A 56,561-nucleotide genomic window follows, 5' to 3' on the forward strand; every position below is an offset into this window, starting at 1 on the left:
ATGGCGCTCTCATTAAAGCTGCGCAGCAGCGGGGGTGGGGGATGGGGTGGTGTTGCGGGCAATTGCCATGGCTTCGCGCAGCGTGCCGATGTCGCCGATGTGGTTGGCCAGCAGCAGGATCAGGCGGGCATTGACCATGGCGCTCTGCTCGTCGCTCAGGTCGCGGTGCATGTCGATCAGGGCTTCATAGAAGTCGTCACCGGGCGAGAACAGCTGGAAGTAGCGCTTGCCTTGCTCGGAGAAGTTGGGTTGCGTGTTCAGGGGCATGAGGGTCTCCTTCGGATCAGGCGTTGCCGGTGGCGCGGGCGAGGGCAGCGCGGACCTTGTTGGCATCGAACTGGCGCCAGCGGGCTGCCACATGCTGGTCGGGGCGCAGCAGGTAGCTGGTGCCGGGCTGCAGGTCGTAGCGTTCGCGGATGCGCTGATTGCTGTCGATCAGCGTGGGCAGGCCGGACGGAGCCGTACCGCGCTGGGCGATGATCAGGGGCTGGACCGGGATGGTGCCTTGCGCCAGCGCGGACAGTGCCTGCGCCGTGGCTGCATCCAGAGCGGAGGCATCTTCGACGTAGTGCAGCAGCTGGAAGCGGTTGCCGCAGTGCTGCAGCAGCCAGGGGCGCTGGCCACCGCCCACCGGCGCATCGTCCATCGGTGCGCCCGGAACCATGTTGCCGGCAAAGCTGTCGCTGTCCGGCGTATTCAGGCCGGAAGTGGTCAGGTAGCTCGGCACCGAGAGGCGTCCCGAGTTGACCAGCGCCCGCGCAAACGGATAGTCACCGGCCAGTTCCAGCACGGCGTTGCGGAAGGTGGTGCTGGTCTTGCTCTTGGGCGTGATGAAATCGGTGGAGCGGGTGGAGTTGAGGATGTTCTCGTCCGCCGCGTAGCCGCGCTCGTCCGTGTAGCTGTCGAGCAGGCTGGCCGGAGCCTTGCCTTCCAAGATCAGCTTGAGCTTCCAGATCAGGTTGTCGGTATCCTGGATGCCGGAGTTGGCACCACGGGCGCCGAAGGGCGACACCTGGTGCGCCGAATCGCCGGCAAACAGCACGCGGCCATGGTTGAAGCGGCCCATGCGGCGGCACTGGAAGGTGTAGACGCTCACCCATTCCAGTTCGAACTCGCGCTCGTCGCCCAGCATGGCGCGGATGCGCGGAATCACGTTCTCGGGTTTCTTTTCCTCTTCGGGATCGGCCTGCCAGCCCAGCTGGAAGTCGATGCGCCACACGTTGTCGGCCTGGCGGTGAAGCAGCACCGACTGGTTGCGGTGGAAGGGCGGATCGAACCAGAACCAGCGCTCGGCCGGGTACTCGGCCTTCATCACCACGTCGGCGATCAGGAAGCGGTCCATGAAAATCTTGCCGTCGATGTCCAGACCCAGCATGGTGCGGATCGGGCTGCGTGCGCCGTCGCAGGCGATCAGCCAGTCGGCGGTGAGGGAATAGGGGCCGTCCGGCGTTTCTACGCGGATGGTGGCCTTGTCTGCGTCCTGCAGCACGCTGATCACGTTGTTTTTGAACCGGATCTCCAGGTTGGGCAGCTCACGGGCACGCTTGAGCAGGTACTCCTCCAGGTAGTACTGCTGCAGGTTGATCATGCCGGGGCGGTTGTGGTCGTCCTGCGGGCGCAGGTTGAAGTTGAACACCTCGTCCTCGCGGAAGAAGGTGCGGCCCACGTTCCACGACACGCCCTTGTCGACGAAATCCTCGCCGCAGCCCATGCGGTCCAGCACTTCGAGCGCGCGCTTGGCGTAGCACACGCCGCGCGAGCCGATCGAGACGGTATCATCGTTGTCCAGCACGACCACGGCATGGCCTTGCGAGGCCAGATCGATGGCGGCGGACAGGCCGACCGGGCCGGCACCTACCACCACTACCGGGTAGTGGCCGGGGCGCTTCTCGGCGATCTCCGGCGGCTGGACATAGGGGAACTTCTGGTACTGGTAGGTACTGAGCATGATGTTGTCTCCGGACGGGCTATGCGGTCTTTGCCGTGTGCAGTCTGTTGCTGCGTGCCCTGTTGGGGGAAGAGTGGGGTCCGCCGTCATGGCGTTCCTGGATATCCTTGTTCAGGCGCGACGAGGCGCCCGAAAAGTGTCGAAAGCCGCTCGATGGGCCGCTTGGCGCTGAAGGGGTGGCTTAGTCCTGCTGCAGCGCGTGCCACATCTGCTGGTCGCGCTCGGCCGTCCAGATGCGCGGGTCGCGGATGCCGCTGGCTTCGTCATGCGCGCGCGTCACGTCGAAGGGTAGGCAGTGTTCGTAGATGAATACCTGGCCGAACTTCGGATCCATGGCCTTGCGGGTGTGTGCCATGGTGGCCTTCAGGTCCATGCCCTGGGCCACGGCTTCCTGGGCGCTCTGGTAGAGCGTGCTGACGAAATCGCGCGTGTAAGCCAGGCCTTTCTGCACGGCATCGCGGTCCATCAGCGCCGGGCCACGGCCGGGCACCAGCTTGTCGAAGTTCATGGCGGCCAGGTTGTCCAGCGTCTGCGGCCAGTCGGCCAGATAGGCGTCGCCGGTGTAGCAGGCGGCATCGGCCTCGACCAGGTCGCCGGAGAAGCAGATGTTCTGCGACGGCAGGTAGACGATGGTGTCGCCCTTGGTATGGCCGCGGCCGACCTGCTTGATGCGCACTTCCAGCTTGCCCATCCACAGCGTCATCTCGCCGTTGAACACCAGCGTCGGCCAAGTCAGGCCGGGCACGCTTTCCACGGCCTGGAACAGGCGCGGGAAGCGGCCTATTTCCGAATCCATGTCCTGCTGGCCGCGCTCGACGATCAGGTCCCAGGTGTCCTGGCTGGCGATGATCTGCTCCAGCCCCTCGCTCTTGTAACCGCTGGCACCCAGCACGCGCACGGCGTGGTAGTGCGTCAGCACCACGTACTTGATCGGCAGGTCGGTGATCTCGCGGATTTTCTTGATCACGCCTTGCGCTGCCACGGGCGTGGCAGTGGCGTCGATGATCATCACGCCGTCATCGCCAATGATGACGCCGGTGTTCGGGTCGCCCTCGGCCGTGTAGGCGTAGGCGTTGTCGCTCAGCTTCTCCCAGCTGATCTGCTTCTCTTCCAGATCGGCCTGGGATGCAAATTTCTTCTCGCTCATGCTTGTCTCCATAAGGGGTGGGTGGCAGGGCCTTGGGTGCAATTAAAGGCCAAAGGGATTTATCATACAAGCAGTATTTATCCATGGATTTATCGGATTAACTGATGAATGTCACCCTGCGGCAATTGCGCGCCTTTGTGGCCGTGGCGCGTACCGGCAGCTTCACGCTGGCGGCGGAAAGCCTGTTCATCACCCAGTCGGCGCTGAGCGGGCTGATCAAGGAGCTGGAGCAGGCGCTGGGCTTGCGCCTGTTCGACCGCAGCACGCGGCGGCTGCAGCTGTCCGACGCGGGCAGCGATCTGGTGACGCATATCGAGAAGATCCTGCTCGATCTCGATGGCGTGATCGATGAGGTGGGCAAGCTCAAGGCCTTGCAACGCGGGCTGGTGCGCGTGGCTGTGCCGCAGTTGATGGCGTGCACGCTGATGCCCGGGCTGATGGCGTCGTTCCGCAACGACCATCCGCAGGTGCAGCTGCGCCTGGTGGATTCGCTGGTGGAACAGGTGATCAACCGCGTATTCACGGGGGAGGTAGATTTTGGCCTCGGGCCGGAACGGGCCCCCAATTCGGACATCGAAGCGACGCAGCTGTTCGAGCTGCCCTTCATGGCTGCCTTGCCGCGCACACACCGGCTGGCGTGCCAGCGGGAGTTGCGCTGGGCCGATCTGGCGGGCGATCCGCTGATCACGCTACAGGGCCAGTTCACCGAACGCCTGGCGACCGACCTGGGTGCCGCGCGCCGCAACGTCACGCTGGAGCCAGCCAACGAGGTGGCTTTCATGTCGACAGCGCTGAGCATGGTGGCGGCGGGGCTGGGGCTGACCATCTGCATTCCCTATGCGGCAGAGATGGTGCAGCAGTATGGGCTGGTGCTGCGGCCGGTGGTCGATCCGGTGGTGCTGCGCGGCTTCTACATCTTCCGCAGGCGCGGCCGCACGCTGTCACCGGCGGCGCAGCGCTTTCATGATTTCATCTGCGACGAGCTGCATCAGCACCGGCCATTCGAGCGCGCCTTGCGCGAGGCGCAGGCCGCCGGGCTGGAGGGATAGGAAGGCCGCACCTACAATGCTGGACTCAGCCCTCGCTGCCGGTCTAGACCGCACGCACCGCCCCCAGACGCCGTTCTCCACGATTCGCCCCGAATGAGTTCCACGCCCCGTTCCGATCTTCCGGGCCACACGCCCATGATGTCGCAATATCTCCAGATGAAGGAGGCGCATCCCGACACGCTGCTGTTCTACCGCATGGGTGACTTCTACGAGCTGTTCTACGAAGACGCGACCAAGGCCGCGCGCCTGCTCGGCATCACGCTGACCACGCGCGGCCAGTCCGCCGGCATGCCGGTCACTATGGCTGGCGTGCCGGTGCACTCGGTCGACAGCTATCTGGCCAAGCTGATCCAGATGGGCGAATCGGTGGCCATTGGGGAGCAGGTGGGCGAGGTGGGCGCTTCCAAGGGCCCGGTGGAGCGCAAGGTGGTGCGCGTGGTCACGCCGGGCACGTTGACGGATATCGAACTGCTGGGCGACAAGACCGAGGCCATGCTGCTGGCGCTCTACCTGCCGCAACGCACGGGCCGTGGCGCCTCAGGTAACGCAGGCCTAGCCTGGATGAGCCTGACGCAGGGCCGCATGGTGCTGGCCGAATGCGCACCCGACCAGATCGATGCCTGGATCAGCCGCATCCAGCCGGCCGAGGTGCTCTACAGCGCCGATATCGGCACTACCCAGCGCGCCCAGCTGCAGCAATGGCAGCAGCACGGCGCCATGCAGCGTTTCATCATCACCGAGCGCCCCGGCTTCACCTTCGACAGCAGTCTGGGCCTGCGCAAGCTCACCGAGCAGTTGCGCAGCCCCAACCTCAACGCCTGGCAGGCCGATGATGTGCCGCAGGCGCACGCCGCCGCCGCCGCGCTGCTGGCCTACGCCGAGCACACCCAGGGCCGTGCCGTCACCCATCTGCACAGCCTGCAGGTGCAGCGCGACGATTCACTCATCAACCTGCCACTCACCACCCAGCGCAACCTGGAACTGACGCAAACGCTGCGCGGCGAAACCAGCCCGACCCTGTTCAGTCTGCTGGACACCTGCGAAAGCGGCATGGGCAGCCGCGCGCTCAAGCACTGGCTGCTGCACCCGGAGCGCGCCCGTACGGTGGCACAGCAGCGCCTGCAGGCCATCGGCCTGCTGCGCGAGCGCGGCCTCAAGGATCTGCGTGCCGCCCTGCACGGCATCAGCGACGTGGAACGCATCAGCGCACGTCTGGCGCTGCGCCAGAGCAAACCGCGCGAACTGTCCGGCCTGCTGCGTACCCTGTCGCAGGCGGAAGGCCTGCGCAGCCGTCTGTTGCAGGTATTGGAAGGCGAGGGCGAAGGCCTGCTGTCCACCATCGCCGCCCAGCTGCAGTCGCCGGCCGAGGTGCTGGGTCTGCTGCAGCGCACGCTGCAATCCGATCCCGCCGTCAACATCCGTGACGGTGGCGTGATTGCCGACGGTTTCGATGCCGATCTGGACGAGCTGCGCGGCATCCAGACCCATAGCGCAGAATTCCTGCTGACACTGGAGGCGCGCGAGCGCGAACGCACCGGCATCGCCAACCTGCGCGTGCAGTACAACCGCGTGCATGGCTTCTACATCGAGGTCACCACCGGCCAGCTCGACAAGGTCCCCTCCGACTACCAGCGACGCCAGACGCTCAAGAACGCCGAGCGCTTCATCACGCCCGAACTCAAGGCCTTCGAGGACAAGGCACTCTCCGCGCAGGACCGCGCCCTGGCCCGCGAAAAGTGGCTGTACGAGCAGCTGATCGAATCCCTGCAGCCCCATGTCGGCCAGTTGCAGACCCTGGCCGCCGCCATGGCCACGCTCGACGCGCTCTGTGCCCTGGCCGAGCGCAGCCTGGCGCTGGACTGGTGCGCGCCCACCTTCGCCATCGAGCCATGCATCGAGATCACTGCTGGCCGTCACCCCGTGGTGCAGTCGCGCCTGATGGAAACCACCGGCGCCAGTTTCATCGCCAACGATACGCTGCTCAATCCGAAGCAGCGCATGCAGATCATCACGGGCCCCAACATGGGCGGCAAGTCGACCTACATGCGCCAGGTCGCGCTGATCGTGCTGCTGGCCAGCATGGGCAGCCATGTGCCTGCCAGCAGTTGCCGCATCGGCCCGATCGATGCCATCCTCACCCGGATCGGCGCGGCAGATGACCTGGCCAATGCCCAGTCCACCTTCATGCTGGAAATGACGGAAGCGGCGCAGATCCTGCACGGCGCCACGCCGCACAGCCTGGTGCTGATGGACGAGATCGGCCGCGGCACCAGCACCTTTGATGGCTTGGCACTGGCCGGCGGCATCGCCACGCACCTGCACGACAAGACGCAGGCGCTGACGCTGTTCGCCACGCACTATTTCGAACTGACCGAGTTTCCCAAGCAGCAGCACGCTGCCGTCAACGTGCATGTGAGCGCGGCGGAAGCCGGGCACGACATCGTCTTCCTGCACGCCATCGAGCCGGGCCCGGCCAGCCGCAGCTACGGCATCCAGGTGGCACGATTGGCAGGCATGCCGGCAGCCGTCATCCACCACGCGCGCCATGCCTTGCAGGCGCTGGAAAGCCAGCAGCAGGAAAGCCGGTCCCAGATCGACCTGTTCGCTGCTCCGCCGCTGCCTGCGGCAGAACCGGAGCCCGTGCCGAGTGCCATCGAACAGGAACTGGCAAGCCTCGACCCTGACGCCATGACGCCGCGCGAGGCGCTGGATGCGCTCTACGCGCTCAAGGGGTTGATGCGCTGAAATCGGCCGTGATCAGCTCTCAGGATTCTCCAGCCGCTCCGGTGGCAGCGGTCGCACGGCGCGCTGGTAGGTCTTGACCAGCGCCACCAGCGCCAGCACCGGAATGAAGAAAATCGCTACCGCCACCCACGCGATGCCGGCATAGGCCGTGATGGGTGACTCGTACATGATCATCTTGCAGGGGCCGATCAGTCCCATGCCGCCGCACTTGTTGCCGATCAGATAGGCCACGCACAGCCAGAGGAAGGTGGCGATCAGGGTAGCGCGCCACCACGGAGTCGGGTTGGGTTCGGGGCCTTCGGGCAGCGGGCGGGAGGTCTCGGACATGGGGCAATCCTTCAGTGGCAATGGGGCTCAGTCTAAAATGGAAACTTTTCCTCTGCCCATGACGGGTATCAACTCCCGCAACTTCCGCGGCCATTCCTGCCGCAGCGTTTCCATGCATACCCGTTTCATCCTGCTGCAGACCAGCCATGCCGGCAATGTCGGTGCCGTTGCGCGCGCCATGAAAGTCATGGGTTTTGACGATCTGGTGCTGGTGCAGCCGCGCTGGCACGATGTCCTGCAGCGCGAAGAGGCGATCGAACGCGCCAGCGGCGCCGATGACGTGCTGCGCAAGGCCCGCATCGTGCAAAGCTGGGAAGAGGCAGTCGAAGGCATCGAACACCTGTGCGCCACGGCAATGACGCCGCGGGATTTCGGCCCGCCCACGGTCGAGCCGCGTCCGCATTTTGCGCAACTGGTCGCCATGAACCAGGCAATAGCAGCGCGCAGCACGGAGCCCGGCGACGAACTGCTGGCAGCCGATACCGGCGCGCCTGTTGCTGCTCAAGCGCATCTGCAGGCATCGTCCGCAGCCACGGAGGCACCACCGCTTCGCAGCCTAGGCCTCGTCTTCGGCAGCGAACGCTACGGCATGCGCAACGAAGAGGTCTACCGCTGCCACGCCTGCCTGAGCATTCCCACCAACCCCGACTACGGATCGCTCAATATCGCTGCTGCCGCACAGGTGCTGGCCTACGAGTGGCGCATGGCGCTGGGCGGCTTTGGCCAGGGAGCCACGTCAGCCCCGCCGTCAACGGAGCAGCGCGCCGACGCCGCCGAAGTCGAAGGCATGCTCGCCCATTGGGAGCAGGCTCTGATCCATGTCGGCTACCTCGATCCCGAGGCGCCCAAGAAACTCATGCCGCGCCTGCAGCAGCTGTTCCACCGCGCCACCCTGCGCCAGGAAGAAATCCACATCCTGCGCGGTATTGCGCGGGCCATGCAGAAAACCACCCACATTCCAAAACCCTGAGCGCGGTGGGCGCTCCGGCTCCCGCTACACTTGTTCCATGCTTTCCCGTATCCAGTCCGACATCCAGTGCATCCTCGAACGCGACCCTGCCGCGCGCAGCAAGTGGGATGTGGTGTTTTCCTATCCGGGCTTCCACGCCCTGATACTGCATCGCGTCGCGCACAGTTGCTGGAGCAGCGGCTGGACCTGGCTGGCCCGCTGGATTTCGCACTGGGGCCGCTGGCTTACCGGCATCGAGATTCACCCCGGCGCCAAGATCGGCGACCGTGTCTTCATCGACCACGGCATGGGCGTCGTGATCGGTGAAATGGCCGAAGTGGGGGATGACTGCACCATCTATCAGGGCGTGACCCTGGGCGGCACCTCGCTGGCCAAGGGTACCAAGCGCCACCCGACGCTGGAGCAAGGGGTCATCGTCGGTGCGCATGCGTGCGTGCTCGGCGGATTCACGGTCGGAGCCGGGGCCAAGGTCGGCTCTGGTGCGGTGGTGACCAAGCCGGTACCTGCCGGTGCCACAGCCGTCGGCAACCCCGCGCGCATCATCCAGGCCGACGCCGACACCAAACGCGAGGCCGCCGCCAACCAGATGGGCTTCTCCGCCTATGGCGTCACGCAGAACGACGACCCCTACAGCCTCGCCATGCGCGGCCTGATCGACAGCGCTTCCAGCCAGGAACACCAGATCGCGCTGCTCTGGCAGACAGTCGAGAAGCTCGCTGCCCAGCTCAAGGAAAGTGACTGCCTGCCGGACGAGGCCGCGTTCGAAGAGGAAGCTTCCGAGATCAAGCGCCTGAACGATCTGCTCGGCAAGTAAGCCCGGATCGCGCAGTGCGCATGAAAAAAACCGGCACAGCGTGCCGGTTTTTGTTTTCATTGTTCGCCGGCGCTCACTCAGGATGAGGTTGGCACGCGTTCCAGCAACACGTGATAGGGCAGACTGCCCACGTTGGCCGGAATCAGGATGCGATAGGTCTGGTGCTCTGGCTGCGCCAGTTCGGAGTTGCGGGCGGATACACGCAGGTAATAGGTACCCGGTCCTACCGCAGGCAGTACGAGTTCGCCGGTGCCGCGCGCTTCGGCCGCTCCTGCGGACCGGGTCAGCCCGGGATCGGCAAATACCGTCGCCGTCACCGCGCTGGGCGCTTTCGGGCTTTGCTTGGCCTGCTGGAAATACACGCCGCTCCAGCGCAGCGTCAGCCCCGAAGACTGGGCGTACAGGGAGGGGTGCAGCAGCAGGGATTCAGGCGCATGCAGCACCACACGGGTGTCCGCATCCAGCCCTTCCAGGCCATTGGCATCCACGCCGCGCACGCGCAGATACCAGGTGCCGGGCGTCAGGCCGTTGAGGTTGACTGCATTGCCCGCGAGTTTCTCGCTGAGGTGGACGGTCTCGAATTGCGCATCACCGGAGGCGATCACGCGATAGCTGCGTGCGTCCGGCACCGTCGGGAAGGTCCAGATGGCGTTCGGCTGCATCAGCGTGTCTGTCGTGCCGGCAAACCGGACGGCAGGCAGCAGCTTCACCGCAGCCATTTCCGCCTGATTCGGATCCACGGCAGCGCCCTGGCCTTGCTCCAGCAGGATGGCCGAGCCCTTCCAGGTGTTCTCGTTGTTGACCACGCCCTGCAGCACTTCGGCACGATCCTGACGGGCCGTGGGGTCGGCCGCAGCGACGCGGAAGCGGGTGCCGCGTACACCGATCAGCGAGGTAGTGGTTTCCACTTCCAGCGGCTTGGCACGCGGGGCGACCTTGTTGACGGCCGCTTCCAGCGCACCCTGGGCCAGGCGCATCTTGGCGGCAAACCAGTTCACCATGCGTCCGCCCTTGCTGCGGTCCGGCGCAATGTAGTAGCGGCTCAGCGTAACGTCCGCAATGGTGCGCGGCATGAGTTTCACCTGCGAACCATCGGCCAGCACGAGCACGGCCGAGCTGTCTTCGCCTGTACTGATCCGCGCATTTTCCTGCAGGCGCACACCGGCGTTGACGGATTGTCCGTTCACCTTCACATCACCCACGGTGTGCGTCAGATGCACCTCGGTGCTGCGGAAACGCAGCTGGGTCAGCGGCGTCGTCAGCGTGGCGCCCTGTGCCGCAAGGGGAGGGGCAGGGGGAGCGGCCATGGCCGGCAGTCCGGTCAGCGTCAGCCCGGCCACGCACAGCACGGCCAGCCGACTGACAGCGGGGCCGCGGGGAGGCATGGAAACACGGAGCTTCATGACGGACTCTTTCTCTTTCATTACGTGAACCCGGAAGATTGTAGAAAAAATGACGCACGAAAACCACCACTGTCACATTGGCGTGACAGTGGTGGTGCTGGCCGGAATGCTCAGATGATTCCCGGGCTTATTCCGCAGCGTCCTCGTCGGTGTCTTCGGGAGATGCGGTGTCGACGACACTGGCTTTGAGCAGTTCGACCTTCACCAGCTGGAAAAGTTCGCGGTAGGCGCGACCATGGCGTTGTGCCGCACCGGGTTGTTCCTTGGGAGCCGCCTGCGCATCCTTGCGTGCCTGGCGGATCAGTGCGCGCAATTGCTGGATGTCGGTGTCCGGATACTGCTGCAGCCATTCGGTCAGGGCGTCATCGCCACCGTCCTCGGCCAGCAGGCGTTCGCGCCAGTGTTCGGCCTGATGCAGCGCAGCCAGTTCGCTCGCACTGCCATCGCGCTGCACCTGCAGCGCTGCGCGAACGGCATCAATCACTTCATCATCGAGCTTGCGCATCAGCTTGCCGATGAACTGCATCTGGCGTCGCTTGCCTTCGAAGTTGCTGATGCGCCTGGCGTCGGCCAGTGCTTCCATCAGCTTGTCGGGCAGTTCGAGCGGAGCCATCAGGTCCGAGCGCAGGGTCAGCAATTCTTCGCCCAGTTCCTGCAGGGCTTCGCTTTCGCGCTTCAGGTCACTCTTGCTGATATCGACATCGCCCTTGGCCTGGCGCTTGAGCTCCAGATCGAGCTCGCTGCCTTCGTGCACGAAGTGGCCTTTGACGTAGTAACCGCGTTTGGGTTTGCGTGACATGTGTGTCCGTGAAAATTCTGGGAATAGGATTAGGCAAGTATCATACTTGTCCTATGAAAAAGACAGCACCTCGTTCCCGCGTCGCCGAGCCGGCGCCTGCGGCCGACCAGCCGCTCACCGGCTTCGCCTACAGCCGCGCCTTCTTCGAGGAACTGGTCGATACCGCCATTGCCCACGCCAGGAAGCTGGGTGCGACCGACGCCGGTGCCGAGGCCTCCGAAGGCTGTGGCCTGTCGGTCTCCGTGCGCCAAGGCGAACTGGAAAACGTCGAGCGCAACCGCGACAAGTCGCTGGGCGTGACGGTCTACATCGGCCACCAGCGCGGCAATGCCAGCACTTCCGATTTTTCCCGCAAGGCCATCGAGCAGACGGTGCAGGCCGCGTATGACGTGGCGCGCTTCACGGCGCAGGACCCGGCTGCAGGCCTGCCGGACGAGCGTGATGTGGAAACTGCTCCGCGCGATCTGGAGCTGTTCCACCCCTGGGCCATCGACAGCGACCGTGCCGCCCGCATGGCCCTGCGCTGCGAAGCTGCCGCTCTGGACTGCGACCCGCGCATCACCAACAGCGAAGGCGCCAGCGTCTCGGCGCAGCAAAGCCATTTCTTCAGCGCGCATACGCACGGCTTCCGTGGCGGCTATGCCAGTTCGCGCCATTCCATTTCCGTGGCGCCGATCGCCGGCCATGGCGATGACATGCAGCGCGACTACTGGTACAGCTCCATGCGCAATCCGGTCGATCTGGCGGATCCAAAGAAAATCGGCCGCTACGCTGCCGAACGTGCGCTGAGCCGCCTGCACGCGCGCAAGATCCTGACCACCGAGTGCCCGGTGCTGTTCGAGGCGCCCCTGGCTGCCGGCCTGATGGGCAGCTTCGTGCACGCCGTCAGTGGCGGCTCGCTCTACCGCAAGAGCAGCTTCCTGCTCGACAGCATGGGCAAGCGGGTGTTCCCCAAGCACATCCAGATGCGCGAAGATCCTTTCATCATCGGCGGCAAGGGCAGCAGCCCCTTCGACGACGAAGGCGTGCGCGAACAGGCGCGTGATGTGGTCGAGGATGGCAAGGTGCAGGGCTATTTCCTCAGCGCCTATACCGCCCGCAAGCTCGGCATGCGCACCACCGGCAACGCTGGCGGCAGCCACAACCTTACCTTCACCAGCACGCTCACACAGGCGCAGGACGACCTGGACGAGATGCTGCGCAAGCTGGGCACCGGCCTGTTCGTCATCGAACTGATGGGGCAGGGCGTCAACCTCGTCACCGGCGACTATTCACGCGGTGCCAGCGGCTTCTGGGTGGAGAACGGTCAGATCCAGTTCCCGGTGCAGGAAATCACCATCGCCGGCAACCTCAAGGACATGTTCATGGGCATCGAGGCCGTGGGCTCCGACATCTACACCATGGGCGCCAAGACCACCGGTTCGGTGCTGATCAACCGCATGAAAGTGGCAGGGAGCTGATCATGGCAACTGCTCAGGACGCGCTGATTCTGGCCGAGGGCCAGGCGCCTGACTGGGCTTTCCATCTGGCCGAGGGACAGTGGACGCATTCGCCATTGCTCTGGGCCTGGGTGGCGGCAGCCCTGCTGGCGGTTGCCATTTTCTGGATGCTGTCGGCCCGCTGGAAACCGCTGTGGCGTGCATTGGCGCGCTCCGGCGTGGTGGCCGTGCTGTTTTCGCCGGCCATCGTGGCTTGCGAGAGCATCTCCATCATGCCGTTCCCCATCCTGCTCAAGCTGGCGCTGCAGCACCGCGAGGCCCTGACCTGCGGCGCACCCTTGGTGGCACTGCCACCCAATGCCATGACCTTTGGCGGGCTGTGGCTGGTGCTGTTCCTGGCGTTCTGGGTCTGGCACTGGTTCCGGCAGCCGTCGCCCACAAGGCGTTAAGCTGCGGCGGCTTGCGGCTTGCGGCTTGCGGCTTGCGGCTTGCGGCTTGCGGCTTGCGGCTTGCGGCTGAGGCTGAGGCTGAGGCTGAGGCTGAGGCTGAGGCTGAGGCTGAGGCTGAGGCTGAGGCTGAGGCGGGCGTAGCGACCTCTTGCGCCTTCAGGACCGCCAGCGCAGCAGGCGCAACCCGTTGAACACCACCAGCAGGCTGGCCCCCATGTCGGCAAACACGGCCATCCACATGGTGGCGTGCCCCATCAGCGCCAGCACGAACACCACCAGCTTGATGCCCAGCGCCAGCGCAATGTTCTGCCACAGCACCTCGTGCGTATGGCGGGACAGGCGGATCGCTTCCGGTACCCGGCGCAAGTCATCGTTCATCACCACCACATCGGCCGCTTCCATGGCGATATCGGTGCCGGCGCCACCCATGGCGATGCCCATGTCGGCACTTGCCAGCGCCGGCGCGTCGTTGATGCCGTCGCCCACCATCGCCGTCGGGCCATGGCTGCGCTGCAGGCTGCGGATGGCTTCCAGCTTGTGTTCCGGCAGCAGATTGCCACGTGCCTGCGCCAAGCCGGCCTGATGGGCGATGGCATCGGCCGTCAGTTGGTGATCGCCACTCAGCATTACCGTATGCAGGCCCAGCGCCTGCAATTCGCCCACCGCCTGCGCCGCCTGCCCACGCAGCTGATCGGCCACGGCGAACACGGCCAGCACCTGCTGCTCGTCGGCCAGCAGGGTCACGGTTCGGCCTTCAGCCAGCTGGCGGCTCACGGCCTGCTGTACGACTGCGCCCAGCTCTCCATGCACCCGCGTGATCCAGCCGGCCTGTCCCAGCAGAAGCGGTGCACCTTCCAGTTCCGCCTGCACGCCATGCCCGGGAACGGCATGGATGTGTTGCAGCACGCCCGGGTAGCGGTGTGCGCCCATGGCCTGCAGGCCTGTGGCAATCGCACGCGATACGGGATGGTCGGACTCTCCGGCCAGCGCCAGAGCCAGGGCACGGATTTCGTTTTCACGCGCAGGTGCCACAAACCATTCGCTGTGAATCAGTTGGGGACGGCCATGTGTCAGCGTGCCGGTCTTGTCCAGCGCCACGGCCTTGAGCAGGCGCGCCTGCTCCAGATGAATCCCGCCCTTGAACAGCAGTCCGCGTCGCGCGCCGGCCGTCAGCGCACTGACGATGGTCACCGGCGTGGCAATCACCAAAGCACAGGGGCAGCCGATCACCAGCAGCACCAGCGCCTTGTAGATGGCATCCAGCCAACTCCAGCCGAACAACAGCGGGCCACCCAGGGCCACTGCCAGCGCCAGCGCAAATATCAGCGGCGTGTACACGGCGGCAAAGCGATCGACAAAGCCCTGCGTCGGCGCGCGGCTGTGCTGGGCTTCTTCCACCGCATGGATGATGCGGGCCAGCGTGGTGTCCTGAGCCGTGGACGTGCTGCGCATCTGCAGCACGCCGGTACCGTTGATGGTGCCGGCAAACACGCCGTCGCCCGTCCCCTTGTCCACTGGAATGCTCTCGCCGGTGACGGACGACTGGTCGATCGCGCTGTGCCCCGACGTGATCACGCCATCCAGCGCGATGCGCTCGCCGGCCTTCACCCGCAGCACGGCACCCGGCTCGATCTGCTTGACGGGCAGCGTGCGCCACTGGCCATCGGCTTGCAGCACATCGGCCTGCTCCGGGGCCAGCTCCAGCAACTGCCCAATGGCATTGCGTGCGCGTGCCGCTGAGCGCGCTTCCAGCCATTCGGCCAGGGCATAGAGCGCCATCACCATGGCCGCTTCCGGCCACTGCCCGATCAGGAAGGCACCGGTTACGGCCACCGTCATCAGGGCGTTGATGCTGAGCCGGCCATGGCGCAGCGCGGCCAGACCCTTCTGGTAGGTCGAGAAGCCGGACAGAGCAATGGCGGCAACGGCCAGCGCCATGCCTGCATAGCGCATCATGGGCAGGTCTTCGCCCCACAGATGCACCAGCTCCGCCGCGATGGCCAGCGTGAGGGCAGCACCCAGTTTCCAGACGCTGTCGCCAGAATCTTCCTGTCCGTGCGCATGCTCGTGATCGTCGTCACAGCTGCTGCAGCCGGCATCGGTGTCGGCGGCGGGACTGGCAGAAGGCTTCTCGCTGACGGGCACCGGGTTGAAACCGGCCTTGCGGATCGCTGCGAATGCCTGCTCCAGCACCGGAGCGTCCGCATCGATCAGCAACTGGCGTTGTCCCAGACGGAACTGCAGGGTGCGGATGCCTTCGAGCCTGGCCAGCGCCCGGCGGATTTCCCCTTCTTCGGTCGCGCAGTCCATATTGGCGATGCGGACCCAGGTGCCCGGCTTGTCGGTTGCTACGGGAGTATCGTTGTCGTTGCCGCAGGCAGAAGCACAGCAACCCCTGGTCGAAGCAGCCGGTTGTGTGTCACAGCAGCCAGTCTTCCCTGATGGGGCAGGGCTGCTCTTGTCGCAGCAGGCGAGGGTGGGGGAGGGGCTGTCGGGGGTGTCGCAGCAAGATGCCGTTGCCGGCACAGCCGCCGGCTTGTCGCAGCATCCGGCCGATTCCCTCCTGGCATCCGCAACGCTGCCGGGGCATGCAGGCGCACTGCCGCAATTTCCGGCGCCGGTCGGCGCGTCGCCGGCACAGCAGGAAGTGGCCTTGTCATCACGTTCGGACGCGCTGCAGCATGCGCCCTTGGAGGAAGAGGGGGATTGCATGGCGCAATTATCCGATGACTCGCCTGCAATCCGCTCCTCTTGTCCCTGAAGCCCTGCACAGCACAGTTCTTCAGGGCTTCAGGGCTTCAGGGGATGGACTGGTGGTTCAGCCAGCCAGCACGGCCTTCACGGCAGCAGACACCTGGCCCATGTCGGCCTTGCCGGCCAGTTGTGCCTTGGCAGCGCCCATGATCTTGCCCATGTCCGGAGCAGCCGGCTTGCGGCCATTCTCGGCTTCGAAGGCGGCGGCAATGGCCTGCACGGCTGCAGCGATTTCGGCTTCGCCCATGCGCTCGGGCAGGTACACCTGCAGCACGGCCATTTCGGCTTTTTCCTTGTCGGCCAGGTCCTGGCGGTTCGCCTGCTCGAAAGCTGTGATGCTGTCCTTGCGCTGCTTGATCAGCTTGTCCACCACGGCCACGATGGCGGCATCGTCTTCCAGCACGATGCGCTCGTCCACTTCTTTCTGCTTGATGGCAGCCTGCAACAGGCGGATGGTGCCCAGGCGCTCCATGTCCTTGGCGCGCATGGCGGTCTTCATGTCTTCGGTAATCTGTGCTTTGAGGGACATGCTCTATTCCTTTGGGATGCTCTGGGGAAACGGGAAACAAAAAACCCGCGTCGGCGTCCCGAGGCGGGTTTTGATCAGTGCCGAAGCTGCAGGATTAGTACAGTTTCTTGGGCAGCTGCATGGAGCGCACGCGCTTGTAGTGGCGCTTGACAGCAGCAGCTTTCTTGCGCTTGCGCTCGGCGGTGGGCTTCTCGTAGAACTCGCGGGCACGCAGGTCGGTCAGCAGGCCCAGTTTCTCGATGGTGCGCTTGAAGCGACGCAGGGCAACTTCAAAAGGCTCGTTTTCTTTAACGCGGATAGTAGTCATTAGCTAATGGTTTCCGAAAGATGCAGGAGTTTGCCGCAGGAAGATCGGGCCTGCGGGACAGCCCACAAAAAATGTCCCCGTCTACAGTTGATCAGGCCGACGGGGTTTGCCAGCAAGCCGATGATTTTAGCCAAAGACGGTGCAGCCTGCAAGGGCTTTTGCATACGAAAGCCACCATCGCGTTGCGAGTGGGCGACGTTGACAGGCGCCAACTGAAAGTGCATGACCCACGATAGGAGCCATGCACCCACACAGGCTGTCGAAAGGCGGGGCGCCAAACCGGTGGCGCCCCGCATTCTTCATTACGGCTTGATGGCGATCTTCAGCACGCCATCGCGCTGGTTTGCAAACAGGTCGTAGGCTGCCACGATGTCATCGAGTTTGTACTGGTGCGTCACCAGCACGCCCAGATCCACGCGCTCGGAAGCCACCACGTTCATCAGACGGCGCATGCGCTCCTTGCCGCCGGGGCACAGGGCGGTGTTGATGCGGTGGTCGCCCAGACCGGCGCCGAAGGCGTCCAGCGGAATCTTCAGGTCGGTCGAGTACACGCCCAGGCTGGAGAGCGTGCCGCCCGGACGCAGGCAGCGGAAGGCAGACTCGAACGTGGCCTGCGTGCCCAGCGCCTCGATGGCGCCGTCCACGCCCTTGCCGCCAGTGAGCTTCATCACTTCGCTCACCACATCCACGTTCTTGAAGTTCAGCGTCACGTCGGCACCCATCTTCTTCGACACTGCCAGACGCTCGTCATTGCCGTCCACCGCGATGATGGTGGTGGCGCCCAGCAGCTTGGCGCCTGCGGTGGCGCACAGGCCGATCGGGCCCTGTGCAAACACGATCACGGTGTCGCCGATGCGGATGTTGGCGTTTTCGGCGCCCTTGAAGCCGGTGGACATGATGTCCGGGCACATCAGCACCTGCTCATCGGTCAGGCCGTCCGGAATCGGTGCCAGGTTTCCTTCGGCATCCGGTACCAGCACATATTCGGCCTGGGTGCCGTCGATCAGGTTGCCGAAGCGCCAGCCGGCAGTCAGCTTGTAGCCATGGCAGCCGCAGCGGCCGCTGGCAGCCAGATAGCTGCCATCCTGAGAGGGCGCACCGTCCTGGGCAGCATAGGAATTGAAGTTGGGGCAGATGGCGCCGGCAATCACGCGCTGGCCTTCCTGATAGCCCTTGACGGCGCTGCCGAGCTTCTCGATCACGCCTACCGGCTCGTGGCCCACCGTCAGGCCTTTCTCCACCGGGTACTCGCCCTTGAGGATGTGCACATCGGTGCCGCAGATGGTGGTGGTGGTGATGCGGATCAGCGCATCGTTGGGGCCCACGTCCGGAATCGGCTTGTCGGCAAGCTCGATACGGCCCGGTTCCACAAACACGGCAGCTCTCATCATGGCAGGCATGGCATCTCTCCTCTAACAGGGATGAAGACGAAGAACGACCGGCATGTTCATCCCCCATGACGGACGTTGCGTACGCGGATGACTGACTTCGACCATTCTAGGCTTGCTGTCGGCGTTGTGTGTGACAGCTTGGAGAACACCATGTTCCTGCTTGCGAGTGATGCCGAATCTTACGGCCAGCTTTCAACTTGCTGCCGATCGTTTCAATATGGCCGCAGTCCTTCCTAGGGGAGATTGAATAATGTATTACGGATGCCGATTTTCACAGGCATTTCATGGTCATTGGTGCTATTCTCCAAGCTTCCGGGAAAAGCTGGCGGCCCCGTCCAGAAGGGGTCTTGCGCCAGCTTTGTGTGCCCGCAAGCATGCCCTGCGCCCGCCTTGCCGAAGTCTGCGGAGGAGGGCCCTGTTGCCCCATTTCTTATCCCTATTGGAGTCCTCTGATGTCCACAACCGCCACCGGGCTGAATCTGAACGTTCCTGACTATGTCAAGCATCCGCGCCTCGTCGCCTGGGTGGCCGAAATGGCTGCGCTGTGCAAACCCGAGCAGGTGGTGTGGTGCGACGGCAGCCAGGAAGAGTACGACCGCCTGTGCCAGCAGCTGGTGGATGCAGGCACGTTCAAGAAGCTGAATCCGGCCAAGCGTCCGGGCAGCTATCTGGCCTGGACCGATCCGTCCGACGTGGCCCGTGTCGAAGACCGCACCTACATCTGCAGCGCGAAAAAGGAAGACGCCGGCCCGACCAACAACTGGATGGACCCGGCCGAGATGCGCTCCACGCTCAACCCGCTGTTCGACGGCTGCATGCAGGGCCGCACCATGTATGTGGTGCCCTTCAGCATGGGTCCGCTGGGCAGCCACATCTCCCACATCGGCGTCGAACTGACCGACAGCGCCTATGTGGTAGTGAACCAGAAGCTGATGACCCGCATGGGCAAGGCCGTGTTCGACGTGCTGGGTGCCGATGGCGAGTTCGTTCCCTGCATGCACACCGTGGGCGCTCCCCTGGCTGCAGGCGAGAAGGACCAGACCAGCTGGCCCTGCAACCCCGATGTGAAATACATCGTGCACTTCCCCGAAACGCGCGAAATCTGGTCCTACGGCTCCGGCTATGGCGGCAACGCGCTGCTGGGCAAGAAGTGCCTGGCCCTGCGCATCGCCTCCACCATGGGCCGTGACCAGGGCTGGCTGGCCGAGCACATGCTGATCCTGGGCGTGACCAACCCCGAGGGCAAGAAGTACCACGTGGCGGCCGCCTTCCCGAGCGCCTGCGGCAAGACCAACTTCTCCATGCTGGTGCCGCCGGCCGGTTTCGAAGGCTGGAAAGTCACCACCATCGGTGACGACATCGCCTGGATCAAGCCGCACGACGACGGTAACCTGTACGCCATCAACCCCGAGGCGGGTTACTTCGGCGTGGCTCCGGGCACCAACCTGCACACCAACCCCAACTGCATGAAGAGCCTCTATAACGACGTCATCTTCACCAACGTCGCACTGACCGACGATGGCGACGTGTGGTGGGAAGGCATGGAAAAGGACCACGGCGGCGAGCTGCCCGCGCACCTGATCGACTGGCAGGGCAAGGACTGGACGCCCGAAGACGGCAAGGCCGGCCGCAAGGCTGCCCACCCCAACGCGCGCTTCACCGTGGCTGCCACCAACAACCCGGCGCTGGACGCCCAGTGGGATGATGCCAATGGCGTGGCGATCGACGCCATGGTGTTCGGCGGCCGCCGCTCCACCACCGTGCCGCTGGTGACCGAAGCCCGCAACTGGTCCGAAGGCGTCTACATGGCTGCCACCATGGGCTCCGAAACCACCGCTGCCGCCTTTGGCGCGCAGGGCGTGGTGCGCCGCGATCCCTTCGCCATGCTGCCGTTCTGCGGCTACAACATGAGCGACTATTTCCAGCACTGGCTGGACATGGAAAAGAAACTGGAAGAGAAGGGCCACACGCTGCCCCCGATCTTCTGCGTCAACTGGTTCCGCAAGGACGCCGACGGCAAGTTCGTGTGGCCGGGTTACGGCGAGAACATGCGCGTGCTGAAGTGGATGATCGACCGCATCGAAGGCAAGGCCGAGGGCGAGGAGACCATGTTCGGCATCGCTCCGGCCTACGGCGAACTGAACTGGACCGGCCTGACCTTCAGCCCCGAGCAGTTCAAGACCGTCACCAGCATCGACAAGGCCGCCTGGGAAGAGGAATTCAAGTCCCACGCCGAGCACTTCGACAAGCTCAAGCACAATCTGCCCAAGGAGCTGGTCGAAACCAAGGCGCTGCTGGAAAAGCGTCTGGCAGAGGTCTGATCCCGCACCGGCGAGCGAAGGTCTGGCAGATATCCCGATCTGGCGGACCTTCCCCTCAAGTCGCTACAACCGACTTTGGACTGCCCCCTCCGTAAAAGGTCTGGCTCTTTCGGGTGCCAGGCCTTTTGCATTTGGGTGAGGCGCCCTCTCGTTGGACGGCGTTTGGGGCAAGGGTCTGGTGTGTTCCGGACCGCTACATACGGCAATGCGAGGTGCAAGCCGCGCGAACGAAGTACCTGCGGTTCAGCCAGCCAATGCTTCCGCACACGCATGTGCGCTGGCCCAGGCCCACTGGAAGTTGTAGCCGCCCAGCCAGCCTGTCACGTCCACCGCCTCGCCAATCACGTACAGACCGGGTTGCCGCGTTTCCATGGTCTGTGACGAGACATCGCGCGTATCAATGCCGCCCAGCGTCACTTCCGCCTTGGCATAACCCTCGCTGCCATTCGGCGTGATGTGCCACTGCTGCAGGCTCTGGCACAGCTGCTGCAAGGCCCTGTCTGCGGTTTCGGCCAACGGGCGCTGGCAGCCAGGATGGCTGCTCATCCAGTGTTCCAGCAGTCGTGAGGGCAGGTAATGCCCGATTTCGTTCGCTACCAGCTTGCGTGACCCGCGTGCCTTGGCCGCCATCAGCAGGTCCAGCAGGGGTTCACGCTGTGGCGCATCCGGCAGGGCGCTGTCTGCGTCCGGAATCAGGTTGATCTGCAGCGGCTGGCCCTCCAGCCAGTAGTTCGAGATCTGCAGGATGGCTGGCCCGCTCAGGCCGCGGTGCGTAAACAGCAAATCCTCGTTGAAGCGCACGCGCTGCTTGCGTTTGCCCTGTTGTACTTCGACGCTGATCTCTACCGGAAGTGAAACACCGGCCAGGGCAGCAAACGGCTGCCACGCGGTGGCATCGAAGGTCAGCGGAACCAGCCCGGGGCGGGGCGGCACGGTGCGCAGCCCGAACTGTTCTGCCAGTCGCCAGGCCAGATCGGTGGCGCCAATCTTGGGGATCGACAACCCTCCGCAGGCCAGCACCACGCTGGACGCATGCACTTCGCCGCGCGCAGTCTGCAACACGTAGTGCCCCTGCGCGGCATCATGCGCAAGCGATTGCACGCCGCAGGGTTGCCAGCGCGTCACGCCCGCCGCCTCGCACTCGCGCAGCAGCATGTCGATGATGTCGCCGGCAGAACGGTCGCAGAACAGTTGGCCCTTGTGCTTCTCATGAAAGGTGATGCCGTGCCGCTGCACCAGTTCCATGAAATCCTGCGCCGTGTAGCGCGAGAGGGCGCTGCGGCAGAAATGCGGGTTCTGGCTCAGGTAGTTGGCCGGCCCTGCGTTCACATTGGTGAAGTTGCAGCGCCCGCCGCCGCTGATGCGGATTTTCTCGGCCAGCTTGGCGGCATGGTCCAGCAGCAGCACTTTCACGCCGCGCTGCGCAGCCTGGGCCGCGCAGAACAGTCCGGCCGCGCCAGCGCCGATGATCACGGCATCGAATGTTGCGGTGCTCATGCGTCAACCTGTGCTGCGAGAGTTTGTACGGCTTCCACCTGCCGGGCGATCGGGCCGGGCACCGGACGCTTTCCGGCCAGCACATCGGCAATGTACCGGGCGGTCGCGACCGGGTCGGTGGTTTCCGGAATCTGCGGCAATTCGGTCAGGCTGCCTGCCTGCGCATCTGCCAGCCGCACCGGCTCGCCGCGCACATAGCCATCAAGCTGACGCAGGCGCCGCGCATCCGCCACCACTTCCCCTTCGGTGCCGCGCAGCAGCAGGGCGTTGCCTTGCATCAGGGCGATGGTGTCGGCCATGGAAACCGCATATTCCGGATGGGTGTAGCTGCCGATCACCAGGCTGCGTGCCTGCTGCGGGGTGTTCTGCAGCGGGTTCATCAGCTTGACGAGGCTGTGTGCCGAATTGCGCAGTCCCATACGACGGCGTGCATCCAGAATGCGCGCCAGACCGGGGCTCAGCGTGGCCGTATCCAGCCAGACCGGATCATCACTCCGCGCAGGCAGCAGTGCCCGCAGAGGCTCCAGCACCTGCGGCACCGTCACGCGTCCGTCCTCGGTCGGATGACCATGCATCAGCACCTGCAGGCCCTCCCGCGCCAGCAGCCAGGCCAGCAAGGGCGTCAGCAGGGGCAGCTTGCGCGCACCGTTATAGCTCGGAATCACCACCACAAAGCGGCCATCTTCCGTCAGGTCAGGCCGGCGCAGGTCGGCATGGGTGGCATCCAGAAACCCCGCCATTTCTTCCCGGGTCTCGCCCTTCACCCGCATGGCGAGCAGAAAGGCGCCCACTGCCATGTCATCGTGCGGATCCTGCAGCAGCAGTTGCCAGGCGTCGCGAGCTTCCTCGCGGGTCATCGGCCGCGCGCCTTCCTTGCCGCGGCCAATGCCTTTCAGATAGGGGATCAGGGATTCATGCATGGGGGTATTGTCAGGGAAGAAATGTCGGAAACAGGAACATGGGCAGCACGAATCCCCTCGCTGATGGTCATGTCGTTGGCCGACCTTGCGTACCGTCTTGCTGGATGCCTGAGGCCATCTCGCGGCACAATGGCGGTCTGATGCAAATTTCCTCCCATTCTTCCACGCTGGTCCTCGGCATCGAGTCTTCCTGCGACGAAACCGGCGTCGCACTGGTCGAGGTGGGCGGCTCGCTGGCGCAACCACAGTTGCTTGCCCATGCCCTGCACAGCCAGATCGACATGCACCGCGCCTATGGCGGCGTGGTGCCAGAACTCGCCAGCCGCGACCATATCCGTCGCGTCATTCCGCTTGCCCGGCAGGTGCTGGAGCAGGGCGGCCGCACGCTGGAGCAGCTGAACGTGATCGCCTACACGCAAGGTCCGGGTCTGGCCGGTGCCCTGCTGGTGGGTGCCGGCGTGGCCTGCAGCCTCGCCGCAGCACTGGACAAGCCGGTGTTGCCGGTGCACCACCTCGAGGGCCATCTGCTGTCCCCCTTCCTCAGTGCCGATCCGCCCGAATTCCCGTTCGTCGCGCTGCTGGTGTCAGGTGGCCACACGCAACTGATGCAGGTGGACGGCGTAGGCCGCTATACCCTGCTCGGGGAAACCATCGACGATGCCGCCGGCGAAGCCTTCGACAAGTCTGCCAAGCTGATGGGACTGGGTTACCCGGGTGGGCCTGCGCTCTCGCGGCTGGCCGAATTCGGTGACGCACAGGCCTACAAGTTGCCGCGTCCGTTGCTGCACAGTGGAGACCTCGATTTCTCCTTTGCCGGCCTCAAGACCGCCGTGCTCACGCAGGTGAAAAAGCTGGGTGGCCAGCCTTGCGACCAGGTATGGGCCGATCTGGCGGCCAGCACCCAGGCAGCCATTGTGGAGGTGCTGGTCAAGAAGGCGCTCAAGGCGCTGGATGCCACCGGCATGAAGCGGCTGGTTGTCGCGGGCGGGGTGGGGGCCAACGCCTCGCTGCGCCAGGAGCTCAATGCAGCCTGTGCCAAGCGCGGTGTGCGTGTGCACTATCCCGAGCTGCACCTGTGCACGGACAATGGCGCCATGATTGCGCTGGCCGCCGCCATGCGACTGCAGGCCGGCAAGGCGCAGGCACGCAAGGATTACGCCTTCGATGTGCGCCCACGCTGGGATCTGCAGCAGTTCGAAGCCTGAATGGCCCGCTCAAGTGGCGAGCCCACGCTGCGACGCAAGGATGAAGCAGGGCGCGCGCGTCAGGAGGCGAAGCCCAGACAGGCTCCGGCATTGGGGCGTCCCCGACACTCGCGCTTCAGCCGACGTTCGCGTGCTGCGGCGCTTTCTTCGTTACCGCGGATGATCACAACGCGTCCCCGGGCAGAGGTCGGAGGCGCAGAGGTGGCCGTGGACGCCGCTTTGCGCACCGGAGCGGAAGTGGCCTTGTCGCCGGCAGGCGAGGCAGCCTCCAGCGCAAGCACCGGCGACGCGGCAAGAACGGACAGCAGGGCGGCGAGTATGCAAATTCTGGTGCGGAGCATGGTGGAAAAATGAACAATTTGGTATTCATTTTATCCGCGATCCGCCCGGGGGAACGCACCCACTAGTCAACCAGCCAACTCCCCGCTATAATCACCCGGTTCTGTTCCGTACTGGTTTGCCAGCGCGGCGGAGCGCACGCTGCAGGTAGTCCGGCCCGCAGCGCAAGTCAAATACCCTCAAGGAAATCCAAAATGGTCGATAAAGTTGCCGTTATCAAGGATAACGCCCGCGCCGCCAATGACACTGGCAGCCCCGAAGTACAAGTTGCGCTGCTGACCGCACGCATCAACGAACTCACCCCGCACTTCAAGACGCACGCCAAGGACCACCACGGCCGTCGCGGCCTGCTGCGCATGGTGAGCCGCCGCCGCAAGCTGCTGGACTACCTGAAGTCCAAGGACGCTGACCGCTACCTGGCCCTGATCGCCAAGCTGGGTCTGCGCAAGTAAGCAGGCATCGCATGCAGAACGCCTGAGAGAATCCTTCCCTCAGGCGTTTTTGTTTTTCAACCCGGAGATATTGCGCGCGAAGCTGTGTCATTCCACCAACATCCTGCCCGGAGCAGGGTTCTGCTGGAATGGCATCGTGTGCTGCAAGAAGCTCCATCCCGGAGATAAACCATGTCCATTTTCAACAAAGTCACCAAGACCTTCCAGTGGGGCCAGCACACCGTCACCCTCGAAACCGGTGAAATCGCCCGCCAGGCCGCCGGCGCCGTGCTCGTCAACATCGACGACACCGTCGTGCTCGCCACCGTGGCCGCTTCCAAGAGCGCCAAGCCCGGCCAGGACTTCTTCCCCCTGACCGTCGACTACATCGAGAAAACCTACGCCGCCGGCAAGATCCCCGGCAGCTTCTTCAAGCGTGAAGCCAAGCCCAGCGAACTGGAAACCCTGACCAGCCGCCTGATCGACCGTCCGATCCGCCCGCTGTTCCCCGAAGGCTTCTACAACGAAGTGCACGTGGTTATCCATACCGTGTCGCTCAACCCCGAGGTGGACGCAGACATCGCCGCCATGATCGGCGTGAGCGCGGCCCTGGCCATTTCCGGCATCCCGTTCAACGGCCCCATCGGTGCCGCCCGCGTTGGCTACATCAATGGCGAATACGTGCTCAACCCGGGCCAGACCCAGCGCAAGGACAGCCAGATGGATCTGGTCGTTGCCGGCACCGAAGCTGCCGTGCTGATGGTCGAATCCGAAGCGCAGCAACTGTCCGAAGAAATCATGCTGGGTGGCGTGGTGTTCGGCCACGAGCAGGGCCAGATCGCCATCAACGCCATCCATGAGCTGGTGCGCGACGCCGGCAAGCCCGTGTGGGACTGGCAGCCCGAAGCCAAGGATGAGGAGTTCATCGCCAAGGTCAACGGCCTGGCCGAAGACAAGCTGCGCGCTGCCTACCAGATCCGCAGCAAGCAGGCCCGTACGCAAGCCTGCCGTGAAGCCTACGCTGCCGTCAAGGCCGAGCTGACCGAGCAGGGCGTCGAGTTCGACGCCGTCAAGGTCGACAACCTGCTGTTCGATGCCGAAGCCCGCATCGTGCGCAGCCAGATACTGTCCGGCGAGCCGCGCATCGACGGCCGCGACACGCGCACCGTGCGCCCGATCGAGATCCGCAACGGCGTGCTGCCGCGCACCCACGGTTCCGCCCTGTTCACGCGTGGCGAAACCCAGGCGCTGGTGGTGTCCACGCTGGGCACCGAGCGTGATGCCCAGCGCATCGACGCGCTGGCCGGCGAGTACGAAGACCGCTTCCTGCTGCACTACAACATGCCTCCCTTCGCCACCGGTGAAGTGGGCCGCATGGGCTCCACCAAGCGCCGCGAAGTGGGCCACGGCCGTCTGGCCAAGCGCGCCCTGGCTGCCGTGCTGCCGAGCAAGGAAGAATTCCCCTACACCATCCGCGTGGTGTCCGAGATCACCGAATCGAACGGTTCCTCCTCCATGGCTTCCGTCTGCGGTGGCTGCCTGTCCATGATGGACGCCGGCGTGCCGCTGAAGGCGCACGTGGCCGGTATCGCCATGGGCCTGATCAAGGAAGACAACCGTTTCGCCGTGCTGACCGACATCCTGGGTGACGAGGATCACCTGGGCGACATGGACTTCAAGGTGGCCGGCACTGCCGACGGCATCACCGCCCTGCAGATGGACATCAAGATCCAGGGCATCACCAAGGAAATCATGCAGGTCGCCCTGGCCCAGGCCAAGGAAGCGCGCATGCACATCCTGGGCAAGATGCAGGACGCCATGGGCGAGGCCAAGGCCGAGATCTCCCAGTTCGCTCCGCGCCTGTTCACGATGAAGATCAACCCCGAGAAGATCCGTGACGTGATCGGCAAGGGCGGCGCCACCATCCGCCAGCTGACGGAAGACACCGGCACCCAGATCGATATCGCCGAAGACGGTACCATCACCATCGCCAGCAACGACAACGCCAAGGCCGAAGAAGCCAAGCGCCGCATCGAAGAGATCACCGCCGAAGTCGAAGTCGGCAAGATCTACGAAGGCCCGGTCGTCAAGATGCTGGACTTCGGTGCACTGATCAACGTGCTGCCTGGCAAGGACGGTCTGCTGCACATCAGCCAGATCGCCCATGAGCGCGTCGAGAAGGTCTCCGACTACCTGAGCGAAGGCCAGATCGTCAAGGTCAAGGCGCTGGAAACCGACGACAAGGGCCGCATCAAGCTGTCCATGAAGGCGCTGCTGGAGCGTCCGGAGCGTGCCGAGCGCGGTGAGCGTGGCGACCGTCCCGAGCGTGCAGAGCGTGGCGAGCGCAACGGCAACGGCCGTCCTTCCGCAGACCAGCAGCAACAACAGCAGCAGTAAGCGGGGCAGGGCAGTCATGCAAGCCATTGCCATCCAGGCCTACGGCGCGCCCGAGATGCTGCAGCTCACTACCTGCCCCGATCCGGTGGCAGGCAGCGGCGAGGTGCTGATACGCGTCGCGGCGTCGGGCATCAACCGCCCCGACGTGCTGCAGCGCAAGGGCCACTACCCGGTGCCGCCGGGCGCTTCCGAGCTCCCCGGTCTCGAGGTTGCGGGCGAAATCGTCGCCGGTGACACCGAGGCCATGGCTGAGGCAGGCCTGCAGCTGGGCGACAAGGTGTGCGCCCTGGTGGCCGGTGGCGGCTATGCCGAGCTGTGCGTGGCGCCTGCGGCCCAGTGCCTGCCGGTGCCCACCGGCCTGGACATGGTGCAGGCGGCCAGCCTGCCCGAAACCTTCTTCACCGTCTGGAGCAACGTGTTCGATCGCGCGCGGCTGCAGCCTGGTGAAACCCTGCTGGTGCAGGGCGGCAGCAGCGGCATCGGCGTCACCGCCATCCAGATGGCCAAGGCGCTGGGTGCCAGGGTGATCGTCACTGCCGGCAGCGATGACAAGTGCGAGGCCTGCGTCAAGCTCGGCGCCGACCACGCCATCAACTACAAGACCCACGACTTCGTCGAGGAGGCCAAGCGCCTGACCGGCGGCAAGGGCGTCGACGTGGTGCTGGACATGGTGGCCGGCGACTACATCGCGCGCGAAGTCGAGTGTCTGGCCGATGATGGCCGCATCGTCATCATCGCCATCCAGGGCGGCACCAAATCCGGCTTCAATGCCGGTCAGGTGCTGCGCCGCCGCCTGACCATCACCGGTTCCACGCTGCGTCCGCGTCCGGTGGCCTTCAAGGCCGCCATTGCGCGTGCACTGCGCGAGAAGGTGTGGCCGCTGGTGGAAAGCGGCGCCATTGCGCCGGTCATCTACCGCACCTTTCCGGCAGCACAGGCGGCCGAGGCCCATGCCCTGATGGAAAGCAACCAACACATTGGCAAAATCGTATTGACCTGGTAACGGAGGCTCACAATGAAAAAACTGATCGCTGGCAACTGGAAAATGAACGCCAGTCTGGCAGGCAACGAAACGCTGGTGAATGAACTGCGTGCCGGTATCGGCGCCCCGGCATGCGATGTCGCCATCTGCGTGCCCAGCCCGTACTTCCAGCAGGTCCAGGGCCTGTTGGCTGGCCAGGACACCATCGTCATGGGCTCGCAGAACGTCTCTTCTCACGAGTCCGGCGCCTATACCGGCGACGTGTCTGCCACCATGCTGAAGGAATTCGGCATCCGCTACGCCATCGTCGGCCACAGCGAACGCCGCCTGCATCAGGCCGAGAGCGACACGCACGTCGCCATCAAGGCCGAGCGTGCGCTCGAAGCCGGCATCACTCCCATCGTCTGCGTGGGTGAAACCCTGCGCGAGCGCGAGGAGGGCATGACCGAGTTCATCGTCAAGCGCCAGCTCGCGGCCGTGATCCACCTGGTGGGCCACTGCATCAGCGAGATCGTGGTCGCTTACGAGCCGGTCTGGGCCATCGGCACCGGCAAGACGGCTACGCCCGAACAGGCGCAGGAAGTGCATGGCGTGCTGCGCACGCAGCTGCGCGCAGCTACCGAACACGCGGACAAGATCCGTCTGCTGTACGGCGGCAGCATGAATGCCGGCAATGCGGCTGCGCTGTTGGCGCAACCCGACATCGATGGTGGCCTGATTGGCGGCGCTTCCCTGAAGGCGGCCGATTTCCTCGCCATCATTGCTGCTGCGCAATAAAATGACAGGTTTTGCGGCAGTGCGCTGCCGCGTCCTCTTCTCTCTGGCAACAACACAATGACTTTTCTTCTCAACCTTCTGCTGGTCGTGCAGGTGCTGTCGGCACTGGCCATGATCGGCCTGATCCTGGTTCAGCACGGCAAGGGTGCGGACATGGGTGCCGCATTTGGCAGCGGCGCCTCCGGCAGCCTGTTCGGCGCTTCCGGCAGCGCCAACTTCCTGTCGCGCACCACGGCCGTACTGGCCACGATCTTCTTCGTCGCCACGCTGGTTCTGGCGTACTTCGGCAACCTGCGCAACACCGGTGGCTCCGGCAGCGTGCTGAGCGGCATGGTGGCTCCGGCTGCCGTTACCGCGCCGGCCTCTGCTCCGGCGTCCGCTGCAGCCCCTGCAACCGGTCCTGCCGCACTGATTCCCGGACAGCAGCCGGCCGCCGCCGTGGCGCCCGCAAGCGCCGCTGTTCCTGCTTCCCAGCCTGCTCCGGTAGCCCCCGCCGCAGCCGCTTCCCGCTAAGCGAAATGCCGGGCGTGCAATGCGTCTGGCGGGCACAAAAAACCTGCGTTGTAAGCGTCGGCTAAGTTGTTTATGGTTACAATGCAGGGCTGATCCGGAGCGCTAAGAATCAGTCTCAGCCGGCTCCGGGCGGGACACGATTGCCGTCGTGGTGAAATTGGTAGACACGCTATCTTGAGGGGGTAGTGGCGAAAGCTGTGCGAGTTCGAGTCTCGCCGACGGCACCAGAAACATCTTTGGCTCTGCGCCAAACCATTACAAACGTAACAAAGATGGATCTTGCACTTTATCTCCCCGTTCTCCTGTTCATCCTGGTCGGCCTTGTTGCCGGTGCAGTGACCCTGGGTCTTGGTTCGGCGCTTGGTCCGAACCGTCCGTATCCCGCCAAGAACTCCCCCTACGAATGCGGCTTCGAGGCCTTTGAAGACGCGCGCATGAAGTTCGATGTGCGCTACTACCTCGTCGCCATCCTGTTCATTCTTTTCGACCTGGAAGTGGCCTTCCTGTTTCCCTGGGCTGCTGCCTACAAGCAACTGGGTCCGGTGGCCTTCTGGTCCGTCATGATTTTCCTGGGCATCCTCGTCGTGGGCTTCATCTACGAATGGAAAAAAGGCGCCCTGGATTGGGAATAAGCACAAGTTCCTGAATGTCGGGGGCGGCATGCTGCGCTCCTGCGGGAATTGATTGGAGAGTTGCATGTCGCTTGAAGGTGTATTCAAAGAAGGCTTCATCACCACCAGCTACGACGCGGTGGCGAACTGGGCCAAAACCGGTTCTGTCTGGCCCATGACCTTCGGTCTGGCCTGCTGCGCCGTCGAGATGATGCACGCCGCTGCTGCGCGCTACGACCTGGCGCGCTTTGGTGCGGAAGTGTTCCGTGCCAGCCCGCGCCAGTCCGACCTGATGATCGTGGCCGGTACCCTGTGCAACAAGATGGCGCCTGCCTTGCGCAAGGTCTATGACCAGATGGCCGAGCCGCGCTGGGTGATTTCCATGGGTTCCTGTGCCAATGGTGGTGGCTACTACCACTACAGCTACTCCGTGGTGCGCGGTTGTGATCGCGTGGTGCCGGTCGATGTCTACGTGCCGGGCTGCCCGCCCACGGCCGAGGCGCTGATCTACGGCATCATGCAGCTGCAGCAGAAGATCCGCCGTACCAACACCATTGCACGTGCCTGATCCGGAGAACGCATGACTGCCTACGCTGTTGATATTCAGGAGCTGGCCAACACCGTGTCTGCGGTGCTGGGAGACAAGCTCAAGCATTCCGTCATTGATCGTGGCGAACTCACCATCCAGGTGGATGCCGCCAACTACCTCGAGGCCTGCCGCCAGCTGCGCGATGCCGATGGCTGCAAGTTCGAGATCATGATCGACCTCTGCGGGGTCGACTACTCCGATTACAAGCAGCAGGTCTGGGAAGGCCCGCGCTTCTGCGTCGTGGTGCACCTGCTGTCCGTATCGCTGAACCAGCGCCTGCGCCTGAAGGTGTTCGCGCCCGACGACGATTTCCCGCTGGTCGACTCCATCAACGGCATCTGGAATGCCGCCAACTGGTTCGAGCGCGAAGCCTTCGACCTGTACGGCATCGTGTTCGAGGGTCACCCCGACCTGCGTCGTATCCTGACCGACTACGGCTTCATCGGCCATCCGTTCCGCAAGGATTTCCCGCTCTCCGGCCATGTCGAGATGCGCTACGACCCCGAGCAGAAGCGCGTGGTGTATGAACCCGTCTCCATCGAGCCGCGCGAAATCACGCCGCGGATCATCCGTGAAGACAACTATGGAGGCTTGCACTGATCGCTTTCCGCGACAGGGGATGATCTATGGCTGAAATCAAGAACTACACGCTCAACTTTGGTCCGCAGCACCCGGCAGCGCACGGCGTGCTGCGCCTCGTGCTCGAGCTCGATGGCGAAGTGGTGCAACGCGCCGACCCGCACATCGGCCTGCTGCACCGTGCCACCGAAAAGCTGGCCGAGCACAAGACCTACATCCAGGCACTGCCCTACATGGACCGTCTGGACTACATGTCCATGATGTGCAACGAGCACGCCTACTGCCTGGCCGTCGAGAAGCTGCTGGGCATCGAGGTGCCGATCCGCGCGCAATACATCCGCGTGATGTTCTCGGAAATCACGCGCCTGCTGAACCACCTGCTGTGGCTGGGTTCGCACGGCAACGACTGCGGCAGCTCCACCATCCTGATCTACACCTTCCGCGAGCGGGAAGACCTGCTGGACATGTACGAGGCCGTTTCCGGCGCCCGCATGCACGCAGCCTACTTCCGTCCGGGTGGCGTCTATCGCGACCTGCCCGACACCATGGCCCAGCACGCGCCCAGCAAGCTGCGCAACAGCAAGGCCATGGAAAAGCTCAATGCGGCTCGTCAGGGTTCGCTGCTCGACTTCATCGACGACTTCACGCAGCGTTTCCCCAAATGCGTGGACGAGTACGAAACCCTGCTCACCAACAACCGCATCTGGAAACAGCGTACCGTCAGCATCGGCGTGCTGTCCCCCGAGCGTGCCCTGAACCTGGGCATGAGTGGCCCGATGCTGCGCGGCTCCGGCATTGCTTGGGATCTGCGCAAGACGCAGCCCTACGATGCCTACGACAAGGTCGAATTCGACGTGCCCGTCGGCGTCACCGGTGACAGCTACGACCGTTACCTGTGCCGCGTGCAGGAAATGCGCGAGTCCAACCGCATCATCAAGCAGTGCGTGGACTGGCTGCGTGCCAACCCCGGCCCGGTCATCACCGACAACAACAAGGTGGCGCCGCCGTCCCGTGAAGGCATGAAGACCAACATGGAGGACCTGATCCACCACTTCAAGCTGTTCACCGAAGGCTTCCACGTTCCCGAGGGCGAGGTCTATGCCGGTGTCGAGCACCCGAAGGGCGAGTTCGGCATCTACATGGTCAGCGACGGCGCCAACAAGCCCTACCGCATGAAGATCCGTCCGCCGGGATATGTGCACCTGGCTGCGCTGGATGAGCTGTCCAAGGGCCACATGCTGGCCGACGCCGTGGCCATCATTGGCACGCTGGACATTGTGTTTGGAGAGATTGACCGATGATTTCTGAAGCAACCAAAGCCCGTTTCGCCAAGGAAGTGGCGAAATACCCGGCCGAGCAAAAGCAGTCGGCGGTCATGGCTTGCCTGTCCATCGTCCAGCAGGAGCAGGGCTGGGTATCGCCCGAAAGCGAGAAGGAAATTGCCGACTACCTGGAAATGGCTCCGATGGCCGTCCATGAAGTCACCACCTTCTACAACATGTACAACCAGCAGCCGGTCGGCAAGTACAAGCTCGCCGTCTGCACCAACCTGCCGTGCCAGCTGCGCGACGGCGGCAAAGCCCTGCAGTTCCTCGAGGAAAAGCTGGGCATTCACGCCGGCGAAACCACGGCCGACGGCCAGTTCACACTGCAGCAGTGCGAATGCCTGGGTGCCTGCGCCGATGCGCCGGTGATGCTGGTCAACGACCGCACCATGTGCAGCTACATGTCCGTCGAGCGCCTGACTGCGCTGGTCGACGGCCTGAAGTCCGCGGAGGGCAAGTGATGTCTGTAGCGAACGTTCTCGCGCAATTTGCGTCTTCCGGCAATGAAACCTGCTTTCACGGCCGTCACATTGATCCGCAGATCTACAAGGATCTGAACGGCAGCAACTGGAGCCTCAAGGACTACGAGGCGCGTGGCGGCTACCAGGCCCTGCGCAAGATCCTTGGCAAGGATGGCGGCGAAGCCATGACCCAGGACCAGGTGATTGCCACCGTCAAGGAATCCGCGCTGCGCGGCCGTGGCGGCGCCGGCTTCCCGTCCGGCCTGAAGTGGAGCTTCATGCCCCGCCAGTTCCCGGGCCAGAAATTCCTCGTCTGCAACTCCGACGAGGGCGAGCCGGGTACCTGCAAGGACCGCGACATCCTGATGTTCAACCCGCACATCGTGATCGAGGGCATGGCGATTGCTGCCTATGCCATGGGCATCAGTGTGGGTTACAACTACATCCACGGCGAAATCTTCGAGGTCTACGAGCGTTTCGAGGCCGCACTGGAAGAGGCGCGTGCCGCCGGCTATCTCGGCGACAAGATCATGGGCAGCGATTTCAGCTTCCAGCTGCACGCGCACCATGGTTTCGGCGCCTACATCTGCGGCGAGGAAACCGCGCTGCTCGAATCGCTGGAAGGCAAGAAGGGCCAGCCGCGCTTCAAGCCGCCGTTCCCGGCCAGCTTCGGCCTGTACGGCAAGCCCACCACCATCAACAACACCGAGACCTTCGCAGCCGTTCCGTGGATCATCCGCAACGGCGGCCAAGCGTATCTGGAGTGCGGCAAGCCGAACAACGGCGGCACCAAGATCTTCTCGGTGTCGGGCGACGTCAACCTGCCCGGCAACTATGAAATCCCGATGGGAACGCCGTTCTCCAAGCTGCTTGAGCTGGCTGGCGGCGTGCGTACCGGTCGCAAGCTCAAGGCGGTGATCCCTGGCGGATCTTCCTCGCCCGTGCTGCCGGCCGACATCATCATGGATTGCACCATGGACTACGACTCGATCGCCAAGGCCGGCTCCATGCTGGGCTCCGGCGCCGTGATCGTGATGGACGACAGCCGCTGCATGGTCAAGTCGCTGCAGCGCCTGAGCTACTTCTACATGCACGAGTCCTGTGGCCAGTGCACGCCGTGCCGTGAAGGTACCGGCTGGCTGTGGCGCATGGTCGAGCGCATCGAGAACGGCCAGGGCCGTCCGCAGGACATGGACGTGCTGGACTCGGTTGCCAGCAATATCCAGGGACGCACCATCTGCGCCCTGGGCGACGCCGCCGCCATGCCTGTGCGCGCCATGCTCAAGCATTTCCGTGACGAATTTGCATACCACGTAGAGCACAAGACCTGCATGGTGCCTGCATATATTTGACAAGTGGATCACCATGGTTGAAATCGAACTGGACGGTCAAAAGGTCGAGGTTGCTGAAGGCAGCATGCTGATGCATGCGGCTGAGCAGGCCGGTACCTATATTCCGCATTTTTGCTACCACAAGAAGCTGAGCATTGCGGCCAACTGCCGCATGTGTCTGGTGGATGTCGAGAAGATGCCCAAGCCGGTTCCGGCTTGCGCAACGCCTGTGGCCCAGGGCATGGTGGTGCACACCAAGAGCGACAAGGCCATCAAGGCGCAGCAGTCCGTGATGGAATTCCTGCTGATCAACCACCCGCTGGATTGCCCCATCTGCGACCAGGGCGGTGAGTGCCAGCTGCAGGATCTGGCTGTGGGCTATGGCTCCAGCGGCTCCCGCTACGAAGAAGAGAAGCGCGTGGTCGTGCCCAAGGACGTCGGCCCGCTGATCTCCATGGAAGAGATGACGCGCTGCATCCAGTGCACGCGCTGCGTCCGTTTCGGCCAGGAAATCGCCGGCCAGATGGAACTCGGCATGTCCAACCGTGGCGAGCACTCCGAGATCGAGACCTTCGTCGGCGCCACGGTGGATTCCGAGCTGTCCGGCAACATGATCGACATCTGCCCGGTCGGTGCGCTCACCAGCAAGCCGTTCCGCTACAGCGCCCGCACCTGGGAACTGGGTCGTCGCAAGTCGGTTGCTCCGCATGATTCGACCGGCTCCAACCTGATCGTCCAGGTGAAGAACCACCGCGTCATGCGCGTGGTGCCGCTGGAGAACGAGGCTGTCAACGAATGCTGGATTGCCGACCGTGACCGCTTCAGCTACGAAGCCCTCAACGGTACCGACCGCCTGACTGCCCCCATGATCAAGCAGGGCGGCAGCTGGAAGGAAGTGGACTGGCAGACCGCCCTCGAATACGTGGCCAACGGCCTCAAGCAGATCAAGGACGAGCACGGCGCTTCCAGCATCGGCGCCTTGGTCAGCCCGCACAGCACCCTCGAAGAGCTGACGCTCGCCGGTGAACTGGTGCGTGGTCTGGGCAGCGACAACATTGACTACCGCCTGCGCAATGCCGAATTTGCAGCTGGCAGCGAGATCCGCTGGCTTGGCCTGCCGATTGCTGCGCTGAGCAAGCTGCAGCGCGTTCTGGTCATCGGCAGCAACCTGCGCAAGGACCATCCGCTGTTCGCGCAGCGTATCCGTCAGGCCAGCCGCCATGGCGCCCAGGTTTCCGCGCTGGTCGAACAGCGTCAGGACTGGGCCATGAAGATGCACACGGTGCTCGAAGCTGATGCAACCGAGTGGACGCAGTCCCTGGCGGACATTGCCGCCGCCGTGGCCGCGCAGAAGGGCGTTGTCGCTCCCGCACAGGGCGAGGCCACCGAGGCAGCCAAGGCCATTGCCGCTTCCCTGCTGGGTGGCGAGCGCAAGGCCGTGCTGCTGGGCAATGCCGCTGCGCACCACGAGCAGGCCGGCAGCCTGCTGGCGCTGGCACAGTGGATTGCGACCGAAACCGGCGCAAGCTGGGGTTATCTGACCGAGGCAGCCAACACCGTTGGTGCACAGCTGGCTGGTGCGCGTCCGAAGTCCGGCGGCCTGAACGCAGGCGCCATGACCGAAGGCGGCGCGCTGAAGGCCGCACTGCTGTTCAACGTGGAGCCCGAGTTCGACTGTGCCGGTGGCAGTGCCGCCGTGGCCAGCCTGAACCAGGCACAGATGGTTGTCACCTTCAGCCCGTTCAAGACGAATCTGGCCTTCAGCGACGTGCTGCTGCCGATCAGCCCCTTCACCGAGACTTCCGGCACCTTCGTCAACGCCGAAGGCCGCGCACAGAGCTTCCATGCTGTCGTGCGTCCGCTGGCCGACACCCGTCCGGGCTGGAAAGTGCTGCGCGTGCTGGGCAGCCTGCTGCAGCTCTCCGGCTTCTCCGCCGAGACCTCGCAGGAAGTCATGGGCACGCTGCCGCTGAACCGCAGTGGTGACAGCGCCACTGTCGACGCAGCCCGTCTGAACAACCGTACCGATGCTGCCATCGTCGTGGCCAAGGCACGCACCAAGCCGGTGACTGCCAGCATCTACCAACTCGACAGCCTGGTGCGTCGCGCGCCTGCGCTGCAGGCCACGGCCGACGCCCGTGCTGCCAAGCCTAGCCAGGAGGTGAGCGCATGATTGAAGCTCTGAACGCTGCCGGCCAGGGCCTGTTCCAGGCTGCCTGGTGGGGCAATATCGTATGGCCGGTGATCTGGGCGCTGCTCAAGATTGTCGTGCTGGTGCTGCCGCTGCTGATTGCCGTCGCCTACCTGACCTACTGGGAGCGTCGCCTGCTGGGTTTCATGCAGGTGCGTCATGGTCCCAACCGTGTCGGCCCACTGGGCCTGCTGCAGCCCATGGCCGACGGCCTCAAGCTGCTGACCAAGGAAGTGATCCGTCCGGATCGTGCCAACCCTGCGGTCTACTATCTCGGCCCGATCATGGCCTTCATGCCGGCGCTGGCTGCCTGGGTGGTGATTCCCTTCGGCCCCGAAGTGGCTCTGGCCAACATCAACGCCGGCCTGCTGCTGGTGATGACCATCACTTCCGTGGAAGTCTACGGCGTGATCATGGCCGGCTGGGCGTCCAACTCCAAGTACCCGTTCCTGGGGGCGCTGCGTGCTTCCGCACAGATGGTGTCGTACGAAATCGCCATGGGCTTCTGCTTGGTGGTGGTGCTGATGATCACCGGCAGCATGAACATGAGCGACATCGTGACCGAGCAGGCCAAGGGCATGTTCGCCGACAAGGGCATGAACCTGCTGTCCTGGAACTGGCTGCCACTGCTGCCGATCTTCATGGTCTACCTGATCTCGGGTGTTGCCGAAACCAACCGTCACCCCTTCGACGTGGTGGAAGGCGAGGCCGAGATTGTGGCCGGCCACATGGTCGAGTACTCCGGCATGGGCTTTGCCATCTTCTTCCTGGCCGAATACGCGAACATGATCCTGTTCTCGGTGCTGGCCGTGGTCATGTTCCTCGGCGGCTGGCTGCCTCCGTTCGAATTCCTCAGCTTCATCCCCGGCTGGATCTGGCTGGGCCTGAAGACCTTCGTGGTCGTGAGCATGTTCATCTGGATTCGTGCCACGTTCCCGCGCTATCGCTATGACCAGATCATGCGTCTGGGCTGGAAGATCTTCATTCCCGTGACACTGATCTGGCTGATCGTGATCGCTGTGTGGATGCAAACCTCCTGGAACATCTGGAAGTGAGCAAGGGTAGAGAAATGTCAACTGTAACCACCAAGCCGGAATCCGGGTTCTCCCTCAAGGATTTCCTGAACAGCTTCATGCTGACGGAGCTGTTCAGGGGCATGGCACTGACCGGACGCTACGCCTTCAAGGGCAAGTTCACTGTGCAGTACCCCGAAGAGAAGACGCCGCTGAGTCCGCGTTTCCGCGGCCTGCATGCGCTGCGCCGTTACGAGAACGGCGAAGAGCGTTGCATCGCCTGCAAGCTGTGCGAGGCCGTATGCCCCGCCATGGCCATCACCATCGAGTCCGAGCAGCGCGAAGACGGCAGCCGCCGCACCACGCGCTACGACATCGACTTCACCAAGTGCATTTACTGCGGTTTCTGCGAAGAGAGCTGCCCGGTGGATTCCATCGTCGAGACGCAGATCTTCGAATACCACGGAGAGAAGCGGGGCGACCTGTATTTCACCAAGGACATGCTGCTGGCGGTGGGTGACAAGTACGAAGCGCAGATTGCGGCCACCAAGGCAGCCGATGCGCCTTACCGCTGATCCCGGCCAGGCCTAGAACACAACAGGACCCTCCCATGGACGTCAAAACAGGTCTCTTCTACGTATTTTCAGCGGTGCTGGTCTTTGCAGCATTCCGCGTGGTCACCGTGCGCAACCCGGTCTATGCCGTGCTGTACCTGGTGCTGTCGTTCTTCCAGGCATCCGCCATCTGGATGCTGCTGAAGGCCGAATTCCTTTCCATTACCCTGGTGCTGGTGTATGTCGGCGCCGTCATGGTGCTGTTCCTGTTCGTCGTGATGATGCTGGACATCGATGTCGAGACGCTCAAGCGCGGCTTCTGGAAGAACTTCCCGATGGCCGCGGTGATTGCCGTGTTCATCATCGTGCAGATGGCTGCCGTGCTGATGAGCAATTTCACCGAAACCGAGGCGCTGCCGATGCGTGGCATGGACGGTGCTGTGCTGGCGCCCAACGCATCCAACACGACCGAGCTGGGCAAGCTGCTGTACACGCACTACCTGTACCCGCTGGAGATCGCTGCGGTGCTGCTGCTGGTGGCCATGATCAGCGCGATTGCCCTGACCATGCGGAAGCGCAAGGACAGCAAGTTCCAGTCGCCGGCCGAACAGGTCCGCGTGCGTCCGCAGGACCGCATGCGCATCGTCAAGATGGACATCACCAAGCCGGCACCTGTGGCTGCCGATCCGGCCGCCGATGCAGAGGAGAAGAAGGCATGACACTCACCATTGGCCATTACCTGACCCTGGGAGGCATCCTGTTCGCCCTGTCGGTCATCGGCATCTTCCTGAACCGCAAGAACCTGATCGTGCTGCTGATGGCCGTCGAGCTGATGCTGCTGGCCGTCAACATGAACTTCGTGGCGTTCTCCCACTTCTGGGGTGACCTGTCCGGACAGATCTTCGTGTTCTTCATCCTGACCGTTGCGGCTGCAGAGTCGGCCATCGGGCTCGCGATTCTCGTGCTGCTGTTCCGCACACGCGACAGTCTCGATGTGGAAGAACTCAACACCTTGAAGGGGTAACAGAAAAATGAGTCAGACCCTTTCCGCTACTACCTTGCTGGCGATCCCGCTGGCACCGCTGGCGGCCTCGGCACTGGTTGGTATCTTCGGTACCAAGATGGGCGGCAACCTGCTGGGGCGCTCGGCCTCGGCACTGCTGACCATTGGCGGCGTGCTGCTGTCCTTCATCCTGTCCGCCATGGTGTTCATGCAGGTGCTGGATGGCGCGACCTTCAACGAGACGGTGTACCACTGGATGACCATCGGTACGCTGAAGATGGAAGTTGGCTTCATGGTCGACAGCCTGACGGCGATGATGATGTGCGTGGTGACCTTCGTGTCGCTGATGGTGCACATCTACACCATGGGCTACATGGAAGAAGACGAGGGCTACAACCGCTTCTTCTCCTATATTTCCCTGTTCACCTTCTCCATGCTCATGCTGGTCATGAGCAACAACTTCCTGCAGCTGTTCTTCGGCTGGGAAGCGGTGGGTCTGGTGTCCTACCTGCTGATCGGCTTCTGGTTCAACCGCCCGACCGCCATCTTCGCCAACATGAAGGCCTTCCTGGTCAACCGTGTGGGTGACTTCGGTTTCATCCTGGGCATCGGCCTGATCCTGGCCTACACCGGAACCTTCAACTACACCGAGTTCTTCGGCAAGGTCGATACGCTGGCTTCCCAGACCTATCCGGGCCTGGGCTGGAACGTGGCCACCATGGCTGCCATCTGCCTGTTCATCGGTGCCATGGGCAAGTCTGCCCAGTTTCCGCTGCACGTGTGGCTGCCCGACTCCATGGAAGGCCCGACCCCGATCTCCGCGCTGATCCACGCCGCCACCATGGTGACGGCCGGCATCTTCATGGTCGCCCGCATGTCTCCGCTGTTCGAGCTGAGCGACACCGCCCTGAACATGATCCTGATCATCGGCGCCATCACCGCCTTCTTCATGGGTATCCTGGGCGTGATCCAGAACGACATCAAGCGTGTGGTGGCCTACTCCACGCTGTCGCAGCTGGGTTACATGACCATGGCGCTGGGCGCTTCCGCCTACTCGGTGGGCGTGTTCCACCTGATGACGCATGCCTTCTTCAAGGCACTGCTGTTCCTTGCCGCAGGTTCCGTAATCATCGGCATGCACCACAACCAGGACATCCGCTGGATGGGCAACGTGCGCAAGTACATGCCGATCACCTGGATCACCTTCCTGATCGGTACCCTGGCGCTGATCGGCACGCCGTTCTTCTCGGGCTTCTACTCGAAGGAGAGCATCATCGAGGCGCTGCACTTCAGCAACCAGCCGGCTTCCCACATCGCCTACCTGGCGGCCATGGCCAGCGTGTTCGTGACCTCGCTGTACAGCTTCCGCGTCTACTTCCTGGTGTTCCACGGCAAGGAGCGCTATGACCAGAACCCCGACGCGCACCATGACGATCACCACGACGACCATGGTCACCATGGCGATGGCAAGCCGCACGAATCCAAGTGGGTGGTAACGCTGCCACTGATTCTGCTGGCCATCCCGTCCGTGATCATCGGTTTCCTGACGGTCGATTCCATGCTGTTCGGCGATTTCTTCAAGAACGTCATCTTCGTGGATCCGCGCCATCCGGCCATGGCCACCTATGCCCATGAGTGGACGAACACCTTCCACGGTGCTGTCGGCTTCGCCACGCACGCCGTGATGACCCTGCCGTTCTGGCTGACGGTTGCCGGTTTTGCCGTCGCGTACTTCCTGTACATGATGAACAACAACGTGGCTGCCAGCATCCGCAAGGCGCTGTCTCCGCTGGTCGTCATCCTCGAGAACAAGTATTTCCTCGACTGGATCAACGAGAACATCATTGCACGTGGCGCCCGCCTGCTGGGTGTGGGCCTGTGGAAGGGCGCTGACCAGGGCCTGATCGATGGCGCACTGGTGAACGGCTCCTGGAAAGTCGTGGGCGGCATCGCTGCCATCGCCCGTCGACTGCAATCCGGTTACCTCTACCACTATGCCCTGATGATGATTCTGGGTGTCGTAGCCCTGATGACCTGGTTCGTCTGGTACGGCAAATAAGGAGAAATATAAAAATGGGATTGCTGAGCCTGGCCATCTGGCTGCCAATCGTAATCGGAGCAGTACTGCTTGCCTTCGGGGAGGACCGTCATGCGCGCATGGTGCGCTGGCTGGCCCTGCTGGGCTCGCTGGCCAGCTTCCTGGTTACCATTCCGCTGTACACCGGCTTCAAGCTGCAGACTGCCGCGCTGCAGTTCGTCGAGAAGAACGAGTGGATTCCGCGCTTCAACATCAACTACCATGTTGGCGTTGATGGCATCTCCCTGTGGTTCGTGCTGCTGACGGCCTTTATCACCGTGATCGTCGTGATCGCCGGCTGGGAAGTGATCACCAAGCGCGTCAACCAGTACATGGGTGCCTTCCTGATCCTGAGCGGCCTGATGATCGGTGTCTTCTCCGCCCAGGATGCGATGCTGTTCTACGTGTTCTTCGAAGCCACGCTGATCCCGATGTACCTGATCATCGGTATCTGGGGTGGTCCGCGCAAGATCTACGCCGCTTTCAAGTTCTTCCTGTATACGCTGCTCGGCTCGCTGCTGATGCTGATCGCGCTGGTGTACCTGTTCAACACCTCGGGTGGCAGTTTCGACCTGCAGACCTGGTACAAGCTGCCGCTGGACATCGACGCACAGAGCCTGCTGTTCTTCGCCTTCTTCGCAGCCTTCGCCGTGAAGGTGCCGATGTGGCCGGTACATACCTGGCTGCCCGACGTGCACGTGGAAGCGCCCACCGGTGGTTCCGCCGTACTGGCCGCCATCATGCTGAAGCTGGGTGCCTACGGTTTCCTGCGCTTCTCGCTGCCCATTCTTCCGGACGCCTCCCAGAAATGGGCCTGGCTGATGATTGCCCTGTCCCTGATCGCCGTGATCTACGTCGGTCTGGTGGCCATCGTGCAGAAGGACATGAAGAAGCTGGTGGCTTACTCCTCCGTGGCGCACATGGGTTTCGTGACCCTGGGCTTCTTCATCTTCAGCGACATCGGCGTGGCCGGTGGCATTGTGCAGATGATCGCCCACGGCTTCGTGTCGGCCGCCATGTTCCTGTGCATCGGCGTGCTGTACGACCGCGTGCATTCGCGTGAAATCGCCGACTACGGCGGCGTGATCAACACAATGCCCAAGTTTGCTGCCTTTGCACTGCTGTTCACCATGGCCAACTGCGGTCTGCCCGCTACGGCCGGTTTCGTCGGCGAGTGGATGGTGATCATCGCTGCCGTCAAGGCCAACTTCTGGATCGGCCTGGGCGCTGCCGTGGCCCTGATCCTGGGAGCCGCCTACAGCCTGTGGATGTACAAGCGTGTCTATCTGGGCCCGGTCACGAACGACAATGTGCGTGCCCTGAACGACATCAATTCCCGTGAGTTCCTCATCATGGCCGTTCTTGCGATTGCCGTGATCTGGATGGGTGTGTATCCCAAACCCATGACCGATGTGATGGACGCCTCCGTTGTCCAGCTGCTGCAGCATGTGGCCACAAGTAAACTGCACTGAGAGAGTCTGCAATGATTGACAAACTGAGTTGGATCGCGGTGTATCCGGAGATCGTCCTGCTGGTAATGACCTGCGTGATCATCCTGGCAGACATCAGCGTTAAGAGTGCAGGGCGTACCCTGACCTATTACCTGACCCTGGCGACACTGGCTGGTGTGGCCGGCATGCAGGCCATGTACGCCATGAATGGCTACACCATGTACGGTTTCAGCAACCTGCTGGTGAGCGACAGCATGGGCAACTGGCTCAAGTGCTTTGCCGCCATGGCGATGTTCGTGACCATGGTCTACGCGCGTCCCTATTCTCAGGACCGTGACATGCTGCGCCGCGGCGGTGAGTTGTTCATCCTGTCGCTGCTGAGCCTGCTGGGCATCTTCGTGATGATCTCCGGCAACAACTTCCTGATCATCTATCTGGGTCTGGAACTGCTGACGCTGTCCAGCTATGCGCTGGTGGCCCTGCGCCGCGACAACGCCAATGCGGTGGAAGCAGCGATGAAATACTTCATCTTGGGTGCCATGGCTTCCGGCTTCCTGCTGTACGGCATGTCCATGCTGTACGGCGCGACCGGCACGCTGATGATCAACGAGGTGCAACAGGTGGTGGCTTCCGGCGTGGCCAAGCAGCAGATCCTGGTTCTGGGCGTGGTGTTCGTGGTTGCCGGTCTGGCGTTCAAGCTGGGTGCCGTGCCGTTCCACATGTGGATGCCTGACGTCTACGAAGGCGCGCCCACTTCGGTGGCCCTGATCGTGGCAGGTGCGCCCAAGCTGGCTGCCTTTGCCATCATGATCCGTCTGCTGGTCGAGGGCCTGCTGCCCATGGCCTTCCACTGGCAGCAAATGCTGGTGGTGCTGGCCATTGCTTCCCTGCTGGTCGGTAACCTGGCCGCCATCATGCAGAAAAACCTCAAGCGCATGCTGGCGTTCTCCACCATCGCGCAGGTCGGTTTCGTGCTGCTGGCATTTGTTGCCGGTTACGTGAACAACAGCTTCAACACCGTGGTGGATGCCTACTCGGCTGCCATGTTCTACATCGTCACCTACGTGCTGACGACGCTGGTCAACTTCGGTGTGATCATGCTGCTGGCTCGCGAAGGCTTCGAGTGCGACAACATCAGCGATCTGGCCGGACTGAACCAGCGCAGCCCGCTGTACGCCGGCGTGATGGCCATCAGCCTGTTGTCGCTGGCCGGCATTCCGCCCATGGTCGGCTTCTATGCCAAGCTGACCGTGCTCCAGGTGCTGGTGGCTTCCGGCCAGGCCTTCCATATCGGGCTGGCGGTGTTTGCCGTGATCATGTCCCTGATCGGTGCGTTCTACTACCTGCGCGTGATCAAGGTCATGTACTTCGACGCTCCCAACCCGCAGCTGCCCACCAAGATCCAGGCGAACTTCGAAGTGCGTTCGGTACTGTCGGTGAATGGTGCCCTGGTGCTGGTGCTGGGCCTGCTGCCTGCCGGCCTGATGAACCTGTGCGCCCATGCGATCTATCGCATGCTGAGCGCCTGACGGGCGGGGATCGCGGATACGATGTCCTTGAACCTGACTGTCTGGCTGGTGATCCTGGTGGCGTTCGTCGCTGCCAACCTGCCCTTCATCAACCAGCGCCTGTTCGCCGTGCTGCCACGGCGACAGGCCAGGGGTCGCAAGGGTTTCGGATTGCAGTTGCTGGAGTGGCTGGTGCTGTATTTCGTGGCGGGCGGCTTCTTCCTGCTGCTGGAGCGCAACGCCGGCCAGATCTATCCGCAGGGCTGGGAGTTCTACGCAACGACCCTGGCTCTGTTCGCCACGTTTGCCTTCCCCGGCTTTGTCTATAGCCACCTGATGCGGCACAACGACTGAACGGCATGACAGGCAAGCAAGCTTCCTATCCCTCCCTGGTCGACCAGGTGCGGGAGAATCACCAGCCTCTGGCCGAAGTCACCCAGGAACAGCAGTGCGTACTGCAGGGCAGGTTCCTGCGCGTGGTGCGCGATACGGTGCTGCAGCCCAACGGCAAGCTGGCCACGCGCGAGTACGTACAGCACCCGGGAGCGGTGGTGGTGGTTCCCATGCTGGACGATGGCCGCTACCTGCTGGAACGGCAGTATCGGCATCCCATGGCCCGCATGATGATCGAATTTCCTGCGGGCAAGCTCGATGACGGCGAGCCCGGCCTCGATTGTGCCCGTCGCGAATTGCGCGAGGAAACCGGCTGCGAGGCGCGCGAATGGGCCTATGCGGGCGTGATGCACAACTGCATTGGCTATTCCGACGAACATATCGAGATCTGGTTTGCGCGCGGGCTGAGCCAGCACGAGCAGGCGCTGGAAGAGGGCGAACTGCTGCACTTGTCCGCGGCCACACTTCCCGAACTGCTGGAGCTGACCCGCAGCGGCGCGCTCACGGACGCCAAGACGCTCACCTGCCTGCTGTGGCTCCAACTGGTCGACAGTGGCGTCTGGGCGCTGGATTGGCAGGAGCTGGCAGCGTGAAGGTGTTGAACCTGCGCTGCGGGGTGGGCCATGATTTCGAAGGCTGGTTTTCCTCTGAGGAGGATTTCCAGTCGCAGCAGCGCCAGCAGTTGATCGAATGCCCGGTCTGCGGCAATACGCGCATCGAGAAGATGCTGTCTGCACCGCATCTCAACCTGGGCCACGGCAGTGCCGGCAGTGCGGAGCCGGAGCGGGCTGCCCCTGCGGCAGCCGGCGACGGCAATGAACAGCAGCGCCTGCAGGTGATGCAGGCCATGTACGAGCGCATGGTGCAGCACGTGATGGAGCACACCACAGACGTGGGGGAGCAGTTCGCGGACCAGGCACGCAAGATGCACCACGGCGAAGTGGCCGAAGCGCCCATCCGCGGGCGCACCTCGCCCGACGAGGCGCAGCAGCTGCGGGACGAGGGCATCGATGTGGTGTCGCTGCCGGTGCCGAACATTTCCAAGCGCAGGCTGCAGTAAGGCTACGTCGGAGTGGCGGGCAGCCGGGGCTTGATGGCCTGTCCAGCGAGCTTCAGCACCTGTTCCAGCGCATCGGGCGCATCACAGGCCACCCGCTGGCGCCAGGGCATGCTGCGCAGCCAGGTGAGCTGGCGCTTGGCGAGCTGGCGCGTGGCAGCAATGGCTTTCTCGCGCCACAATGAAAGCGGTTCGCCTTTCTCCAGTCCTTCCCACGCCTGCCGGTAGCCGACGCAGCGCATCGAGGGGAGTGCGAGGTCCAGATCTCCCCGCGAGCGCAAGGCCTGCATCTCCTGCAGAAAGCCCTGCTCCAGCATCAGATCGAAGCGCTGGGCGATGCGCTCATGCAGCCAGCTGCGCTGTTCCGGCTCCAGGCTGATCAGGGCCAGAGGGCGCAGTCCGGTCACGCCGGTGTCGCTGCCCTGGGCGTGCCAGTGCGACAGGGGCTTGCCGGTGGCGTGCCAGACCTCCAGCGCGCGTCCGATGCGCTGGCTGTCGTTGGGGGCAAGGCGCGCCGCCGTTGCCGGGTCTACCGTGGCGAGGCGGGCGTGCATGGCCGGCCAGCCATGGCGCAGCGCTTCCTGCTCGAGCTGGCTGCGCAGCGCTGGTTCGGCTTCAGGCAGGTCGCTCAGGCCTTCGAACAGCGCCTTGAAGTACAGCATGGTGCCGCCGGCCAGCAGGGGCAGATGGCCACGCTGCCGGATTTCGGCAATCAGGCGCTGGGCGTCGCGGGCGAACTGGGCGGCGCTGTAGCTGTCGCGTGGGTCGATGATGTCGATCAGGTGGTGCGGCACAGCCGCAAGCTCTTCGGCAGATGGCTTGGCGGTGCCGATGTCCATGCCGCGATAGACCAGGGCCGAGTCCACGCTGACGATTTCGACAGGGAGGTTCCAGTGCGTGCGGGCATGGCGGGCAATGGCGAGCGCCGAGGCAGTCTTGCCACTGGCCGTAGGGCCGGCCAGGGCGAGGTAGTGCGGGGCGAGGGCAGCCATGGTTCAGCGCCCGCGCAGGAACAGGTTGTCCAGGTCACGCATGCCGAGCTGGCGCCAGGTGGGGCGGCCATGGTTGCATTGGTCGGCACGCTCTGTGGCTTCCATCTGGCGCAACAGGGCGTTCATTTCTTCCAGCGTGAGGCGGCGGTTGGCGCGCACCGCCCCATGACAGGCCATGGTGGCCAGGATGTCATTGCGCGCGCGCTGCAGTACCGTGCTGGCATCGTGCTGGATCAGTTCGGCCAGTACCTGGCGTGACAGTTCCACGGCGTCGCCTTGCGCCAGCTGACTGGGCACGGCGCGTACTGCGAGCGTCTTGCCGGAGAGGGGGCTCAGTTCCAGACCGAGCTGCAGCAGGGCGTCGGCGTATTGATCGGCCGCGGCCATTTCCTGCGGTGTGGCGGCGAATGTGGCCGGGATCAGCAGTGGCTGGCTGTGCAGAGCAGCGTGCTCGAGTTGCTGCTTGAGCTGTTCGTAGACGATGCGTTCGTGGGCTGCGTGCATATCCACGATGACCATGCCATGGGTGTTTTCGGCAAGGATGTAGACACCATGCAATTGTGCGATGGCGCGACCCAGCGGCCATTGGCTGTCGGGCGATGATGCGGGGTTTGCAGCGGCTGGAGTGGCATCCTCGACAGCCATGGTTGCGGCTGTGGCCGGATTGGCTGGCCAGGAGGATTCTGCCAACGTGCTGCTGTCGGCGCCGGGAGGGAGGGCGTGCTGTGCTGCGTCCTGCCCCTTCTGCGGCGTGAAGCCCCAGGGGTTGCCTTCGCGTGCCTGCCAGGCGGGCGGGCGGTTCCAGTATGGATTGCCCTGGGGCGCATGCAATGGCATGAATTGCTGCTGCCATTGTCGATCGGCAGCAAGGGCTCCCGCAGCGGCCCCTTGCACATCGCTACTGCTGGCAAGGCTTTGTGCGCCTTCGGCCAGTGCGGCGCGCGATGGGGCCAGGGCATTTTCGATGGCGTGGCGCACCGCCTGGTGTACCTCGCGGCTGTCGCGGAAGCGCACCTCGATCTTGGTCGGGTGCACGTTCACGTCCACGCGCAGCGGGTCGATCTCGATCATCAGCACGTAGACGGGCTGGCGCTGGCCGTGCAGCACGTCCTCGTAGGCGCTGCGGGCCGCGTGGGTGATGACCTTGTCACGCACATAGCGGCCGTTGACATAGGCGTACTGCTGGTCGGCGCGGCTGCGGGCGTAGTCGGGCAGGCCGCACCGGCCGCGCACCCGCACGGTTCCACCGGCGGTCTGCACGCTGTAGTCGACAGGCAGGCTCTGGGCGAGAAAGTCGTCGCCCAGGATGTCGGCCAGGCGTTGTTCGGGGTCGTGCGTGGCGCGCCACTGCTCGATCAGCTTGCCGTCGTGCCAGAGCGTGAAGCCGACGTGCGGCCGGGCCAGCGCATGGCGGCGTACGGCGTCGAGGCAGTGCGCCAGCTCGGTGGCGTCGCTCTTGAGGAACTTGCGCCGTGCCGGGGTGCTGAAGAACAGTTCTTTCACCTCCACCGAGGTGCCGGCCGCACGCGCGCCGGGACGCAGTTCGCCGCTGCGTGCATCCAGGAAATGGCCATGGGCGGCATCGGCCGTGGCGGAGAGCAGCGTCAGTTCGGATACCGCGCCGATGGCAGCCAGGGCCTCGCCGCGAAAGCCCATGGTGGCCACCGATTCGAGGTCGTGCAGGCTGCGGATCTTGCTGGTGGCGTGGCGCCGGATGGCCAGCGGGAGTTGTTCGGGCGGGATGCCGCAGCCGTTGTCCTCGATGGCGATCAGGCGCACGCCGCCGGCCTGCAGGCGGATGGTGATCTGGGTGGCGCCGGAGTCGAGCGCGTTGTCGAGCAGCTCGCGCACCACGGCAGCAGGGCGCTCGATGACTTCGCCGGCGGCGATCTGGCTGATGAGCTCGTCCGGCAGCGGTTCGATGGTGCGGGCAGGGGGAAGATGGTTCACCGCAATGATTGTAGCGAGACGACCGGATACACGGCGCGCCGGCAGAACCGCGGCGCCAGCAGCGATAATCCTGCCTTGGTTCATGCGCCGCCAGGCGCCAGGTGGAATGATGGAAATTATCAGTTTTTTGCTCGACTTCATCCTGCATATCGACAAGCACATTCTGGCGTTTGTCGAGGCCTACGGTCCGTGGGTGTATGCGTTGCTGTTCCTGATCGTGTTCGTGGAGACCGGTCTGGTGGTGATGCCTTTCCTGCCGGGGGATTCGCTGCTGTTCATTGTGGGAACGCTGTGTGCCACCGGGCACATGGATCTGGCATTGGCCATGGGGGTGCTGTTTGTTGCAGCGGTGCTGGGTGACCAGACCAACTACAGCATCGGACGCTTCATCGGGCCCAAGGTGTTCCAGTGGGAGGACTCGCGTTTCTTCAACAAGAAGGCTTTCGACAAGGCGCATGCCTTCTACGAGCGCTATGGCGGTATCACCATCATGCTGGCGCGTTTCATGCCATTCATCCGTACCTTTGTGCCTTTCGTGGCCGGGGTGGCGGAGATGAGCAGGGGCAAGTTCACCTTCTACAACGTGTTCGGTGCGGCCGTCTGGATTCTGAGCGTGACACTGGCGGGGTATCTTTTCGGCAACATTCCCTGGGTGAAGGCGAATCTGGAATTCATCATCTGGGGGCTGATCCTGGTGCCGGGGGCGCTGGCGCTGTTCGGCGCCTGGAAGCACGGGCGCAGCAGCGAGGCGTAAGCCTTGTCACAGTGTCTTGTAACAACTCTGCATGGGTGTATACACCTGAGCAGGCCGGCTTGGTGCATGATGCGGTTGTGCCAGCCCAGTGGGGGCAGGCGAGCAAGTCGGGCTTCGGAAAAGGAAGCCGCCAAGGAGATTCATATGCAAACCAAATCGCAACGCCTGATCGCCGGTGTGACCCTGGCTGCCGCAGCACTGGGTCTGTCTGCCTGTACCGGTTACGGTCCTTCCTACGGTACGCAGCCGGTGGGCAGCACGGGTGCTGCCGCCTACAGCCAGTACGGCACGGTGACGAACGTGCAATACATGCCCGCCGGCAGTACGCTCGGCAATTACGCCGGTGCCGCGATTGGCGCGGTGGTGGGTGGTGTGGGCGCCAGCCAGTATGCGCTGCGCAATGACAAGGACCGTCGCTACAGCACCGCCATTGGTGCGGTGGCCGGCGCGCTGATCGGCGAGGCCATCCAGCAGAACACCTCTGGCGTGGCTCGCTCCAGCCAGCCGTTCTACCGGATGACGGTGCGTCTGGACAGCGGCGAGACCCGCAGCTTCGACTACGCACAGTCGCCCGAGGTGGCCATCGGCACCCGCGTGCGCGTGGAGGGCAATCAGGTCTATCGTTGATGGACCTTGCTTCCCCCAGCCAAAGCAGGCCCTTCGGGGCCTGTTTGCATCTGGGGCAGCGTGTTGCCTATGACGGAACGCGGCGCAAGACTACACGGAGCGGCCCGCCTTGTGCAATCATGGATAGTACGTTGCCGGCCCTTGCTTGGCCGCGACGCAATGACCGGCGAAGAACGCAAAAAGGAGGCTCTTGATGAATACGCACCGCAAACTGATTTCGATGGCGGCAATCGCTTCGGCGGCCGTTCTGGCAGGCTGCGCGACCGATCCCTACGGAAACCCCGTGACCACGGTTCCGGGCAACGTGCTCGGGTTGCCTGGAGTGGTTACGCCCAGCGCGGCGCTCTATGGCACGGTGACGGGTATCCAGTACCTGCCGGCCAATACCACCGGTGGCGGAATGGGGACGATTCCCGGCAGCGTGCTGGGAGCCGGCCTGCCGACTGGCTCGGGCGACCTTGCCAGTATTGCAACCGCCGTTGCCGTGGCGGTGATGGCGAACCAGGCCATGGGGACGACCAATCCGAATACCACCACTTCGGTGTACCGCGTGACGGTGCGTCTGGACAATGGTGAAACACGGGCGTTCGACTATGCCAGCCTGCCCAACCTGCGCGTGAACGACCGCGTGCGCGTGGAAGGCAACCAGCTGTACCGTTGAGCCGGCTGGGCGAATATGCCCCCGGTGCAAGGACAAAGGCCTCTGCGGAGGCCTTTGTCGTGCATGGGTGCCGGACCGCGAGCACCCTTGCCCGGTGCGCTCAGACCGCACCCAGCGGCCAGACCACGCCATTGTCATTCAGGATGGCGTCCAGCGGGATGTCGTGTTCGTCCGGCATGAGATCCTCGACAAAACCGTGCGTAAAACCCAGGCCCACGGTGAAGGGATGCGGTTCGAGCGAGGCCAGGGTGCGGTCGTAGAAGCCGCCGCCATAGCCCAGGCGGTAGCCGCCGGGACCGTAGCCGACGCAGGGCACGAACAGCAGGGTGGGCGTGACCAGCTCGGTATCCTTGGGCTTGGGAATGCCGTAGGCATCTTCCTCCATCGGGCAGCCGGGATACCAGGCATGGAAGGTGAGCGTCTTGTTTTCCTTGTTGATCACCGGCAGGGCGATGCGGCGCAGCTGGGGTTCCTCCAGCAGTTCGCCGTCTTCCTTCCAGCGGTGCAGGGCGGGCAGGGGATCGAATTCGCCCTTGATCGGCCAATAGGCGCCGATCACGGTATCCTGCCGGTCAACCAGCCAGAAGCGCATCACGCGCTGCAGCTGTTCGGACAGCAGCAGACGGTCGGGAAGATCGAGCCGTTCCCTGATCAGCCGTTGACGCAGACTCTGTTTACCATTTTTTTTATCCATAATCGCCCTTATGCAATTCTCTTCGCACATCCGATTCGGCCTGAGAGCCATTGTGACATGCCTGATGACACTCGGCACAGTGGCTTCGCAGGCGCAGCCCGCCGTGGGCGGCGACGATACGCTGCTCAACATGGCGCAGGCCTGGCGCAAGAAGGACACCGCCACGCTGTCCATGCTGCTGCCGCAGGCATCCGGCCATCCGCTGGAGCCCTGGGCGGCCTACTGGGAGCTGAATGCGCGGCTGGAAAGCGCCAGTGCCGGCGAGGTGGATGCCTTCCTGCAGCGCTATGCCGGCACTTACCAGGAAGACCGCCTCCGCAACGACTGGCTGCTGCAGCTTGGCAAGAACCGTGACTTTGAGGGGTTTGCGCGCTATTACCCGGCGTTCCGCATGCGGGATGACCGCGAAGTGCGCTGCTATGCGCTGTATGCGGATGCCGTGCTCGGCGGACGCAGTGGCGGTGAGATGGCGCAGGAATTCCGAGACAGCTGGTATGGCCAGCGCGACAGCGATGACGGCTGCACCCTGGCGGCAGGCGGTCTGCGGCAGAAGGGCGTGATTCGCGACGCGGATATCTGGCGCAAGGCGCGCCTGGCCGCCGAAACCAACCGCATGGGGACTGCACGCACGGCGGTGGGGGTGATCGACGGCGCGGCGGCCATGAGCGTGCCGGGGATTTTCTCCAGTCCCGCCAGCTATCTTGCCACTCAGGCCGATGCCGGCAGCCGCAGCGGGCGCGAGCTGGCGGTACTCGCCCTGTTGCGCATGGCATCGAGCAACCCGATGTCGGCCGCGCAGGCCATGCAGAGCGGCTGGGCCGCGCGGCTGGAGGCGCATGACCGCAACTGGGTATGGGGCGAGATCGGCAAACAGGCGGCGCTCAACCTGGACAGTTCGGCCATGAACTATTTCAGCCAGGTGCGCCAGCTGCGTGACCTGGACGACGTGAAGCTGGGCTGGATGGCCCGCGCTGCGCTGCGCATGGGTTACTGGCCGCAGGTGCGTCATGCCATCGAAGCCATGTCGCCCGAGGCGCAGCGTGAGCCCATCTGGGTGTACTGGCGGGCGCGTGCACTGCAGGGCGGGCTGCATCTGGGACATGGGCCGGATCGCGAAGCGGCCGCGCTGTATCGCAGCATTGCGGGGCACCAGGGCTTCTATGAACAACTGGCGCTGGAGGCACTGGGCGAACGCATCGGCACGCCGGCAACGCCAGCCGGCCTGTCCGGCTCGGAGCGGGCAGCGGCGCGTGCCAACCCCGGCCTGCAGCGCGCCATCTACGCCATGAGCATCGGCCTGCGCAGCGAAGGCACGCGCGAGTGGAACTACACCACCAATCTGCACCAGCGCGGCGGCATGAACGACCGCGAGTTGCTGGCTGCGGCGGCGCTGGCCTGCGAGCGCGAATGGTGGGATCGTTGCATCAACACCAGCGAGCGCACCAAGAGCGTGTTCGACCTGCAGCAGCGCTTCCCGACGCCGTACCGCAACGTGGTGGTGCCGCGCAGCCAGTCCACCGGGGTCGATCCGGCCTATGTGTATGGCCTGATCCGGCAGGAAAGCCGCTTTGCCAGTGCCGCACGCTCCGGCGTGGGGGCTTCCGGCCTGATGCAGGTGATGCCGGCCACGGCGCGCTATACCGCGCGCAAGCTGGGCATTCCCTACGAGCCCTCCATGCTGACGCACCTGGACACCAACGTGCGCCTGGGCACCGGTTACCTGAAGCTGGTGCAGGATGATTTCGAGGGCTCGCTGCCGATGGCGGCGGCGGCCTACAACGCCGGTCCGGGTCGTCCGCGTGCCTGGCGCAACGGTCCGATGCTCGAAGGCGCGATCTGGGCCGAGAACATTCCGTTCGGCGAAACACGCGATTACGTGAAGAAGGTGCTTTCCAACACGGTGAACTACGCCATCCTGCTGACGGGCCAGCCGCAGTCGCTGCGCAGCCGTCTGGGGCAGGTGGGGCCGCTGGCACCGGGACTGCCGGATCTCTCGCGCGATCTGCCTTCCACCGCCGTGCGCCAGATCATGCCCAGCGGCGAGGTGCGCGTGCTGAGCGACCCGACGGATGCGCCCTGAACGGGCGGCGCCCGGAAAGACTGATTCATGACCGATTCCCATACCCTGCCGGACCCGTGGAGCGGCCCGGGCCGCAGCTGGAGCACCTTCCTCAAGGACGCCTGGCGGCTTGCGCGGCCGTATTTTCATTCGGAAGAGCGCTGGCGCGCGCGGCTGATGCTATTCGTGATCGTGGCGCTCAACCTGGGCGGCGTGTACATGGCGGTGCTGTTCAACCAGTGGTACAACGTGTTCTACAACGCGCTGCAGGACAAGAACGTCGAGGTGTTCTGGTCGCAGATGTTCCGCTTCAGCTGGCTGGCGGTGATCGCCATCATCCTGGCGGTGTACAAGTTCTACATCACGCAGCTGCTGGACCTGCGCTGGCGTGCCTGGATGACGCGCACCTACCTGAACAAGTGGCTGGGCCACCACCGCTTCTACCATCTTGAACTGGCGCGCCAGAGCGGCGGCACGGCGGTGTCGGACAACCCGGACCAGCGCATCCAGGAAGACATTGCCCGCTTCACCGGCAGCACGCTGGGCATCAGCATGGGCCTGCTCAATGCTGTGGTGACGCTGGTGTCGTTCATCGGCATCCTGTGGACGCTGTCGGGCAGCTTCAGCTTCACGCTGGGGGGCAGCAGCTATACGCTGCCGGGCTATATGGTATGGGCGGCGATTGCCTATTGCGCGGTGGGCAGCGTGATTGCGCACTACATCGGCCGCGCCTTGATCCGCCTGAACTTCTGGCAGGAGTGGCGCGAGGCGGATTTCCGCTACAGCCTGGTGCGCGTGCGCGAATACAGCGAGGCGATTGCGTTGGACCGTGGCGAGCCGGCTTCGCGCGAACAGCTGGACTACCGCTTCGGCCATGTGCTGGGCAACTACCTGAACCTGATCCGCACGCAGAAACGCCTGGTGTGGTTCACCTCCTTCTTCCAGCAGGCCGCCATCATCTTTCCGTTCCTGGTGGCGGCGCCGCGCTATTTTGCCGGCGCCATCAAGCTGGGTGACCTGATCCAGATCTCGTCGGCCTTCGGCAAGGTACAGGATTCACTGAGCTGGTTCATCGACAGCTATCCGGCGCTGGCCAGCTGGCGCGCGACGACCGAGCGTCTGACCTCGTTCGACCGGGGCGTGACAGAGAGCTGGAAGATGCTGCCCGAGGTGGAGCAGGACGGGCTGGAAGGCTGGGAGCACCGGATTGTCGGTGACCGCCTGGAACTGGCTCATGCCAAGGCGCAACTGCCCAGCGGCAACGTGCAGGTGGAGGCCGATGCGCTGCAGATGCAGCCGGGCGAAACCGTGCTGGTGCAGGGGCCCTCGGGCAGTGGCAAATCGACGCTGCTGCGCGTGATTGCGGGCATCTGGCCGCTGGCGCATGGCCGGGTGACCTTGCCCGAGAGCAGCATGTTCCTGCCGCAGCGCCCCTATCTGCCGCATGGCAGCCTGCGTGCGGCGCTGGCCTATCCGGCAGCGGAAAATGCCTATGACGACGCCGAGTTGCGCCGCGTGCTGGAGATCGTGCGCATGCCGCAGCTGGTGGAGCAGCTGGATTACCGGGAAAACTGGGGCCACAAGCTGTCCGGCGGCGAACAGCAGCGCGTGGCGATTGCGCGGGCGCTGTTGCGCCAGCCGCGCTGGATTTTTGCCGACGAGGCCACCAGTGCGCTGGATGCGCCGACGGAAGAGCGCCTGTACCGGGAGCTGATCGCCATGGTGCGCGCCAACGGCGGCGGGCTGCTGTCGGTGGCGCATCGCCAGAGTGTGGCAGCCTTCCATGACCGCCTGTGGGTGTTGCAGCCCAACCCGGATGAGGCGGTGCACCAGGGTGCAGCGGCCTACCGGGTCGAGCTGGCAGCATGAGAGAACACGCATCGCCGGCGTGCTGCGGGCCGAGAGGCTCGTAGTGAGCGCCCGGTGCGAAGGTGCGGTGGACGCAGCAGGTGTCGGACAACCGGCTCAGGCCGCTGCCGAGTAACGCGCGTAGCCGCGTGCACGCAGTTCACACGCAGGGCAGCTGCCGCAGCCATAGCCCCAGGCGTGGCGATGCTCCCGGTCTCCCAGGTAGCAGGTATGGCTGTGTTCGACGATCAGGTCGACCAGCGCCTTGCCGCCATCCGCCACCCCGGAGGCATCGCCCAGTTCGTGCGCCAGCTGCCAGGTCTGCGCCTTGTCGATCCACATCAGCGGGGTGTCGATTAGCAGGCGTTTGTCCATGCCGAGGGACAGGGCGATCTGCATCGCCTTCATGGTGTCGTCGCGGCAATCGGGATAACCCGAAAAGTCCGTTTCGCAGACGCCTGTCACCAGTACGTCCATGCCGCGGCGATAGGCCAGTGCCGCGGCCAGCGTCAGGAACAGCAGGTTGCGGCCGGGCACGAAGGTGTTGGGCAGGCCGCTGGCTTCCATGGCAAAGGCGGTGTCGCGCGTGAGCGAGGTTTCGCTGATGTGGCCGAGCACGTTCACGTCCAGCAGATGGTCCTCGCCCAGGCGCTCGCCCCAGGCCGGAAACTGCTGACGCAGCGCCTGCAGCACGTTCAGCCGCGCATCCAGTTCGACACGATGGCGCTGGCCATAGTCAAAAGCGATGGTTTCGACCCGCTCGTAGCGTGATAGCGCGTGGGCCAGGCAGGTGGTGGAGTCCTGCCCGCCGGAGAACAGCACGAGGGCGTGGCGGGGCAGCAGCGGCGGAAACAGGCTCATTCTGAAAACGCGAGAACGGGTTCGTGGCTGATGCCGTAGGTGACCAGACCCGAGGGCACATGTTCGGCGGCATTGCTGACGTGGCCGGTCTGGTCATCGAAGAAGAAATCGGGTTCGAATTCGCGCAGGAACGGCCCCTTGGGCAGGCCGCCGAGGAACATGGCTTCGTCCACGGCGATGTTCCAACTCATCAGCGTGCGGATGGCGCGCTCGTGCGCCGGGGCGCTGCGGGCAGTGACCAGAGCGGTGCGGATGCGCAAGGGAGCCGCCCCCTGCTGGCTGGCCTGCTGCAACTGGTGCAGGGCGGCCAGGAAGGGCTGGAACGGGCCGGGGGGCAGCGGCAGGGCGGCGTTTTCTACTTCGTGGGCCTGGAAGGCCTGCAGGCCGCCATGCTGGTAGACGCGCTCGGCCTCATCGTCGAACAGCACGGCGTCGCCGTCGAAGGCGATGCGTACTTCATCGGGATGCTCGTTGCTGGCCTGCATGGAGCCGGTGGCGACCCGCGCGGCGGGAAACTTC

52 protein-coding genes, 1 tRNA gene and 1 pseudogene (2 of these 54 cut by a window edge) are annotated in these 56,561 nt (G+C 63.9%); 36 read left to right on the forward strand and 18 right to left on the reverse strand.

The genetic code is table 11. The annotated features are described in order from the left end of the window. From BMW28_RS03590 to BMW28_RS03605, 4 genes are all read right to left on the reverse strand, one after another. Positions 1-2 carry a 2-nt sliver of a VOC family protein gene (locus BMW28_RS03590; RefSeq protein WP_091813935.1) on the reverse strand. Its footprint begins 556 nt before the window's first position, so just 2 of its 558 coding nucleotides fall inside the window; only part of the start codon is in view: it crosses the left edge, with 2 bases visible at positions 1-2; its stop codon lies beyond the left edge, outside the window. 10 nt (positions 3-12) lie between these two features. Next, positions 13-267, reverse strand: a complete 255-nt coding sequence (locus BMW28_RS03595; RefSeq protein ID WP_091813937.1) for a DUF2783 domain-containing protein — start codon at positions 265-267, stop codon at positions 13-15. A 16-nt stretch (positions 268-283) separates the two neighbouring features. Beyond that, on the reverse strand, positions 284-1,948 hold the full coding sequence (locus BMW28_RS03600) for an FAD-dependent oxidoreductase (protein ID WP_091813940.1): 1,665 nt from the start codon (positions 1,946-1,948) through the stop codon (positions 284-286). A 181-nt stretch (positions 1,949-2,129) separates the two neighbouring features. Further along, positions 2,130-3,095 carry an MBL fold metallo-hydrolase gene (locus BMW28_RS03605; RefSeq protein WP_091813943.1) on the reverse strand — a complete coding sequence of 322 codons (966 nt, stop codon included), beginning with the start codon at positions 3,093-3,095 and terminating at the stop codon, positions 2,130-2,132. Between the two features lie 104 nt (positions 3,096-3,199). On the opposite strand from BMW28_RS03605, the gene BMW28_RS03610 reads away from it, so the two are divergent. Both BMW28_RS03610 and mutS read left to right on the forward strand, forming a co-directional pair. Continuing rightward, complete coding sequence (locus BMW28_RS03610) at positions 3,200-4,144, forward strand: LysR family transcriptional regulator (RefSeq protein WP_091813946.1); 945 nt, start codon at positions 3,200-3,202, stop codon at positions 4,142-4,144. Positions 4,145-4,237: 93 nt separating this feature from the next. After that, positions 4,238-6,889: a DNA mismatch repair protein MutS gene (mutS, locus tag BMW28_RS03615; RefSeq protein ID WP_091813949.1), complete on the forward strand. Its 2,652-nt coding sequence runs from the start codon at positions 4,238-4,240 to the stop codon at positions 6,887-6,889. Between the two features lie 12 nt (positions 6,890-6,901). Here the strand turns inward: mutS and BMW28_RS03620 are convergent, their stop codons facing one another. After that, positions 6,902-7,216, reverse strand: a complete 315-nt coding sequence (locus BMW28_RS03620; RefSeq protein ID WP_091813952.1) for a hypothetical protein — start codon at positions 7,214-7,216, stop codon at positions 6,902-6,904. A gap of 112 nt (positions 7,217-7,328) precedes the next feature. On the opposite strand from BMW28_RS03620, the gene BMW28_RS03625 reads away from it, so the two are divergent. Together BMW28_RS03625 and cysE are read left to right on the forward strand one after the other, a co-directional pair. Continuing rightward, entirely contained in the window at positions 7,329-8,186 is an 858-nt protein-coding gene (locus tag BMW28_RS03625) for an RNA methyltransferase (protein WP_091815450.1), read from the forward strand. Between the two features lie 37 nt (positions 8,187-8,223). Next, the gene (cysE, locus tag BMW28_RS03630; protein ID WP_091813954.1) at positions 8,224-9,000 is read left to right on the forward strand and encodes a serine O-acetyltransferase; all 777 of its coding nucleotides are present in this window, start codon (positions 8,224-8,226) and stop codon (positions 8,998-9,000) included. Between the two features lie 77 nt (positions 9,001-9,077). Here the strand turns inward: cysE and BMW28_RS03635 are convergent, their stop codons facing one another. After that, a complete protein-coding gene (locus BMW28_RS03635) occupies positions 9,078-10,403 on the reverse strand; it encodes a FecR domain-containing protein (protein WP_159430704.1) in 1,326 nt (441 codons plus the stop codon). Positions 10,404-10,530: 127 nt separating this feature from the next. Continuing rightward, positions 10,531-11,202 (reverse strand): ribosome biogenesis factor YjgA, encoded by a 672-nt coding sequence (gene yjgA, locus BMW28_RS03640; RefSeq protein WP_091813960.1) that lies wholly within the window; start codon positions 11,200-11,202, stop codon positions 10,531-10,533. Between the two features lie 53 nt (positions 11,203-11,255). Here yjgA and pmbA point away from each other — a divergent pair, with 53 nt between their 5' ends. Together pmbA and BMW28_RS03650 are read left to right on the forward strand one after the other, a co-directional pair. Further along, positions 11,256-12,662 carry a metalloprotease PmbA gene (pmbA, locus tag BMW28_RS03645; RefSeq protein WP_091813963.1) on the forward strand — a complete coding sequence of 469 codons (1,407 nt, stop codon included), beginning with the start codon at positions 11,256-11,258 and terminating at the stop codon, positions 12,660-12,662. A gap of 2 nt (positions 12,663-12,664) precedes the next feature. After that, on the forward strand, positions 12,665-13,090 hold the full coding sequence (locus tag BMW28_RS03650) for a hypothetical protein (RefSeq protein ID WP_091813966.1): 426 nt from the start codon (positions 12,665-12,667) through the stop codon (positions 13,088-13,090). 156 nt (positions 13,091-13,246) lie between these two features. Here the strand turns inward: BMW28_RS03650 and BMW28_RS03655 are convergent. The 4 genes and pseudogenes from BMW28_RS03655 to BMW28_RS03675 all read right to left on the reverse strand — a co-directional run. Next, positions 13,247-15,412: pseudogene (locus tag BMW28_RS03655) on the reverse strand (heavy metal translocating P-type ATPase); the annotation flags it as partial. Positions 15,413-15,908: 496 nt separating this feature from the next. Next, the gene (locus BMW28_RS03665; protein WP_091813975.1) at positions 15,909-16,373 is read right to left on the reverse strand and encodes a GatB/YqeY domain-containing protein; all 465 of its coding nucleotides are present in this window, start codon (positions 16,371-16,373) and stop codon (positions 15,909-15,911) included. Positions 16,374-16,467: 94 nt separating this feature from the next. Continuing rightward, complete coding sequence (rpsU, locus tag BMW28_RS03670; protein WP_091813978.1) at positions 16,468-16,680, reverse strand: 30S ribosomal protein S21; 213 nt, start codon at positions 16,678-16,680, stop codon at positions 16,468-16,470. Between the two features lie 302 nt (positions 16,681-16,982). After that, the gene (locus BMW28_RS03675) at positions 16,983-18,080 is read right to left on the reverse strand and encodes an NAD(P)-dependent alcohol dehydrogenase (protein WP_091813981.1); all 1,098 of its coding nucleotides are present in this window, start codon (positions 18,078-18,080) and stop codon (positions 16,983-16,985) included. Between the two features lie 443 nt (positions 18,081-18,523). On the opposite strand from BMW28_RS03675, the gene BMW28_RS03680 reads away from it, so the two are divergent. Then, positions 18,524-20,392: a phosphoenolpyruvate carboxykinase (GTP) gene (locus tag BMW28_RS03680; RefSeq protein WP_091813984.1), complete on the forward strand. Its 1,869-nt coding sequence runs from the start codon at positions 18,524-18,526 to the stop codon at positions 20,390-20,392. Between the two features lie 243 nt (positions 20,393-20,635). On the opposite strand, the gene BMW28_RS03685 is transcribed toward BMW28_RS03680, so the two are convergent. Both BMW28_RS03685 and ybiB read right to left on the reverse strand, forming a co-directional pair. Continuing rightward, positions 20,636-21,889: a BaiN/RdsA family NAD(P)/FAD-dependent oxidoreductase gene (locus BMW28_RS03685; RefSeq protein ID WP_091813987.1), complete on the reverse strand. Its 1,254-nt coding sequence runs from the start codon at positions 21,887-21,889 to the stop codon at positions 20,636-20,638. Further along, entirely contained in the window at positions 21,886-22,809 is a 924-nt protein-coding gene (gene ybiB / locus BMW28_RS03690) for a DNA-binding protein YbiB (protein ID WP_091813989.1), read from the reverse strand. The genes BMW28_RS03685 and ybiB overlap by 4 nt, the downstream gene beginning before the upstream one ends. A gap of 140 nt (positions 22,810-22,949) precedes the next feature. Here ybiB and tsaD point away from each other — a divergent pair, with 140 nt between their 5' ends. From tsaD to BMW28_RS03815, 24 genes are all read left to right on the forward strand, one after another. Then, positions 22,950-24,014, forward strand: a complete 1,065-nt coding sequence (gene tsaD / locus BMW28_RS03695; RefSeq protein ID WP_091815453.1) for a tRNA (adenosine(37)-N6)-threonylcarbamoyltransferase complex transferase subunit TsaD — start codon at positions 22,950-22,952, stop codon at positions 24,012-24,014. 533 nt (positions 24,015-24,547) lie between these two features. Further along, positions 24,548-24,805, forward strand: a complete 258-nt coding sequence (rpsO, locus tag BMW28_RS03705) for a 30S ribosomal protein S15 (RefSeq protein WP_091813995.1) — start codon at positions 24,548-24,550, stop codon at positions 24,803-24,805. A gap of 171 nt (positions 24,806-24,976) precedes the next feature. Further along, positions 24,977-27,181 (forward strand): polyribonucleotide nucleotidyltransferase, encoded by a 2,205-nt coding sequence (gene pnp / locus BMW28_RS03710; RefSeq protein ID WP_091813998.1) that lies wholly within the window; start codon positions 24,977-24,979, stop codon positions 27,179-27,181. 16 nt (positions 27,182-27,197) lie between these two features. After that, positions 27,198-28,184, forward strand: coding sequence for an NAD(P)H-quinone oxidoreductase (locus BMW28_RS03715; protein WP_091814001.1), 987 nt, complete (start codon positions 27,198-27,200; stop codon positions 28,182-28,184). A 12-nt stretch (positions 28,185-28,196) separates the two neighbouring features. After that, the gene (gene tpiA, locus BMW28_RS03720; RefSeq protein WP_091814004.1) at positions 28,197-28,940 is read left to right on the forward strand and encodes a triose-phosphate isomerase; all 744 of its coding nucleotides are present in this window, start codon (positions 28,197-28,199) and stop codon (positions 28,938-28,940) included. 57 nt (positions 28,941-28,997) lie between these two features. Then, positions 28,998-29,453 carry a preprotein translocase subunit SecG gene (gene secG, locus BMW28_RS03725; RefSeq protein WP_091814006.1) on the forward strand — a complete coding sequence of 152 codons (456 nt, stop codon included), beginning with the start codon at positions 28,998-29,000 and terminating at the stop codon, positions 29,451-29,453. A gap of 142 nt (positions 29,454-29,595) precedes the next feature. Then, positions 29,596-29,680: transfer RNA gene (locus tag BMW28_RS03730), tRNA-Leu, on the forward strand. 45 nt (positions 29,681-29,725) lie between these two features. Beyond that, on the forward strand, positions 29,726-30,085 hold the full coding sequence (locus BMW28_RS03735; RefSeq protein WP_091814009.1) for an NADH-quinone oxidoreductase subunit A: 360 nt from the start codon (positions 29,726-29,728) through the stop codon (positions 30,083-30,085). A 64-nt stretch (positions 30,086-30,149) separates the two neighbouring features. Further along, a complete protein-coding gene (locus BMW28_RS03740; protein ID WP_091814011.1) occupies positions 30,150-30,632 on the forward strand; it encodes a NuoB/complex I 20 kDa subunit family protein in 483 nt (160 codons plus the stop codon). 12 nt (positions 30,633-30,644) lie between these two features. Beyond that, complete coding sequence (locus tag BMW28_RS03745; RefSeq protein ID WP_091814014.1) at positions 30,645-31,253, forward strand: NADH-quinone oxidoreductase subunit C; 609 nt, start codon at positions 30,645-30,647, stop codon at positions 31,251-31,253. A 26-nt stretch (positions 31,254-31,279) separates the two neighbouring features. Continuing rightward, on the forward strand, positions 31,280-32,533 hold the full coding sequence (locus BMW28_RS03750) for an NADH-quinone oxidoreductase subunit D (RefSeq protein WP_091814016.1): 1,254 nt from the start codon (positions 31,280-31,282) through the stop codon (positions 32,531-32,533). Beyond that, the gene (gene nuoE, locus BMW28_RS03755) at positions 32,530-33,018 is read left to right on the forward strand and encodes an NADH-quinone oxidoreductase subunit NuoE (protein WP_091814018.1); all 489 of its coding nucleotides are present in this window, start codon (positions 32,530-32,532) and stop codon (positions 33,016-33,018) included. Before BMW28_RS03750 ends, nuoE begins: the two co-directional genes overlap by 4 nt. Further along, on the forward strand, positions 33,018-34,370 hold the full coding sequence (gene nuoF / locus BMW28_RS03760; protein ID WP_091814021.1) for an NADH-quinone oxidoreductase subunit NuoF: 1,353 nt from the start codon (positions 33,018-33,020) through the stop codon (positions 34,368-34,370). The genes nuoE and nuoF overlap by 1 nt, the downstream gene beginning before the upstream one ends. Positions 34,371-34,383: 13 nt before the next feature. Continuing rightward, positions 34,384-36,522: an NADH-quinone oxidoreductase subunit NuoG gene (gene nuoG / locus BMW28_RS03765; RefSeq protein WP_091814023.1), complete on the forward strand. Its 2,139-nt coding sequence runs from the start codon at positions 34,384-34,386 to the stop codon at positions 36,520-36,522. Next, positions 36,519-37,595, forward strand: a complete 1,077-nt coding sequence (nuoH, locus tag BMW28_RS03770; RefSeq protein ID WP_091814026.1) for an NADH-quinone oxidoreductase subunit NuoH — start codon at positions 36,519-36,521, stop codon at positions 37,593-37,595. The genes nuoG and nuoH overlap by 4 nt, the downstream gene beginning before the upstream one ends. A gap of 14 nt (positions 37,596-37,609) precedes the next feature. Further along, positions 37,610-38,128, forward strand: coding sequence for an NADH-quinone oxidoreductase subunit NuoI (gene nuoI, locus BMW28_RS03775; RefSeq protein ID WP_091814028.1), 519 nt, complete (start codon positions 37,610-37,612; stop codon positions 38,126-38,128). 35 nt (positions 38,129-38,163) lie between these two features. Next, positions 38,164-38,826, forward strand: a complete 663-nt coding sequence (locus BMW28_RS03780; protein ID WP_091814031.1) for an NADH-quinone oxidoreductase subunit J — start codon at positions 38,164-38,166, stop codon at positions 38,824-38,826. After that, positions 38,823-39,131, forward strand: coding sequence for an NADH-quinone oxidoreductase subunit NuoK (gene nuoK / locus BMW28_RS03785; RefSeq protein WP_091814033.1), 309 nt, complete (start codon positions 38,823-38,825; stop codon positions 39,129-39,131). Before BMW28_RS03780 ends, nuoK begins: the two co-directional genes overlap by 4 nt. A gap of 7 nt (positions 39,132-39,138) precedes the next feature. Continuing rightward, the gene (gene nuoL / locus BMW28_RS03790; protein ID WP_091814036.1) at positions 39,139-41,169 is read left to right on the forward strand and encodes an NADH-quinone oxidoreductase subunit L; all 2,031 of its coding nucleotides are present in this window, start codon (positions 39,139-39,141) and stop codon (positions 41,167-41,169) included. A 14-nt stretch (positions 41,170-41,183) separates the two neighbouring features. After that, positions 41,184-42,659 (forward strand): NADH-quinone oxidoreductase subunit M, encoded by a 1,476-nt coding sequence (locus BMW28_RS03795; RefSeq protein ID WP_091814039.1) that lies wholly within the window; start codon positions 41,184-41,186, stop codon positions 42,657-42,659. 11 nt (positions 42,660-42,670) lie between these two features. Continuing rightward, positions 42,671-44,167 carry an NADH-quinone oxidoreductase subunit NuoN gene (gene nuoN / locus BMW28_RS03800; RefSeq protein WP_091814042.1) on the forward strand — a complete coding sequence of 499 codons (1,497 nt, stop codon included), beginning with the start codon at positions 42,671-42,673 and terminating at the stop codon, positions 44,165-44,167. 21 nt (positions 44,168-44,188) lie between these two features. Further along, positions 44,189-44,500 (forward strand): DUF2818 family protein, encoded by a 312-nt coding sequence (locus BMW28_RS03805; protein WP_091814045.1) that lies wholly within the window; start codon positions 44,189-44,191, stop codon positions 44,498-44,500. Between the two features lie 5 nt (positions 44,501-44,505). Then, positions 44,506-45,132, forward strand: a complete 627-nt coding sequence (locus BMW28_RS03810) for an NUDIX domain-containing protein (protein ID WP_091814048.1) — start codon at positions 44,506-44,508, stop codon at positions 45,130-45,132. Then, complete coding sequence (locus BMW28_RS03815) at positions 45,129-45,599, forward strand: DUF1178 family protein (protein ID WP_091814051.1); 471 nt, start codon at positions 45,129-45,131, stop codon at positions 45,597-45,599. The genes BMW28_RS03810 and BMW28_RS03815 overlap by 4 nt, the downstream gene beginning before the upstream one ends. A gap of 2 nt (positions 45,600-45,601) precedes the next feature. Here the strand turns inward: BMW28_RS03815 and miaA are convergent, their stop codons facing one another. Then, positions 45,602-46,588, reverse strand: a complete 987-nt coding sequence (gene miaA, locus BMW28_RS03820; RefSeq protein WP_091814053.1) for a tRNA (adenosine(37)-N6)-dimethylallyltransferase MiaA — start codon at positions 46,586-46,588, stop codon at positions 45,602-45,604. A 3-nt stretch (positions 46,589-46,591) separates the two neighbouring features. Next, positions 46,592-48,622: a DNA mismatch repair endonuclease MutL gene (gene mutL, locus BMW28_RS03825; protein WP_091814055.1), complete on the reverse strand. Its 2,031-nt coding sequence runs from the start codon at positions 48,620-48,622 to the stop codon at positions 46,592-46,594. Between the two features lie 25 nt (positions 48,623-48,647). Between mutL and BMW28_RS03830 the strand changes: the two genes are divergently transcribed. From BMW28_RS03830 to BMW28_RS03840, 3 genes are all read left to right on the forward strand, one after another. After that, positions 48,648-49,292 (forward strand): DedA family protein, encoded by a 645-nt coding sequence (locus BMW28_RS03830; protein WP_091815456.1) that lies wholly within the window; start codon positions 48,648-48,650, stop codon positions 49,290-49,292. Between the two features lie 144 nt (positions 49,293-49,436). After that, positions 49,437-49,919, forward strand: a complete 483-nt coding sequence (locus BMW28_RS03835; RefSeq protein WP_159430706.1) for an outer membrane lipoprotein — start codon at positions 49,437-49,439, stop codon at positions 49,917-49,919. A gap of 283 nt (positions 49,920-50,202) precedes the next feature. Further along, the gene (locus tag BMW28_RS03840; protein WP_143280539.1) at positions 50,203-50,580 is read left to right on the forward strand and encodes a DUF2442 domain-containing protein; all 378 of its coding nucleotides are present in this window, start codon (positions 50,203-50,205) and stop codon (positions 50,578-50,580) included. A 100-nt stretch (positions 50,581-50,680) separates the two neighbouring features. Here the strand turns inward: BMW28_RS03840 and BMW28_RS03845 are convergent, their stop codons facing one another. Further along, complete coding sequence (locus BMW28_RS03845; protein WP_091814063.1) at positions 50,681-51,274, reverse strand: 5-formyltetrahydrofolate cyclo-ligase; 594 nt, start codon at positions 51,272-51,274, stop codon at positions 50,681-50,683. 64 nt (positions 51,275-51,338) lie between these two features. Between BMW28_RS03845 and BMW28_RS03850 the strand changes: the two genes are divergently transcribed. Both BMW28_RS03850 and BMW28_RS03855 read left to right on the forward strand, forming a co-directional pair. Then, a complete protein-coding gene (locus BMW28_RS03850) occupies positions 51,339-53,354 on the forward strand; it encodes a lytic transglycosylase domain-containing protein (RefSeq protein WP_091814065.1) in 2,016 nt (671 codons plus the stop codon). 27 nt (positions 53,355-53,381) lie between these two features. Beyond that, on the forward strand, positions 53,382-55,202 hold the full coding sequence (locus BMW28_RS03855) for an ABC transporter ATP-binding protein/permease (protein WP_091814068.1): 1,821 nt from the start codon (positions 53,382-53,384) through the stop codon (positions 55,200-55,202). A 96-nt stretch (positions 55,203-55,298) separates the two neighbouring features. Here the strand turns inward: BMW28_RS03855 and queC are convergent, their stop codons facing one another. After that, positions 55,299-56,042, reverse strand: coding sequence for a 7-cyano-7-deazaguanine synthase QueC (gene queC, locus BMW28_RS03860; RefSeq protein ID WP_407640926.1), 744 nt, complete (start codon positions 56,040-56,042; stop codon positions 55,299-55,301). Continuing rightward, positions 56,039-56,561: the 3' portion of a 5'-nucleotidase gene (locus tag BMW28_RS03865; protein WP_091814070.1), read on the reverse strand. It continues 407 nt past the right edge of the window; only the last 523 of its 930 coding nucleotides appear in the window; the start codon falls outside the window, past its right edge; the stop codon is at positions 56,039-56,041. Before BMW28_RS03865 ends, queC begins: the two co-directional genes overlap by 4 nt.

The sequence above is a fragment of the Allobrachymonas denitrificans DSM 15123 genome (assembly GCF_900110225.1).
Taxonomy (GTDB): Bacteria; Pseudomonadota; Gammaproteobacteria; order Burkholderiales; family Burkholderiaceae_C; genus Brachymonas; species Brachymonas denitrificans.

Coding starts and splice junctions, on each gene's coding strand:
- nuoK (WP_091814033.1), top strand. CDS start 38,823: ATGACACTCACCATTGGCCATTACCTGACCCTGGGAGGCATCCTGTTC.
- BMW28_RS03745 (WP_091814014.1), top strand. CDS start 30,645: ATGACTGCCTACGCTGTTGATATTCAGGAGCTGGCCAACACCGTGTCT.
- rpsU (WP_091813978.1), bottom strand. CDS start 16,680: ATGACTACTATCCGCGTTAAAGAAAACGAGCCTTTTGAAGTTGCCCTG.
- secG (WP_091814006.1), top strand. CDS start 28,998: ATGACTTTTCTTCTCAACCTTCTGCTGGTCGTGCAGGTGCTGTCGGCA.
- BMW28_RS03735 (WP_091814009.1), top strand. CDS start 29,726: ATGGATCTTGCACTTTATCTCCCCGTTCTCCTGTTCATCCTGGTCGGC.
- BMW28_RS03740 (WP_091814011.1), top strand. CDS start 30,150: ATGTCGCTTGAAGGTGTATTCAAAGAAGGCTTCATCACCACCAGCTAC.
- BMW28_RS03850 (WP_091814065.1), top strand. CDS start 51,339: ATGACACTCGGCACAGTGGCTTCGCAGGCGCAGCCCGCCGTGGGCGGC.
- BMW28_RS03605 (WP_091813943.1), bottom strand. CDS start 3,095: ATGAGCGAGAAGAAATTTGCATCCCAGGCCGATCTGGAAGAGAAGCAG.
- tpiA (WP_091814004.1), top strand. CDS start 28,197: ATGAAAAAACTGATCGCTGGCAACTGGAAAATGAACGCCAGTCTGGCA.
- BMW28_RS03750 (WP_091814016.1), top strand. CDS start 31,280: ATGGCTGAAATCAAGAACTACACGCTCAACTTTGGTCCGCAGCACCCG.
- pmbA (WP_091813963.1), top strand. CDS start 11,256: ATGAAAAAGACAGCACCTCGTTCCCGCGTCGCCGAGCCGGCGCCTGCG.
- BMW28_RS03650 (WP_091813966.1), top strand. CDS start 12,665: ATGGCAACTGCTCAGGACGCGCTGATTCTGGCCGAGGGCCAGGCGCCT.
- BMW28_RS03625 (WP_091815450.1), top strand. CDS start 7,329: ATGCATACCCGTTTCATCCTGCTGCAGACCAGCCATGCCGGCAATGTC.
- BMW28_RS03675 (WP_091813981.1), bottom strand. CDS start 18,080: ATGCCTGCCATGATGAGAGCTGCCGTGTTTGTGGAACCGGGCCGTATC.
- BMW28_RS03680 (WP_091813984.1), top strand. CDS start 18,524: ATGTCCACAACCGCCACCGGGCTGAATCTGAACGTTCCTGACTATGTC.
- BMW28_RS03830 (WP_091815456.1), top strand. CDS start 48,648: ATGGAAATTATCAGTTTTTTGCTCGACTTCATCCTGCATATCGACAAG.
- BMW28_RS03715 (WP_091814001.1), top strand. CDS start 27,198: ATGCAAGCCATTGCCATCCAGGCCTACGGCGCGCCCGAGATGCTGCAG.
- BMW28_RS03595 (WP_091813937.1), bottom strand. CDS start 267: ATGCCCCTGAACACGCAACCCAACTTCTCCGAGCAAGGCAAGCGCTAC.
- nuoG (WP_091814023.1), top strand. CDS start 34,384: ATGGTTGAAATCGAACTGGACGGTCAAAAGGTCGAGGTTGCTGAAGGC.
- cysE (WP_091813954.1), top strand. CDS start 8,224: ATGCTTTCCCGTATCCAGTCCGACATCCAGTGCATCCTCGAACGCGAC.
- nuoH (WP_091814026.1), top strand. CDS start 36,519: ATGATTGAAGCTCTGAACGCTGCCGGCCAGGGCCTGTTCCAGGCTGCC.
- BMW28_RS03635 (WP_159430704.1), bottom strand. CDS start 10,403: ATGAAGCTCCGTGTTTCCATGCCTCCCCGCGGCCCCGCTGTCAGTCGG.
- nuoE (WP_091814018.1), top strand. CDS start 32,530: ATGATTTCTGAAGCAACCAAAGCCCGTTTCGCCAAGGAAGTGGCGAAA.
- pnp (WP_091813998.1), top strand. CDS start 24,977: ATGTCCATTTTCAACAAAGTCACCAAGACCTTCCAGTGGGGCCAGCAC.
- BMW28_RS03845 (WP_091814063.1), bottom strand. CDS start 51,274: ATGGATAAAAAAAATGGTAAACAGAGTCTGCGTCAACGGCTGATCAGG.
- miaA (WP_091814053.1), bottom strand. CDS start 46,588: ATGGCTGCCCTCGCCCCGCACTACCTCGCCCTGGCCGGCCCTACGGCC.
- rpsO (WP_091813995.1), top strand. CDS start 24,548: ATGGTCGATAAAGTTGCCGTTATCAAGGATAACGCCCGCGCCGCCAAT.
- BMW28_RS03810 (WP_091814048.1), top strand. CDS start 44,506: ATGACAGGCAAGCAAGCTTCCTATCCCTCCCTGGTCGACCAGGTGCGG.
- tsaD (WP_091815453.1), top strand. CDS start 22,950: ATGCAAATTTCCTCCCATTCTTCCACGCTGGTCCTCGGCATCGAGTCT.
- BMW28_RS03835 (WP_159430706.1), top strand. CDS start 49,437: ATGCAAACCAAATCGCAACGCCTGATCGCCGGTGTGACCCTGGCTGCC.
- nuoN (WP_091814042.1), top strand. CDS start 42,671: ATGATTGACAAACTGAGTTGGATCGCGGTGTATCCGGAGATCGTCCTG.
- BMW28_RS03855 (WP_091814068.1), top strand. CDS start 53,382: ATGACCGATTCCCATACCCTGCCGGACCCGTGGAGCGGCCCGGGCCGC.
- nuoI (WP_091814028.1), top strand. CDS start 37,610: ATGTCAACTGTAACCACCAAGCCGGAATCCGGGTTCTCCCTCAAGGAT.
- mutL (WP_091814055.1), bottom strand. CDS start 48,622: ATGAACCAAGGCAGGATTATCGCTGCTGGCGCCGCGGTTCTGCCGGCG.
- BMW28_RS03620 (WP_091813952.1), bottom strand. CDS start 7,216: ATGTCCGAGACCTCCCGCCCGCTGCCCGAAGGCCCCGAACCCAACCCG.
- nuoL (WP_091814036.1), top strand. CDS start 39,139: ATGAGTCAGACCCTTTCCGCTACTACCTTGCTGGCGATCCCGCTGGCA.
- BMW28_RS03780 (WP_091814031.1), top strand. CDS start 38,164: ATGGACGTCAAAACAGGTCTCTTCTACGTATTTTCAGCGGTGCTGGTC.
- queC (WP_407640926.1), bottom strand. CDS start 56,042: ATGAGCCTGTTTCCGCCGCTGCTGCCCCGCCACGCCCTCGTGCTGTTC.
- BMW28_RS03610 (WP_091813946.1), top strand. CDS start 3,200: ATGAATGTCACCCTGCGGCAATTGCGCGCCTTTGTGGCCGTGGCGCGT.
- BMW28_RS03665 (WP_091813975.1), bottom strand. CDS start 16,373: ATGTCCCTCAAAGCACAGATTACCGAAGACATGAAGACCGCCATGCGC.
- mutS (WP_091813949.1), top strand. CDS start 4,238: ATGAGTTCCACGCCCCGTTCCGATCTTCCGGGCCACACGCCCATGATG.
- yjgA (WP_091813960.1), bottom strand. CDS start 11,202: ATGTCACGCAAACCCAAACGCGGTTACTACGTCAAAGGCCACTTCGTG.
- nuoF (WP_091814021.1), top strand. CDS start 33,018: ATGTCTGTAGCGAACGTTCTCGCGCAATTTGCGTCTTCCGGCAATGAA.
- BMW28_RS03685 (WP_091813987.1), bottom strand. CDS start 21,889: ATGAGCACCGCAACATTCGATGCCGTGATCATCGGCGCTGGCGCGGCC.
- BMW28_RS03805 (WP_091814045.1), top strand. CDS start 44,189: ATGTCCTTGAACCTGACTGTCTGGCTGGTGATCCTGGTGGCGTTCGTC.
- ybiB (WP_091813989.1), bottom strand. CDS start 22,809: ATGCATGAATCCCTGATCCCCTATCTGAAAGGCATTGGCCGCGGCAAG.
- BMW28_RS03600 (WP_091813940.1), bottom strand. CDS start 1,948: ATGCTCAGTACCTACCAGTACCAGAAGTTCCCCTATGTCCAGCCGCCG.
- BMW28_RS03795 (WP_091814039.1), top strand. CDS start 41,184: ATGGGATTGCTGAGCCTGGCCATCTGGCTGCCAATCGTAATCGGAGCA.